Below are 57,671 nucleotides of genomic sequence, written 5' to 3' on the forward strand. Positions count from 1 at the left end.
TCCCCACCGAGCAGACCGAACTGGTTCGGCTTGCTGCTCGGCCTGATCGCCGTGTTCAACCGCAGCATGTCGGCCTGCACGTCACCGGTGAGGTTGGTGAAGCCGTCGATCAGCCCGGACGGGATGCCGGTCAACAGGATGGCGAGCAGGTCGGCGCGGGGCTTCTTGGACTTGTTCAACGCGTCCAGGTTGGGGAACACCCCCGGGTAGAGCACCGGCAGCAGCGCCGCCAACTCCGGCTGCTCGACGAACCGGGCGAACCGCTTGTCCTCGGTCGGCGGCAGCGTGTTCCACAGGTCCTTCTTGGACATCGGCACGATGACCTCGTTGAACAGTGGGTTGCCCAGCCGGGACACCTGGGTCCACGGGCCGACCGCCGCGTCCGCCGCGACCTTGTCGCCGAGCACCCGCACCTGCTGCCGCGAGGCGGTCGTCCACACCCCGATCGTCGAGGCCCGGTCACCCACGCCGTACCGGTTGGCCCGGCGACGCACCTTGCTCAGCGGCACCTGCACCGCGATGCTGTGCACGTTCATCCGGTCCACCGCGTTGACCGGCTCACCCTCGGCCTTGAACAGCTTCTTGCCGGCCACGTGCAACTGCTGGAACGGCCGCAACGTGCCCAGGTCGAAGATCGCGCCCAGGTCGACGAAGAAGCCGTCCGCACGCTGACCGGCGAACACCTTCTCCCCCGTCGACAGCTTGAACGTCGCCTGCCGGACCAGGTCGTTGTACTTGGGGATGGACAGCGGCCCGACGTTGCACGGCGGGCAGGGCAACTTGTGCGCGAGCACGTGCTCCTTGCCGTCGGTGACCCGGGTCAGCTTGTAGAACTGCCGCCGGTTCCAGTTCTTGCTGTCCAGCGAGTCGATCGGGCCGGTGTTGTAGAGAAAACTGTTCTGGTTCGTGATCTCGGTACGGAATTCGAACCGGTAGGTCACGTCGGGATGGCCGTCACCGTCGTTGTCGATATGGATCTCGTACCGCACGTCGTCGCCGAACTCGAAGAAGTTCGGGCCGCCCGAGGGGAGCTGCAACGGCACGTAGTTGGCGATCAACGTCACCGAGTCCGGCCGGTCGGGGCTGACGAAGGCGTACAGGTCGGAACTGTCGGCGACCGGGTCCTTGCTTATTTCCGGTGCTTCGCGGTGGGACGACATGGCGGACCAACCTTTGCGGAATCTTGAGGAATCAGGGCATGACGGACCGGGCGCGGGACCTGCGCCTGGCGGTGAAGGGGAAGGAACGCGGCCGGTCGACGCCGCGCGGCGGAAGCGGACGGGTCAGGCCGCCCGCTGACAGCGGTCGGGGCGGCCCGTCCGGACGACGGACAGGTCAGCCGCGCCCGGCGGCACGGCGCAGCCGGTCGGCCAGCCCCCGGTCGCGTACCTCGATCCGGGACGAACCGACGAAGACGTCCATCGTCCCCGACCTGGCGTCCCGCAGGTGGACCACGATCGGGCCGTCCGCGCCGGCCGCCGCCGGGGAGTTCTGCGCCACCGACACACCGGTGACCGTCAGGGCCGCCGCACCCAGCGTGGCACTCGCCGCGGCGGTCAGTGTCTGCCGGCGGGTCAGTCGCGGCCAGGAACGCTTCCGCACTTCGCTCGTCATGGGGAACCTTTCCTCCGGCGGCGCGTGAGCGCGCGCGGTGTGGAGCGCGAGGTTGCCGGCGGCGGCCCTCGCCTCAACCGCCGCCGACGAACACTGGTACGGCCCGCACGCGCGAAAGGTTCGATGTCATCGCGACGGATGACCGTAAGCGGTCGTCCGTCTGCGCGCCGGCCGTCCGGCGGCGGCGGCGATCGCCCGCAACTGCTCCTCGGTACGCGCCGAACCGTTGCCCGAACCGGCCATCCGGGAGATGGTCTCCTCCATCAGGGTGCCGCCCAGGTCGTTGCAGCCGCCCTGCAACATCGCCACGGTGCCCTCGTCGCCGAGCTTCACCCAGGAGCACTGGATGTTGTCGATCCGGCCGTGCAGCAGCAGCCGGGACATCGCGTGCACGACCCGGTTCTCCCGCCACGTGGGGCCGGGCCGGGCGATGCCGGCCAGGTAGATCGGGGCGTTGGTGTGCACGAACGGCAGCGCCACGAACTCGGTGAACCCGCCGGTGCGGTCCTGCACCCCGGCCAGCACCCGGAAGTGCGCCAGCCACTGGCCGGGGTGGTCGACGTGGCCGTACATCATCGTGGAGCTGGAACGGATGCCCAGCTCGTGCGCGGTCGAGACCACCTCGACCCAGGCGGCGGCCGGCAGTTTGCCCTTGGTGAGCACCCAGCGCACGTCGTCGTCGAGGATCTCGGCGGCGGTGCCCGGGATGGTGTCCAGGCCGGCCTCGCGCAGCATCGACAGCCAGTCCCGCACCGGCACGCCGGCCTTGGCGGCGGCGGTGGCGATCTCCATCGGGGAGAACGCGTGCACGTGCATGCCGGGCACCCGGGCCTTGATCGCCCGGATGATGTCGGCGTACCCGGTCACCGGCAGTTTCGGGTCGATGCCGCCCTGGAGGCAGACCTCGCCGGCGCCGGCCGCCCACGCCTCCTCGGCCCGGTCGGCCACCTGCTCCACCGAGAGCCGGAACGCGTCGGCGTCCCGCTCCCGCTGGGCGAACGCGCAGAACCGGCAGCCCACGTAGCAGACGTTGCTGAAGTTGATGTTGCGGTTGACCACGTAGGTGACGTCGTCGCCGACGGTGTCCCGGCGTACGTCGTCGGCGAGCCGGCACAGCTCGTCCAGGGCCGGGCCGTCCGCGCCGAACAGCGCCAGCGCCGCGTCGGCGTGCCGGGGCTCCAACAACGCCGCCGGATCGTCGGCCGCCAGCCGCAGCCCCGCCCGCAGGTCACCGTCGGCACCCGCCGCCGGTCCGGCCGACGCGGTCGGGCTCACCTTGCCGGCGACCTGCGCCCAGTCGCCGTAGACGCTGTCGAAGTCGCCCCGCCGGTCGTCGGTGCGGCCGGCGGTGTCGATGGTGGCGTGCAGGTCGGTCCGGCCGCCGCCGAAGACCTCCTCCGGCTCCTGCCAGGGGCGGCCCACCGGCCGGGCCGCCTCGACCGCCAGCCCGGTCGCCGGATCGGCGAGCGCGCCGACGTGCGGCGACAGCCGGGGGTCCAGCCACGGGTCGCCCGCCCGCACGTACTCCGGGTAGATGGTCAGCCGTTCCCGCAGGGTGAAGCCGGACTTCTCGGTCTGCCGGGCCAACTCGTCGAGCTGCGGCCAGGGCCGCTCCGGGTTGACGTGGTCCGGGGTGAGCGGGGAGACCCCGCCCCAGTCGTCGATGCCGGCCCGCAGCAGTAGGTCGTACTCGTCCTCGATCAGGTTGGGCGGGGCCTGGAGCCGGGCCTTCGGGCCGAGCAGCAGCCGGGCCACCGCCACGGTGGCCGCCAGGTCGTGCAGCTCGGCGTCGGGCAGACCACCCATCGCCGTGTCCGGCTTGGCCCGGAAGTTCTGCACGATCACCTCCTGGAGGTGGCCGTACTCCCGGTGCGCGCGGCGGATCGCGAACAGCGCGTCGACCCGCTCGGCCGGGGTCTCGCCGATGCCGATCAGGATTCCGGTGGTGAACGGCACCCCCACCCGGCCGGCGTCGTCGAGCACCCGCAGCCGCACCGCCGGCTCCTTGTCGGGCGAGCCGAAGTGCGGGCCGCCCGGCTCCGACCAGAGCCGGGTGGCGGTGGTCTCCAGCATCATCCCCATGCTCGGCGCGACCGGCTTGAGCCGTTGCAGCTCCGACCAGGAGAGCACCCCCGGGTTGAGGTGCGGCAGCAGGCCGGTCTCCTCCAGCACCGCCACCGCGCAGGCCCGCAGGTAGTCCACGGTGGAGTCGTAGCCCCGCTCGTCCAACCAGGCGCGGGCCGCCGGCCAGCGTTCCTCCGGCCGGTCACCGAGGGTGAACAGGGCCTCCTTGCAGCCCAGCGCCGCACCCTGCCGGGCGATCGCCAGCACCTCGTCGGTCTCCAGGAAGGCCGCCGGCAGCCGGTGCGGCACCGTGGCGAAGGTGCAGTAGTGGCACCGGTCCCGGCACAGCCGGGTCAACGGAATGAAGACCTTCTTCGAGTACGTCACCACGCCCGGCCGGCCGGCGTCACGCAGCCCGGCGTCCCGGACCTCCCCGGCGATCCGGAGCAGTTCGTCCAGTTCGGGGCCCCGGGCGGTCAGCAGCGCGGTGGCCTCGTCGACGTCGAGCGCCCGCCCGGTGGCGGCCCGGCGCAGCGCCCGACGCACAGCCGCCGGGGTCGGGCCGGAATCGGTGCGGTCAACCATCCGCCCAGCCTAGGCGCTTGCGGCGGCGATCCGGCAGGCACGCGAGCCGGGTGTGACATCTCCCCGGCGTCGCACCGGCCGGGTCGGCACGCGCGCCGCAGCGCGTCGACCGACCCGGCCGGGTGGCTCAGTGCGGGGTGTTCGGGTCGTCGCGGCGCAAGGTCTGGGTGCGGTCACCGTCGGTGTCCGCCGTGCCGGTGGTCGGCTCGCCCGGCTGCCGGGGGATCGCCTGCGTCGGGTCGGCCGACGGGGGTTGCCCGAACGGCGGGGCCACCGGCGGCCCGGCCTGCGGAGCGCCGAACGGCGGAGCGGACTGCGGCGGGGCGAACGGCGAGGCCGACTGCGGCGGGGCGCCGGTCGGCGGGGCCGACTGGGGCGCACCGAACGGAGGCGCCGACTGCGGGGTGCCGAACGGCGGGGCGGACTGCGGCGGCGGGGCGAAGCCGGGCTGGCCGTACTGACCGGTGCTGGGCTGGCCCGGGTAGCCGGCACCCGGGTAGCCGCCCTGCTGCTGCGGCCAGCCGGGCTGGGGCTGACCGTAGACGCCGGGCTGCGGCTTCGGCTTCGGCACGTGGTAGAGCGTGCGCCAGATCCGGTAGACCACGAAGGCGGCCACCCCGAACAGCGCGAACCAGGCGGCCCGGGTCAGCATGCCGAGCAGGGCGTCCAGCACCTCCGCCTCGGCCAGCCGGCCGACCAGCCAGATCAGGAAGGTCAACACGCCGAACAGGGCGGCGAAGGCGTACTCACCGACGGCGATCTGGGTGAACTGCCGGGCCCGGCCGGACACCGGCGCGAGGTGGGTGACCAGCAGCACGGCCAGCAGCGGCAGCACCGTCGACTCGACGCCGACGAAGGCGAAGAACTCGCTGCCCGCCCGCCCCGAGAAGGTGCTGTAGTCCGATGTCGGCACGAGCAGCCGGACGAACCCGACGAAGAGCAGCACGGCGTTCGCGCCGAGCAGGACGAGCGCGGCGAGTTCGCGCAGGGGTGCGGTGATCTGGCGGGCCTGCGACGCGTCGTGCGACGCGGGCTCGGCGGGGCTGGTCACGAACTCTCCCTCGGGGCGAAACGGACAGAGGCCGACGTGAGCCTAGTCTCCCGGGCCGCCCGGCGGCGGGACACGTCCCGTACGGGAGGATGGACGGCATGCGCATCGTGGTTCTGACCGGCGGAATCGGGGGTGCCCGATTCCTGCTCGGCGTCCGGGCGTACGCCCGCGAGGTGGGTGCCGAGGTGACCGCCGTGGTCAACGTCGGCGACGACCTCTACCTGCACAGCCTCAAGGTCTGCCCCGATCTGGACAGCGTCCTCTACACCCTCGGCGGGGGCGCCGACCCGGAACGCGGGTGGGGACGGGTCGGCGAGAGCTGGACGATCAGGCAGGAACTGGCGGCGTACGGGGCCGAGCCGAGCTGGTTCAACCTCGGTGACAAGGACGTCGCCACCCACCTGGTGCGCACCACCATGATCAACGCCGGCTATCCGCTGTCGCAGGTCACCGAGGCGCTGGCCGCCCGCTGGCAGCCCGGCGTACGGCTGCTGCCGGCCACCGACGACCGGCTGGAGACGCACGCGGTGGTCGACCTGGACGGCGAGCGGCGGGCCATCCACTTCCAGGAGTGGTGGGTCCGGTACCGGGCGGGCGTGCCCACCGACCGGTTCGTCTTCGTCGGCGCGGACACCGCCAAGCCGGCCCCCGGGGTGGCCGAGGCGCTGGCCGCCGCCGACATGGTGCTGGTCGCGCCGAGCAACCCGGTGGTGAGCATCGCCCCGGTACTGGCGGTGCCCGGCCTGCGCGACGCGGTCGCCACCGGGCCCGCCCGGGTCGTCGGGGTGTCCCCGATCATCGGCGGCGCACCGGTGCGCGGGATGGCCGACAGGTGCCTGGAGGTGCTCGACGTCGAGTGCAGCGCGGCCGGGGTGGGCCGGCTCTACGGCGGGCGCAGCGAGGGTGGCCTGCTCGACGGCTGGCTGGTCGCGCCGGAGGACGACGGGGTGACGGTGCCCGGGGTGACCGTCCGCGCGGTCCCGCTGCGGATGACCGACGAGGCGGCGACCACGGCGATGGTCCGGGCCGCGATGGAGCTGGTGTGAGACTGGAGATCCTGCCGGTGCCCGGCATCGGCGACGTGACCGAGGGCGACGACCTGGCGGTGCTGATCGGCACCGCCGCGCCGTGGCTGCGCGACGGCGACGTGCTGGTGGTCACCAGCAAGATCGTGTCGAAGGCGGAGGGCCGGCTGGTGGACGTGCCGGCCGACGGGCCGGAACGGCTCGCCGCCCGGGACGAGGTGCTCGCCGCCGAGACCGCCCGGGTGGTGGCGACCCGGGGGGCGACCCGGATCGTGCAGACCCACCACGGCTTCGTGATGGCCTCCGCCGGGATCGACGCCTCGAACGTCGACAAGACCCGGCTGGTGCTGCTCCCGGTCGACCCGGACGCGTCGGCGCGCGCGCTGCGCGCCGCCCTGCGGGACCGCTACCGGATCGACGTCGCGGTGATCATCAGTGACACGATGGGCCGGCCCTGGCGCAACGGGCTGACCGACGTGGCGCTCGGGGTGGCCGGGATGGCCGCGATCCGCGACCACCGGGGTGAGGTCGACCCGTACGGCAACGAGCTGCAACTGACCCAGATGGCAGTGGTCGACGAACTGGCCGGCGCGGGCGAACTGATCAAGGGCAAGTGCGACCAGGTGCCGGTGGCGGTGGTCCGTGGCTACCTGCCCGCACCGTCCCCGTCCGCCGACGGCACCGGACCGGCGGCGACCCGCCCGGCCGGGGACGGCGTCGGCGCGGCGGCTCTGGTCCGGGAGAGCGACCTGGACCTGTTCTCCCTCGGCACCGCCGAGGCGACGGCGGCCGGCCTGCGGGCCGCCGCGACCCTCGCCGACGGACCCGGCGCGACGCCCGCCGACCCCGCCGCCGTCGACCGGGCCATCGCCGCCGTGGCGACGGTGGTCGCCCCCGGCACCACCTTCACCCATGTCACCGACGACGAGGTACGCGACGGTCTCGCGGCGACCGTCGACGGCTGGCCGGCGGGGGCCACCGGACTGGTGCTCGGCGCGGCACCCACCCCGGTCGACCAGCCCGACCTGGTGCGCTTCGGCGCCGACCTGTACCGGCTGCGGATCGCGCTGGCCGCCGAGGGCGTCCCGTCCACCCTGCTGCCACCGCCGACGGGCAGCATCGCGAGCGCCTGCCTGGCCCTGTGACCGGCCCGGCCGGCGACGATCGGGCCGGCGACCGATGGCCCGGCGATGATCGACACGTGATCGCCGAAGTTGCGGTATCCGCTCCACGGGATACCGCAACTTCCGCACCATTGCGCCGCCCGCCGCCCGCCGCCCGGCGGGCGGCGGGCGACGGGGTCAGGCGTCGAGCACGGCCCGGCCGAGGGGGGTCAGGGTGTGCAGGACCGTGTTACGGTCCCGGCGGCTGACCAGCAGGCCGGCGTTGCGCAGCACGGCGGTGTGCTGGCTGGCCGCGGCGGCCGAGATGTGCAGCCGGCGGGCCACCTCGCCGGTGGTCGCGCCGTCGTCGCTGACTTCGAGCACCGCCGCCCGGGTGCGGCCGAGCAGCGCCGCCAGCGCCTCCCGGCCGCCCTCCCCGGCGGGCCGGCCGCCCTCCCCCGGTGACGGGTCCAACCCGCCGAGCCGGTCGGCCGGGTAGACCAGCACCGGCGGGAGCGCCGGGTCGAGCAACGCGACCGGGGTACGCGCGCAGAAGAACGACGGCACCAGCAGCAGTCCCCGACCGTCCAGGTGCAACTCCCGCCGGTTCGGATAGTCCAGGACCTGGAGCACGCCGGAGTCCCAGCGCATGCCCGGCCGCAGGCTCGCCAGCAGCCCCTCCGCGCCACCGTCGAGCAGCGCCCGGGCCCGTACCGCGCGGTCGGCCTCCACGGCGGCCCTGATCCGCCCCCAGTACGGGTCGATCGCCACCGACCGGTACTGCGTCATCGACTCGGTCAGGTGGCGCAGCACCTCCGGCTCACCCCGGGCCAGCGCGGCGGCCGACGACGGCAGCGGGTTCGCCCCGGCCAGCAGGGTCAGGTCCCGGCGCAGCAGCTCCGTCGGGGTGGACCGGACAGCGTCCAGGCCCGCCTCGAAACCGTCGAGGCTCTGGTAGGGGGTGAGGAAGTCGGGGAAGTAGCCCCGGGGCGGGTTCAGCGCGAACAGCAGCCGGAACTGGTCGGCGGCGGTGTCCCGGCGCAGCCCGGCGGCGACCCCCTGACGCCAGCGCGCCATCAGCGGATCGCGGGTCCGCCCCTGCAGCAGGTGCAGGCTGAGGACCAGCTCCCACACCGGGTCGGCGGCGGGGGCGACCCGGGTCCGGAGGATGTCCTCGCGGGAGAAGTGGATGGTCAGCATGGAGCGCTCCTGGGGCGGGGCAGGGGGAGGCCCGCCGACCCACTGAACTGTACCGGGCGGCACTTATCTCCACTTTTAAGCGTGGGCTGAAAGACCTCGACGCCCGTCGCGCCGGTTGGCATGCTCCTACTGCCCGGTACGACACGCGGGGTTCTTCCCGCTGCCGGTCGGGCGGGTCGGGGTCCACCGAAGGTGACGCCCGGGAGGCACCACGAGGGTCTGCGGCCCTGGTTCCGCAGAGGTGTCACCCGGGCCCCACCGCCCCTCCGGTGGGTGGGGTCAGCCGATCCAGAGCGCCACCCGGTGGTCCTCGTCGGTGACGTAGAAGCTGCGTCCGTCCATCTCGGCCACCCCCTCGACGTTGCGGAATGGTGCCAGCTCCGCCACCACCTCGCCGGCGATCCGACCGTCGTCGGCCGGCTCCCACCGGAACCTGACGTGCCGCGAGGTGACCTCGCCGCCCGTGGGGTGGTCGTCCAGCAGCACCGATCCCTTGCCCAGCGCGTCGATCGAGCCGACCACCGCCGCGTACCCGCCGTCGGCGGTCGGGGTGACCGCGCGGAAGCCGACCAGCGCGCCGGGCGGGGTCACCCCGGTCAGCACGTACGCCCGGCCGGCGCGCGGCCAGCCGCCGCCCGGGGTGAACATCTCCGGCACCCCGGCCAGCTCGACCAGGACCGGTTCCCCGTCCACGGTCACCGGGAATCGCAGCCCCAGCAGCACCGTCCCCTCCGGGGTGAACGCCGCCGCCTCCACGTTCAGCGGCAGGTCGTCGTCGGCGAGCCGGCGTACCCAGGACTTGGCCCGCGCGGTGCCCCGGGACACCGTCTCGCCGATGAACCGCTGGCGCACCCGCTCCCCCGGCGGCAACGGGGTGAACGCCGCCTTCACCAGCGCGTCGTTGACCGCCCGGTGCACCCGGAACCGGTTGCGGACCACCTGCACCGGCAGCGTCCCGGTGGCCGCGTCGTCCTCCCGGAAGCGGGCCACGAACGCCCGGCGGGGGCGCAGCGGGCCGGCCTTGGACCCGAAGTGCGACCCGAAGACGTACACCCAGCCGTCGTGCGCGGCGAGCGCCTCGCCGTCCTCGGTGCGACCGTTCTCGACCCCGGCGTCGGCCCGCACGTGGTGGGCGACCCACTCGCCGTCGGTACGCTCCAGCAGCAGGGCCAGGCAGTATTCCACCGGCCCCTCGTCGAGCACCGTCCAGAAACCACGTACGGCGTCGTGCGCCCGCAGCAGGGACCGGGAGTTGACCGGCAACAGGTCACTGGCCTCGTTGCCGGCGACCACGAACTCCAGAAGTCTCAGGTTCACCGCGCCAGGGTACGGAGCGCGCGCTCGTAGAGTGTCGGAATGCCCGACGCCTTCCCCACCCCACCCCCGGCCGCCGCGACCACCCCATCCCACCCCGCCGGGCCGCCCGCTGCCGGCGGGAACGCGACGCTGCACGCGGACGCGGTGGCGGTGCTGACCGGCTGGACGCCGACCGGACCGGCCGCCGAAGGGGCCCGGGACCGCACCCTCGACCTGCTCGCCGACGGCCCGGTCGCGCTGACCCGCCACCACCTGCCGGGTCACCTCACCGCGAGCGCGCTGATCCTCGACGCCGCCGGGGAACGGGTGCTGCTCTGCCTGCACGGGAAGCTGCACCGCTGGGTGCAGTTGGGCGGGCACTGCGAACCTGGTGACGCGACGCTGGCCGGGGCGGCGCTGCGCGAGGCCACCGAGGAGTCCGGCATTCCCGGGCTGGTCATCGACCCCGTACCGATCGACGTGGACATCCACCCGGTGCGCTGCCAGGGTGGCTCGCTGCACCACGACGTCCGGTTCGCGGTCTTCGCCCCGCCGGGCGCGGTCGAGCAGGTCAGCGACGAGTCGGAGGCGCTCGGCTGGTTCCCGACCGACCGGCTGCCGGAGCCGCTCGCCGGCGGGACCGCCAAGCTCGTCGCGCCGGCCCTGGCCGTGCGCGCCCGCCAGCCCCGCTGACCGCGCCGCGACCTCCGCCCGGGTGCCGACCCGCCCGGCGGTCGGCGCGTGCCGCCGCCGGACGGGGTCAGGCCGTGCGGTGGTTCAGATCAGTCCGTCCTCGCCCCGGGCCTTCAGTTCGTCCACCAGGGCCTTGACGTCCTGCGCCCGGTCACGGGGGCACACCAGCACCGCGTCGGGGGTGTCCACCACGATCAGGTCGCGGACCCCGACGGCGGCCACCAACCGACCCGACTGCGGCACCACCACCAGGTCGTGGGCGTCGTGCAGCAGCACCCCCGGCTTGGCGTCGGCCCCCAGCACCACGTTGCCGTCCGGGTCGGCCGGCAGCACCTCGCCGAGGGTGTGGAAGTCGCCGACGTCGTTCCAGCCGAAGTCGCCCGGCACGGTGGCGACCCGGCCGGCGGTGGCCGCGCCCTCCATCACCGCGTAGTCGACGGAGATCTTCGGCAGCGTCGGCCAGACCGTGCCGAGGACGTCGTCCTGCTCCGGGCCGCCCCAGGCCGCGGCGATCGCGGTCACCCCGGCGTGCAGGTCCGGCTGCTGGCGGGCCAGCTCGGCGAGGAAGACGTCCACCCGCCAGACGAACATGCTGGCGTTCCAGAGGTGCCGACCCGAACGCAGGTACGCCTCGGCGACCGGCGCGGCCGGCTTCTCCTTGAACTCGGTCACCGGGCGCAGCGGGCCGTCACCGGTCGGCTCCCCGGTCTCCAGGTAGCCGTAGCCGGTCTCGGCCCGGGTCGGGGTGATCCCCACCGTCATCAGCAGACCCTGCTCGGCCCCCTGGACCGCCGCCCGGACGGTCCGCACCCAGGCGGCCGGGTCCCGGATCAGGTGGTCGGCGGCGAACGAACCCATCACCGCCGACCCGTCGCGCCGGGCGATCACCGCCGCCGCCAGCGCGATCGCCGCGCAGGAGTCCCGGGGGGACGGCTCCACCAGGATGTTCTCCTCGGGCACCCCGCGCAGTTGCCGGGCCACCGCCGCCGCGTGGGCGACGCCGGTGACCACCAGGACACGCTCCGGTGTGGTCAGCGGCGTCAGCCGGTCGACGGTCGCCTGGAGCAGCGACGCGTCGGTGCCGGTGAGCGGGTGGAGGAACTTGGGGTGCCCCGCGCGGGACAGCGGCCACAACCTCGTGCCGCTGCCACCCGCCGGGATGACGGCGTAGAGCATCAGCACATCATGCCCGAACCGTCCCAGGTCGGATGGCGGCTCGGCCGTACCGTCAGCGACCACTCAGGAACGGGCCCGGCTCCACGCGGCGATGTGCACCTCGGCGCTGGACGCCCAGGTGAACTCCTTGGCCCGGTCGAAACCGGCCTTGGCCAGCGACGACCGGCGCTGCTCGTCGTCGAGCAGGGCGGCCAGGTCGGTGGCGATCTGGTCCGGGTCCTCGCTGGTGTAGGCGACCGCGTCGCCGCCCACCTCGGGCAGCGAGAGCCGGGGCGTGGTGAGCACCGGCGCGGCGCAGGCCATCGCCTCCAGGATCGGCAGGCCGAACCCCTCACCGTACGACGGGTAGGCGGCGACCAGCGCGCCGCCGAGGAAGCCGGGCAGGTCGGCGTAGCGCAGGTAGCCGGGGCGCAGCAGCCGCAGGTGCGAAGGGACCTCGGCCACCGCGCGGTCGATGTCGTCGTCGTGCCCCTGACCACCGGCGACCACCAGGGCCGGCGGGTCCTTCCGGTCGGCCACCGCCCGTGCCCAACCCCGGATCAGGTTGGGTACGTTCTTACGCGGCTCCTTCGCCCCGAGGAAGGCGACGTAGCTGCTGCCGCCGAGCCCGAGCCGGGCCCGTACCCGTGCCTTCTCCTCCTCGCCCGGGGCGTGGAAGGCCTGCTGGTCGACCCCGTGGTAGGCCACGTCGATCCGGGTCGGGTCGGCGTCGAGCAGCCGGATCAGCTCGTCGCGGGTGGCCTTGCTCGGCACGATCACCCGGCTGGCCCGGCGCAGCGACGTCTTGATCGCGCTGCGGAAGAACGTCCGGCGGGACTTGTCGTAGTGCTCCGGCTCGGTGAAGAACGTCGCGTCGTGCACGGTCACCGTGACCGGGCAGCCGGCCCGCAGCGGGCAGGTGTAGAACGGCGAGTGCAGCACCTCGGCACCGACCTGCTGGGCGAGCAGCGGCAGGCCGGTCTGCTCCCAGGCGAGCCTGGCCGGGCGGTGGGCGACGGCGGCCGGGGCGGGGATCACCTCGGCCTTGGGCAGCATCCGGGTGTAGCGCTCCAGGTCGGTGCGGAGGCTCACCACGACCAGGTCGACCGTCTGACCGCACACTGTGCCCAGGGCGCCGAGCAGGCCATCGACGTATCTACCGACGCCGCCTCGATCGGCGGGGACACTCGTGGCGTCGATGAGCACGCGGGGCGGGCGACCGGCGGTCACGGGGCGACTCCTTGCAGTGGCGGGTCTGTGGGGAACAACACTCCGGGCAAGCCTACGCCGGAGCGCGGCACGGACGCTGACTCCGACCCGACCGTACGCCGACTTGTCATCGCCATCGAATACGGACGGCAGGGGCGTATCGTTCGCGCCGATGGCCGACAACATTGCCCGGGTGTTCGCCGCCGCGATCGCGGCCGACCCCGCCCGCCCCCTGCTGACCTGGTACGACGACGCCACCGGCGAACGCACCGAACTCTCCGGCGCGACCCTGGCGAACTGGGTGGCCAAGACCGCCAACCTGCTCGTCGACGAGCTGGCGCTGAGCCCCGGTGACCCCGCCGGGGTGCTGCTGCCGCCGCACTGGCAGACCGCCGCGGTGCTGCTCGGCTGCTGGTCCGCCGGGTTGACGGTGCGTGACGAGCCGGGTGCCGTGGACGTGCTCTTCGTCGCCGCCGACCGGGTTGCCGAGGGGGACGCCTGGCCGGCCGGCGACCGCTACGCCCTGGCGCTCGCCCCGTTCGCCGCCCCGCTGCGCGAGGTCCCCGCCGGGTACGCCGACTACGTGGTCGAGGTACGCACCCAGGGTGACCACTTCACGCCGTCCACCCCGGGTGGTCCGGCCGACGCGGACCTGCTGGCCGAGGCGGACGCCCGCGCGACGGCCCTCGGCATCTCCCCCGGCGACCGGCTGCTGGTCGACGCGGCGGTCCACCCCGACCCGCGCGACTGGCTGCTCGCCCCGCTGCTGCGGGGGGCGACGGTCGTGCTGACCGGCAACGCCGACCGGTCCCGCCTCGCCAGCCGCGCCGACACCGAACGCACCACCCACACCCTGACCTGACCCCCGCCCCACCGCGCCCCCGCCGCGCGCCCTTGCCCCGGCCCTGTCGCGCCGCACCCTGGCCCGCCTCCCCAGCCCCGGCACAGCTCCGACCCGCCCCGCCCCGACCCGGCCCGGTCCGGCCCGACCCGGTCCGGTGATCAAGAGGTTTGCGTCATCTGTTCGCGGCCTGCTGACGCAAACCTCTTGATCGCCAGACTCCGGCGGGGCGAGGGCGCGGTGATCAAGAGGTTTGCGTCAGGGATGGCGGGTGGGGTGACGCAAAGCTCTTGATCACCGGGGCAGGGCGGCGCCGGGTGAGGGCGGGCTGAGGCGGGGGCGGGGTGGGGTTACGGGGTGGGGCGGGTCTGGGCGAAGGTGGCGAAGGCGGTCAGGGACTCGGGGTTGGCCAGGGCGCCCTTCGCGGCGGCCGACTCCACCGGGGTGCCGGTGAGGATCTTCTTGACCGGCACCTCCAGCTTCTTGGACGACAGGGTGCGCGGCACCGCCCTGACCTGGTGGATCTCGTCCGGGATGTGCCGGGGCGACAGGGCGGTACGCAGCTCGCGGGCGATCTTCTTCCGCAGCGCGTCGTCGAGTTCCAGGCCCTCGGCGAGCACCACGAACAGCAGCAGCTCCCCCGCGCCGCCCTCGTCGTCCTCCAGGTGCACCACGACCGAGTCGACCACTTCGTCGAGGCCCTCCACCACCGAGTAGAACTCGGCCGTGCCGAGCCGTACGCCACCCCGGTTGAGGGTGGCGTCGGAACGGCCGGTGATCACGCAGCCGCCCCGCTCGTTGATGGTGATCCAGTCGCCGTGCCGCCACACCCCGGGATAGACGTCGAAGTACGCCTCGGCGTAGCGGCTGCCGTCCGTGTCGTTCCAGAACCCCACCGGCATGCTCGGCATCGGCGCGGTGATCACCAACTCGCCCAGTTCGCCGAGGACCGGGGTGCCGTCGGACGAGCGGGCCTCCACCTTCGCCCCGAGTGCCCGGCAGGTGATCTCCCCGGCGTGCACCGGCAGCAGCGGCACCCCGCCGACGAAACCGGTGCAGACGTCCGTCCCACCGGACAGGGACTGGAGCTGAAGGTCGGTGCCGACCGTGTCGTACACCCAGGTGAAGCCCTCGGCGGGCAGCGGCGCGCCGGTGGAACCGACCCCGCGCAGCGCGGACAGGTCGGCGATCTGCTTCGGCACCAGGCCGGACTTGCGGCAGGCCAACAGGAACGGCGCGGACGTGCCGAAATAGGTGGTGCCGGTCTCCTCGGCCAGCCGCCACAGCGCACCCAGGTCGGGGTGGCCGGGGTTGCCGTCGAACAACACGATCGTCGCCCCGACGGCCGGCCCGGAGACCAGGAAGTTCCACATCATCCAGCCGGTGGTGGTGAACCAGAAGAACCGGTCGGCCGGGCCGAGATCGTGGTGCAGGGCCAGCATCTTGAGGTGTTCGAGCAGGATGCCGCCGTGCCCGTGCACGATCGGCTTCGGCAGCCCGGTGGTGCCCGAGGAGTAGAGCACGTAGAGCGGATGGTCGAACGGGACCGGGGTGAAGGTCAACGGCTCGTCGGTCTCCGCCGCCAACTCGGCCCAGCTCAGAGCATCCTGCGGTACGTCGGCGGTGCCGCTGGGGTGCAGGTAGGGGACGTGGACGGTGCGGGTCAGCGACGGCAGGGCGGCCCGGATGGCGGCCACCTCGGCCCGCCGGTCGACCGGCTTGTCGCCGTACCGGTAGCCGTCCACGGCCACCAGGACCTTCGGGGCGATCTGCTGCCAGCGGTCGACGACACTACGGGTGCCGAACTCCGGGGCGCAGGACGAGAAGATCGCCCCGAGGCTGCTGGTCGCCAGCAACAGGACGTACGTCTCGGGGATGTTCGGCGCGTACGCGGCCACCCGGTCCCCGGCGGTGACGCCGAGCCGGCGCAGCCCGGCCGCCACCCGGCGGACCTGCTCCCGCAGCTCGGCGGCGGTCAGGGTGACCGGCGGGCGGGTCTGGGAGTGGGCGACCACCACCGGGTCGTCGTCGGCCCGGCCGGGCATCCGCAGCACGTTCTCGGCGTAGTTGAGCGTCGCGCCGGGGAACCACCGGGCACCGGGCATAGCCGCATCGCTCAGGGTCGCCGTCGGCGGAGTGTGCGCCACCACCTCAAAGTGGTCCCAGATCGAGCGCCAGAAGGCGTCCAGGTCGGTGACCGACCACTGCCACAGCGCGTCGTAGTCGGCGAAGTCCAGCCCCCGGTGCTCCCGCAGCCAGCGCAGGTAGCCCCCGATCCGGGACCGTTCGCGTACGTCCGCCGGCGGCGTCCACAGCACGTCACCCACCGCTCCACCCTCCCTGAGGCCCCACACGGCACTGTGCCCGGCCATGCCGCCATCTTGCCTACCTCGCAGCGCCATCATCCACACCGGGGCCCGACACGGAAACGTGCCCCGCGCACACAATCCGTCCCCACCTGCACACACAGCCCTCCCGAGCCGGACGGGCTAGGGCCGGGAGCCGGGCCCGACTCGCGCCGGGCTCGGGCTGGGCTGGGGCTCGGGCTGGGGCTCGGGCTGGGCTCGGTGATCAAGAGATTCGAGTCAGCATTCAGCGCGAATTTGACGCGAACCTCTTGATCACCGATCCACGTCCCGGTGATCAAGAGATTTGCGTCAGTCTCGCGTCGGATGTTGACGCAAACCTCTTGATCACCGGGACGAGGGCGGGCGGGGAGAGCGGAAGGGGAGGGAAGCAGGAGAGCAGGAGGGGAGGGCCGGGGAGCGGGTGGAGGTCAGGAGGCGCGGTGGGCCTGGATGGCGCGGCGTTTGGCGAGGCGGTGGGCGCGGCGGATCTCGGCCTCCTTGTAGCGGCGTTCGTCCTCGGCGGTCTCCGTGAGCACCGGCCGGACCGCCCGGGGCGCGCCGCCCACGTCCACCCCCACGAAGACCAGGTACGCGGTGGCCACCCGGACCGGTTCCTCCTCGGCCGAGTCCCACCGCTCGGCGACCACCTTCACGCCCACCTCCATCGAGGTGTTGCCGGTCCAGTTGACCTGGGCGTGGGCGTGCACCAGATCGCCCACCCGGACGGGTTCGGAGAAGACGATCTCGTCGATCGAGGCGGTCACCGCCGTACCGCCGCTGTGCCGGGCCGCCGCCGCCCCGGCCACGTCGTCGACGAACTTCATCAACACCCCACCGTGCACGGTCCCGTACAGATTGACATCGACAGCGGTCATGATGCGACTCAGCGTGACCCGGGAGTACGACGTCGGCTTGCCGGCAGGGGTGGTGGGGTGCTCGGTCATGGCAGAAACGGTACGGTGCGCCAATGCGACATCTCTGGAGCTTCCTCGCCGGGTTGGTGGTGGCGCCCGTCACGTGGGTGTTGATCACTCTCGGGCAGGACGGGTCGGGCCGCACCGTGGACCGCTGGGTGGAGATCGGCACGTACAGCACGGCCAACCTGATCGAGCCGGCCGTCTACCTCGGCGTCGCCGGCATCCTGCTCGGCCTGGTCGGCACGCTGCGCACCTCGCCGGTCGGCCCGCTCGTCGCAGGGCTGCTGCTGGTCACCCCGTACGTCGGGATGTTCATCGCGCCGTTCACCGTGCTCGACCGGATCCCGAGCGACTGGAAGGTGCTCGGTGACCCGCTGCCGCTGCGTCAGCCGGTGCAGGACGGCACCCTGTTCCTGATCGGCCTGCTGCTGCTGATGGCCGTGTTCAGCGCCCAGCGGTGGCGGCGCTGGCCGCAGCCGGCGACCGGCTCGGAACCGGCCCCGGCCGACGACGACGCCCCGCCGCCGCCCAGTTTCGCCACGAGCGACTGGCCGCCGCCCCCGCCGGCCCGCAGCGAGCCGGACACGGCCCCGCTCACCCTGGGCTACCCCGATCTGGACACCCCCACCGAGCCGCTGCCCCGGCGGACCAGCAGCGAGTCGCCGTGGTCCGCGCCGCCGCGCTACGGCGCGAAGCCGGAGAACAGCACCGACAACCGTTGACGCCCCGCCGGGTGGGCCGGACCGGAGCCGGCCCACCCGCACCCCGATGATCACGGCCGGGGACTGTCGGGATGGACCGGCTTCGGTCAGTGCGCCGGCCATCTGCGCAGCGGGCGTCCGCAACGCAAGAGCTACGCCCGTCAGTCCTTGAGGAGTTGGCGGGCCATGACGATGCGTTGGACCTGGTTGGTGCCTTCGTAGATTTGGGTGATCTTGGCGTCGCGCATCATCCGTTCGACGGGGTAGTCGCGGGTGTAGCCGTAGCCGCCGAGGAGTTGGACGGCGTCGGTGGTGATCTCCATGGCGGCGTCGGAGGCGAAGCACTTGGCCGCGGCGCCGAAGTAGGTCAGATCCGCGTCGCCGCGCTCGGACTTCCCGGCCGCCGCATACGTCAGTTGGCGGGCGGCTTCGAGTTTCATGCCCATGTCGGCGAGCATGAACTGGATGCCCTGGAACTCGGCGACCGGTTTGCCGAACTGCTTGCGTTCGCGGACGTAGCCCTTGGCGTAGTCCAGGGCGCCCTGGGCGATGCCGACGGCCTGGGCGGCGATGGTGACGCGGGTGTGGTCCAGGGTGCGCATCGCGGTGCCGAACCCGGTGCCGGGCTCGCCGATGATCCGGTCGGCGGGGATACGGACGTTGTCGAGGTAGACCTCCCGCGTCGGGGAGCCCTTGATGCCGAGCTTCTTCTCCGGCGCGCCGAAACTCACCCCCGGGTCGGACTTCTCCACCACGAACGCGGAGATCCCCCGCGACCGGGCGGCCGGGTCGGTGACGGCGAACACGGTGTAGAACTCCGACACCCCGGCGTTGGTGATCCACCGTTTCACCCCGTTGAGGACCCAGTGGTCCCCGTCCCGGACGGCCCGGGTGGTCATGGACGCCGCGTCGCTGCCGGCCTCGGGCTCGGACAGGCAGTACGAGAACATCGCCTCGCCCGCCGCCACCGGCGTCAGGTAACGCCGCTTCAACTCCTGCGACCCGGCCAGCAGCAACGGCATCGTGCCCAGCTTGTTCACCGCCGGGATCAGCGACGACGAGGCGCACGCCCGCGCCACCTCCTCGATGACGATCGCGGTGGCCAGGGCGTCCGCGCCGGCCCCGCCGTACTCGACGGGGATGTGCGGGGCGTGGAAGTCGGCGGCCCGCAGGGCGTCGTACGAGGACTTGGGGAACTCCCCCGTCTCGTCGGCCTCGGCCGCGTGCGGGGCCACCTTGGCGGCACAGACCTCGCGGACCGCCTCGCGGACCGCGTCGTGCTCCTCGGGCAACCGGTAGACGTCGAACGTCTGTTCTGCGGCCATGTCGGCCCTCCCCTTTCACCGCTATCATGCGCAGTCTGTGTGCCGTCTCCAGGCCGCCGACTGCCGCAGACTGAAGGATAGCCATCGTGGTTCCCCACCACGTTACCGGCCGGTAGGATCGTGCCGGGCAGGCGTCGACAGCGCACAACTACGCTGACCGAACGACAGGTTTTCCATCGGTGCCCGGCCAGGCGCCGCAGCCGATTGCGACGCAGTGAAGCGCCGCCAGTGCGAGCGGAGAAGACAGGCGTGACGATCCCGTACCCGAACATCCAGCCGGCGCCGACCATCTCCCCGGTGGCGCCCCCCTCGGGTGCGCCGCGTCCCCGGGTGACGTTCCTGGGCACCGGCTACCTCGGCGCGACGTACGCCATCTGCTACGCCGAACTGGGCTACGAGGTGCTCGGCTTCGACGTCGACGCCGACAAGATCGCCAAGCTGAACGCGGGCGAGGTGCCGATCCACGAGCCGGGCCTCGACGAGCTGCTGCGGCGCAACCTGGCCGCCGGTCGGCTGCGGTTCTCGACCGACATCGCCGAGACCGCCGAGTTCGGCGACGTGCACTTCATCTGCGTCGGCACCCCGCAGCGGGCCGACGGCATGGGCGCCGACCTGTCGTACGTCGAGGCCTCGGTGACCGCCCTGGCCCAGCAGCTCACCCGCAAGGCGCTGATCGTCGGCAAGTCCACCGTGCCGGTCGGCACCGCCGAGTGGGTGGAGCAGCTCGTCGGCAAGCACACCCCGGACGACCTGGGCGTCGAGGTGGCCTGGAGCCCCGAGTTCCTCCAGGAGGGCTTCGCCGTCGACGACGTGCTGCGCCCCAACCGGATCGTGGTCGGCGTCAAGACCGAGTGGGCCAACGCCATGCTCTACGCCGCCCATAAGGGCGTCTTCGACCTGGCTGCCACCGAGGACCGGGAGGTCCCGCTGGTGGTCACCGACTTCGCCACCGCCGAACTGGTCAAGGTCGCCGCGAACGCCTTCCTGGCCACCAAGATCTCCTTCATCAACGCGATGGCCGAGGTCTGCGAGGCCAGCGGCGGCGACGTCACCCAGCTCGCCCGCGCCATCGGCTACGACCCGCGGATCGGCAACCGGTTCCTCCAGGCCGGACTCGGCTTCGGCGGCGCGTGCCTGCCCAAGGACATCCGCGCCTTCCAGGCCCGCGCCCAGGAGCTGGGTGCCGGTGAGGCGCTGCGCTTCCTGCACGAGGTCGACCTGATCAACCTGCGTCGCCGCACCCGGGTCCTCCAGCTCGCCGCCGACCTGCTCGGCCGCCGGTCCGGCCCGGCCGGTCCGGACTTCTCCGGCACCCGGATCGCGGTGCTCGGCGCGACCTTCAAACCCAACACCGACGACGTCCGCGACGCCCCGGCGCTCGCGGTCGCCGCGCTGCTCGCCAAGGCCGGCGCCGACGTGCACGTGTACGACCCCCAGGGCACCGAGAACGCCCGCCGGGTCGCCCCCGAACTGGTCTACGAGTCCAGCGTGAACGACGCCGTCTCCGGGGCCGACCTGGTCTGCGTACTCACCGAGTGGGCCGACTTCCGCAACGCCGACCCGGTCGCCCTCGGCGAGCTGGCCGCCGGCCGTCGGGTCGTCGACGGCCGCAACTGCCTCGACGCGGCACTGTGGACGCAGGCCGGCTGGGAGTACCGGGGCATGGGTCGCCCCTGACGACACCGCGACGCGCCGGCGCGGGAGGTGATCCTCCCCGCGCCGGCGCGTTTTTTGTACCCCTAACGGAGCGGCAGGTGTCGAAATCCACGCCCGCTCAGGGCATGCTGCGTGGGGGCGGCGTCCACAGTGCGTCCGGCCGGGTGGAGGGATGTCGTGGAGAGCTTCCAGTGCTCCTCGTGCGGGCGGCAGATCAAGCCGGCGGCCCGCTGCCCCAACTGCGGGGCCGAGCAAGCGCAGTGGCGCGAACACCTGGCCGAGATCGAACGCTCCATCGCCGAGATGAAGGCCCGCGACGCCGAGATCGCCCGGGAGCAGCGGCAGATCGCCGCCAAGATGCAGGCCGCCCTGTTCCAGCGGGACATCCTCGCCCACGCCGGTGAGGAACGCATCAAGCAGGCCACCCGGCCGCGTCGGGTGCTGCGCCGCAAGGCGGACCGGCGACCGCCCACCGCCACCGCCGGGGCACCGCCCCGGGTGCCCCGGCAGGGTGCCCCCGCCGGGCCGGCCGGTCCCGACGAACCACCGCTCCCACCGCCGTACCGGACCGCGACCTGGCTGGGCGCGGACAACCCGGAACACCCGGCCGAGGCCTCCTCCCGGGAGGTGCAGAACATCCCGCTCGGGCTGGGCGCGCTGGTGCTGGCCGTGGCCGCGGTGGTCTTCGCCGCCGTCGCGACCAGCTCGATGGACGCCCTCGCCCGGCTCGGCATCCTGCTGGTCGCCACCGTCCTGCTGCTGCTCGCCCCGCCGGTGCTGGCCCGCCGGGGGTTGACCTCCACCGCCGAGACGATCTCCACGGTCGGCCTGCTGCTGGTGCCGCTGGCCGGGTACGCGCTGTGGGCGGTCGACCGGATCGGCGCGTCCGGGGCGGTCTTCTCCGGGGTGATCTTCGCGCTGACCACCGGCGTCGCCCTCGCCTACGCGCTGGGCACCGGCCTGCGGGCGCCCCGGTTCGCGGCGGTGCTGGCCGCCCAACCCGTGGTGCCGCTGCTCGTCTACGAGTGGATCGGCGGCCCGACCGGCTGGGCGGTGGTGCTCACCGTGGTGGCCGTGCTCGACCTCGCGCTGGTCCGCTCCGGCATCATGCGGGAACGGCCGGCCGCACCGGAATCCACCTCCGACCGGCCCGCCGGGCCGCCCCGGCAGCGGGTCGCCCCGGACGGCCGGCCGGAGGGGGCGCCCGAGGAGTCGGGCGAGGTGCTCGACGGCACGGCGGCCACCCCGGGCGGCGTCCCCCGGCCGGTGCCGTGGCTGGCCCAGACGACCTGGCTGCTGCACGGGGTGGCGGTGGCCCTCGCCCTGGCGTACGCGGTCACCGCGCTGCTGCGGGCGCAGACCGTACCGGCGGCCACCGCCGCCGGCGCGGCGCTGCTGCTGGCCGCGGCGGTGGGCCTGGCCGGCACCCTACTGCTGCGCCGCGCACCGTTGCCCGACGTGGGCGCCGGCATCCTCACCCTGGCCGTGATCGGCGCGCTGGGACGGGTCGCCTCGGTGGCCTTCCCGGGCCGGGCGCTGCTGCTGATCGCCGCGGTCATCACGGTGACCGGGCTGGCCGTGCGGGCCGTACCGGAAGCCGCCCGGCGGGGGCCGCAGCTCGCCTCCGCGGCGGCGCTGACCGTCAGCGGCCTGGTGGTGGCCGGCGGTGCGCTGCGGGCCGGGCTGGCACCGGTCCAGGCGGCGCTGCCCGCCTGGCAGGCCGACCTGACCGCGTTCCCCGGCGAGGTGGCGGCGGCGGCCGGTCCGTCCGCCGGGCAGCTCGCCGCCAGCGCCCTGCTGCTCACCATCGCGGCGGTGCTCGCCCTGCCGCCGGAGATCCGCCGCGAGTTCGCGGTGGTCGGCGCGGGGCTGACCGCGCTGGCGGTGCCCGCCTCGCTGGGTCTGGGCTGGGCGGCGGCACCCTGGCCGATGGTGCTGGCGGCGGTCGCGATCGGCGTCGCCGGGCTGTGGGCCGGCACCACCCGGGCGGCCGTGGTGCACGCGGGATCCGCCACCGTGGTCGGGTTCCTCGGGGCTGGTGCCGCGCTGAGCCGACCGGCGCTGACCGCCGCCGCCCTGGCCGTGCTGATGCTGGCCGGCGTGCTGGTGGCGCTCGCGCCCCGGGTCCGGATCGCCCCGGCCGCCGCCGACGTCCTCTCCGGCTGGGCCGCCGGCGGCGCGTCGCTCGCGCTGCCCGGCGCGGTCACCGCGTTCGTCGCGGCCACCGAGCCGTCCGGGCCGGTGCTCACCCCGGCGGTGCTGCGGGAGCTGACGGTGCCGATCCTCGCGGCGGGGTTCCTCGCCGTCTGCGTCACCCTCGGCTATGCGGCGATGATGCAGGTGTCGCAGCGGCACCTGAGCCTGCCGCACGCCGTCGGCACCGGGCTGGGCGCGCTGGCGGTGATCGGGGCCGCCTTCTTCGCCCCGGGCCGCACGGCCGCCGACGCCTGGCTCGGCGGGCTGGTGCTGACCGCCACCGTGCTGCTGCTCTTCGCCGGTCGGATCGACGCGCGCCGCCCCTCGGACCTGGCGTTGGACGGTGCCGACCTGGCCGCCGCCGCCGTCACCACGGCGCTGATCGCCACCCTCGCCCGGATCACGGCGGTCATCTCGCCCGGTGGGCAGCTCGCGGTCGCCGCCGTGCTGGTGCTGGTGGTCGCCGTCGCCGCGCGGGCGATGCCCGAGGAGTGGCGGCGTGGGCCGGTGCTCGGCATCGCCGTCGGCGCCGCCCTGATCGGGGTGCTGGCCGGCTGGTCGGCGCTGCGCGGCGGGGTGGGTGTGCTGGCCACCCCGGGTCCGATCTGGGCCGGTGACCTCACCGGTTGGCCGGCCGCGCCGACCGGCGGCTCGACCTGGCAGGCTCCCGTCGCGCTGGCGCTGCTCGCACTGGCCGCCGCGATCCTGCTCCCCACCCCTTGGAAGTACGACGTGGCCGGGGTCGGCGTGGTGCTGGCCACCGTCGGCGTCCCGGCCGCCTTCGACCTGCCGTGGTGGTCGCCCGTCCTGGTGGGGCTGACCGTCGCCACCGTCTTCGGTACCGCCGCGGTGGCCTCCGCCGACCCGCGCGCCGGGCTGTCCCGGGCCACCGTGGCCGGGGTGGTCGCGCTACACGCCGCCGGGGCCGGGCTGGTGCGCCCGTGGACGACCGCGCTCGCCCTGGGCGGCATCGCGCTGATCGGCCTGACCGTGGCGGCGATGGCCCGGTCCCTGGCCCCCTCGCTGGTCGAGGACGTCGAGACCGAGGGGATGCCGCCGCACCTGGTGCAGATCGGTGGTCTGGCGACCGCCGCCGCGCTGCTCGCGCTCCCCGGCGCGGTCGCCGCGCTCGCCGCCGAGTTCGGCCACGGGGCTCAGGTGGTGCTGACCGCCGCGCTGGCCGCGTCCAGCTTCGGGCTCGCCGCGGTGGCCGCCGTCCGCCGGCAGGTCCCGCAGTATCTGCCGTACGCGAGCGCGGCGGTCGCCGGCGGGGCGACCGTCAGCGCCGTGGCCGCCATCTTCGTCGACCTCCCGTCCGGGGTGTTCGCCGCCGCGGCGGCGCTGCTCGGGGTCCTCGCCGAACTGGTCCGGGCGGCGACCGTGCCACCGGTCGGGTCCGCACAGCCGGTACGTCGCTGGGCGGTCCTGCTGGACGGCGCGCTGCGCCGGCTGCCCGACGACGGCACGCAGCGACGCTGGCGGATCGACCCGGCCGCCGGGGCGCTGGCCGCAGCGGCCGTGCCCACCGTGCTGGCCCTGATCTCCCTCGCGCCGCTGCTGTTCGTGGCGCTGGTCGAGCCGCACCGGATGCTCGTCCACGTCTGGCAGGGGCCGCCGCCGCAGTTGCGGACCCCGCCACCGGAACTGGTGGACCCGACGCACGTGCTGACCGCGCTGCTGCTCACCGGCACCGCCGCGCTGGCCGCCACCGGCCTGGCCGGTGGCCGTCGGTCCCGGGCGGTGCCGGTGGTGCTGCCCGGTCTCGCGGTGACGCTGCTGATCACCCCGATCGCGTTGGGCATGGCCTGGCCGCAGAACGCCCTGGCCGCCCTCGCCGTCTTCACCATCTCGATGCTGGGGCTGGCGTTGACCCCGCCGCCCCCGCTGGCCGAGCGGGCCCGGTCGCTGCGGCTGGCCCGGGTGCTGGTCTTCGTCATCGGCTTGGCCGGTGGTGGCGCGGGGCTGGCCGGCAGTCTCGCCAGCGAGGGGCTGACCCTGTTCACCCTCGGTGGCGCGGTCGGCGTCGGGGCGGTCGCCGCGCTCTTCGGCACCACCGGGCGGGCCCGCATCCTCGGCTGGCTGTTCGCCTCGCTGATGGCGCAGCTCTTCGTGCTCACCGCCGGTCTGGTGGCCGGTTTCCCCGCCGTCTGGTCGGCGTTCGGTGTGCTCGCGGTGGGCGCGGCGTTGCAGGTGTTCGCCGCGACGCTGCCCCGGCTGCGGCGACCCGAGGCGCACCGGGAAGCCGCCACCGTCGAGTGGAGCGGGTACGCCGCAGCGCTCATCGCCCTGGCGTTGGCGTTCGACTCGCCCCGGCACATCGCCGCCCTGCTCGCCGCCTGGGGCGCCGTGCTGGGTGTGGCCGCCGTCCGGCCGGGGCGGCGACCGGTGGAACGCCGCATCCTGTTCTGGGCGGTGGTCGCCTGCGAGATCGTCGCCTGGTGGATCATGATGCGGGTCGCCGACGTGGCGCTGCCCGAGGCGTACACGTTGCCGTTCGCGGCGCTCGCCCTGCTGGTCGGCATCCTCGAACTGCGCGACCGCCCCGACCTGTCGAGCTGGGTGGCGTACGGCCCGGCGCTGGTCGCGGCGTTCGTGCCGACGCTGGCGATCGTGCTGGCCACCGACTCCAGCATGCTGCGTCAGGTGCTGCTGCTGCTCGGCGCGGTCGCGGTGCTGGTGTACGGCTCGACCAGCCGGCAGCAGGCCCCGGTCATCGTCGGCGCGGCGGTGACCGCGATCGCGGCGGTGCACGCCCTGTTCAGCCTCGGCCCGTGGCTGGTGCTCATCCCGGTCGGCCTGGTCCTGCTGGTGCTCGGGGCGAGCAACGAACGCCGCCGCCGCGCCCAGGACCGGCTCCAGACCGCCCTGCGCTCCATGCGGTGAATCGGAGGGTCACGGCGGGGTCGGACGTGGTCGGGCTCGGTGAGCCAGGTGGTCGTGGGCCTCCACGGCCTGGCCAGGTGGTCGTGGGCGTCCACGGCCTGGCCAGGTGGTCGTGGGCGGGGCCGGGCATGGTGATCGACTCGCTTGGGACGACGTTGCGGTATCGACGGGGCCGGCTACCGCAACATCGGCCCCATTGCGCGGGCTGCCTGGCCCGAAGGGCTGCCCCGCTCGGGGGCTGCCCCGCTCGGGGGCGGCCGCGCCTCGCGGGCGGTCCCGCCTCAGGGTCAGGTCAGGGAGGCGCGGAGGGCGGCGTCCTTCTCGGCGACCAGGTCCTCCAGATCGGCCTGGAAGGAGACCATCCGGGCGCGCAGGGCCGGGTCGGTCGCGGCCAGGATGCGGACCGCGAGCAGGCCGGCGTTGCGGGCGTTGCCGATCGACACGGTGGCCACCGGGATCCCCGCCGGCATCTGCACGATGGACAGCAGCGAGTCCATCCCGTCCAGGTGCTTGAGCGGCACCGGCACCCCGATCACCGGCAGCGGGGTGACCGAGGCGACCATGCCGGGCAGCGCGGCGGCCCCGCCCGCCCCGGCGATGATCACCTTGAGTCCCCGGTCGGCGGCGTCCCGGCCGTACTCGATCATCTTGACCGGGGTGCGGTGCGCGGAGATCACCGCCACCTCGTACGGGACGTCGAACTCGTCCAGGGTGGCGGCGGCGGCCTTCATCACCGGCCAGTCCGAGTCGCTGCCCATGATCAGCCCGACGGTGCTCACCCGTGCCCCTCCCGCAGCCAGCGGGCGGCCCGCGCCGCCCGCGCCCGTACGTCGTCCAGGTCGTTGCCGAGCACCGTGACGTGCCCGATCTTGCGGCCGGGTCGGACCTGCTTGCCATACAGGTGGACCCGGGCGCCCGGTTCGGCGGCGAAGAGGTGGTGCAGCCGCTCGTCGAGGGACATCCCGCCCGGCTCACCGCCGAGCACGTTCGCCATCACCACCACCGGGGCGGTCAGCGAGGTGTCCCCCATCGGGTAGTCGAGCACCGCCCGTAGGTGCTGCTCGAACTGCGAGGTCCGGGCCCCCTCGATGGTCCAGTGCCCGGAGTTGTGCGGGCGCATCGCCAGCTCGTTGACGACCAGCCCGGTGTCGGTCTGGAACAGCTCCACCGCCAGCAGGCCGACCACGCCGAGCGCGGTGGCCAGGTCGATGGCGAGCTGCTGGGCGGCGACGGCCGACTCCTCCGGCAGGCCGGGCGCGGGGGCGAGCACCTCGACGCAGATCCCGTCCCGCTGCACGGTCTCCACCACCGGATACGCGGCGACCTGTCCGAACGGCGAGCGGGCCACCTGCACGGCCAGTTCCCGGCGCAGCGGCACCCGCTCCTCGACGAGCAGCGAGGTGCCCCCGGCGAGCAGGGTCGCGGCCAGTTCGGCGGCCTGCCCGGCGTCGTCGACCAGCCACACGCCACGCCCGTCGTAGCCGCCCCGGGCCGCCTTGAGCACCACCGGCCAGCCGTGCTCCGCGCCGAAGGCGAGCAGGTCCGCCGGGTCGTTCACCGGCCGCCACGCCGGGTTGGGGGCACCGAGCGCGCCGAGCCGTTCCCGCATCACCCGCTTGTCCTGGGCGTGCAGCAACGCGTCGGCGGGCGGGAACAGCTTCACCCCCTCGGCGGCGAGGGTGCGGATGTGTTCGGTCGGGACGTGCTCGTGGTCGAAGGTGACCACGTCGCAGCCCTTGGCGAAGGTGCGCAGCGCGGCGACGTCGGTGTGGTCGCCGTACTGCACGTCGGCGGCGACGAGCGCGGCACCGTCGTCGGGGGCGAGTGCCAGCACACGCAGTGACTGGCCGAGGGCGATGGCGGCCTGGTGGGTCATCCGGGCCAGTTGGCCGCCACCCACCATGCCGACGACGGGCAGACCGGTACGGGAGTCCATAGCGCCGCCAGCCTAACCGGGCCGGCCCGCCGGTCGACCCGAGGGCCACCCGTCCCTGGCCGGCGGCCGTGCACCCGACAGCCCGGAGCCCGGCCGGACCGGGGTCAGGTGGATCATCAGCGTGGAACGGCCGCCGGACGACGCAGGCTACTCCGGCGGCCGACGGCCCGCCGGAGTATCGCCGATCAGTCAGGTGAGCTGGGCGACCAGGTCCTCGACCGAGGTCACCGGGCGCTGGCAGACGAACCCCCGGCAGACGTACGCGGTGGGCCGCCCGTCGAGCAACGGCCGGTCGGCGAGCAGCGGCACGCCGGGCTGGTCGGGCCGGCCGGCGACCACCACCGCGCCGGGTGGGGCGTGCCGGTGCGCGGCGGCGACCAGCGGGTCCCCGGTCGGGTCGTCGGTGACCACCGCGATCTCGTACGGCCCGGACAGCAGCGCCTCCCCGGTGGTGGCCGCGTACCCGGTGAACCGGGCGTGCCGGCCGACGATCGGCGCGACGGTCGACAGGGCCGCCTCGGCCGCCTCCCGGTAGCGGGTCTCCCCGCTCAACGCCGCGTACGCGGTCAGCGCCGCCGCGATCGCCGACCGGCCCGACGGGGTGGCGTTGTCGGTCGGGTCGGCGGGCCGGGCGACCAGCCGTTCGGCGTCGTCGGCGGTGTCGTAGAACCCGCCGTCTCCGGCGGCGAACCGGGCCAGCGCGACGTCGAGCAGGCCGCCGGCCAGTTCCAGCCAGCGTCCCTCGCCGGTGAGCTGGTGCAGCGCGCAGAACGCCTCGGCGACGCAGCCGTAGTCCTCCAGCACGCCGGCCGGTTCGCCGACGACGCCGTCCCGGGAGGCCCGCCGCAGCCGACCGTCGACCAGGTGCACGTCGGCCAGGTGGGTGGCGGCGTCACGCAGCGCCCCGTCGGCGACGATGGCGATCCCGTCCATCAGGTTGGCGTCCTCGTCGTCGGAGGTCACCCGGATCGCGACGACCTGGAGGAACTCGACGAGCGCGGTGATCGCCAGGCCGTTCCAGGCGGCCACCACCTTGTCGTCGCGGGCCGGTTGGGGGCGGGTGTCCCGGGCGGCCAGCAGCCGGCCCACCACGCTGCGCCAGCGGTCCCGGATCTGCGGGTCGGCGTCGTCGACGTCGCGGGCCAGCCGCAGCACGCTGGTGCCGGCGGTGCCGTGCCCGGCCGCGTCCGCGTCGCCGTCCGACCCGGCGGCCGGGCGGGGTTCGAAGGTGCCGACCTCGGTGACGTCGAACAGGTCGGCGGCGAAGCGGCCGTCGTCCTCGCCGAGCACCTCGACGAGCTGCGCCGGGGTCCAGACGTAGGTGAGGCCCTCCACCCCGTCGGTGTCGGCGTCGAGCGCGGAGGCGAAACCCCCGCCGGGGCGGTGCAGTTCGTCGGCGAGGAACCGGGCGGTGTCCCGGGCCACCCGGCGGGCCAGCGGGTCGCCGGTGAGCCGCCAGAGCTGGGTGTAGACCCGCAGCAGCAGGGCGTTGTCGTAGAGCATCTTCTCGAAGTGCGGCACCGTCCAGTGGGCGTCCACCGAGTAGCGGGCGAACCCGCCGGCGAGCTGGTCGTGCAGGCCACCCCGGGCCATCGCCTCGGCGGTGTGCCTGACGATCTCCAGGCTGCGCGTCGAGCCGGTCCGTTGGTGGTGCCGGAGCAGGAACAGCAGGTTCATGTGCGGCGGGAACTTCGGTGCGCCCCCGAAGCCGGCGTTGGTCTCGTCGTACTCGGCGGCGAGCTGGTCGGCGGCGGCGTCGAGGAGTCCGGCGGTGAGCGGGGCGGTGGGGCCGCCGACGGCCTGGGCGCCGCCGATCGCCTCCACCACCGCGGCGCCCTGCCGCAGCACGGCCTCCCGCTGCTCCCGCCACGCGGTGCCGACCGACTCCAGCAGCCGGACGAAGTTGGGCTTCGGGAAGTAGGTGCCGCAGAAGAACGGGGTGCCGTCGGGGGTGGCGAAGACCGTCATCGGCCACCCGCCCTGGCCGGTCATCGCCTGGGTGGCGGTCATGTAGACGGCGTCGACGTCGGGCCGCTCCTCACGGTCCACCTTGATCGCCACGAAGCCGGCGTTGACCAGCGCGCCGACCGTCTCGTCCTCGAACGACTCGTGGGCCATCACGTGACACCAGTGGCAGGCGGCGTAGCCGACCGAGATGAGCACCGGGACGTCGCGCCGTTTCGCCTCGGCGAACGCCTCGTCGCACCACGGCCACCAGTCGACCGGGTTGTCGGCGTGCTGGAGCAGATACGGCGAGGTGGCCTGGGCGAGTCGGTTCACCCGACGACCCTATCCACCGCCGGGCGCACCCGCCGGGGCAACCGTCCCGCCGGAACCGGGCCTTCCCTCGTTCACATTCATCGTCTTTGATCTGTGCGGGTGCGGTGACCGGCACCGCCCTGCGAGGAGGTATCCATGCGCGGTTCCCGTCTCCTGTCGGCACTCACGTCGGTCGCGGTGGTCGCGGCGGTGTTCAGCACCGCCGCCCCCGCCTCGGCCGCCGTGGACCCCGGCACCCGGGTCTCGGCGACCACCGTGGTCGGCACGCACAACGCGTACGAACGCGGGACGTACACCTATCTGGCGCAGGCGCTCGACGCCCGCCCCGGAATGATCGAGCTGGACGTCTGGCCGGACATCATCACCAAGCAGTGGCGGGTCAGCCACTCCAACCCGCTCGGCAACGACAACAACTGCGTCGCCGCCACCACCCCCGCGCAGCTCTACACCGGCACCCGCAACAAGAACCTGGAGAACTGCCTGGACGACATCCGGCTGTGGTTCGACGCCCACCCCGACGCCGGGCCGCTCCAGCTCAAGCTGGAGCTGAAGACCGGCTTCAGCAGCCGTACCGGGCAGGGGCCGGTGCAGCTCGACGCGGTGCTCGCCGCCCGGCTGGGCAGCCGGGTGTTCCGCCCCGCCGACCTGCGCGGCGGGTACGTCACCCTGGACGCCGCCGCCCGCGCGAACGCCTGGCCGTCCCGGGGGCAGCTCGCCGGGAAGGTGATCGTGGAGCTGATTCCCGGCACCGTCGAGGAGGGCAACCCCACCGATACCCTGTGGACCGACATCGAGTACGCCCAGCACCTGGTCGGCCTGGCGGCGGCCGGCACCCTCGGTCAGGCGCAGGCGTTCCCGGCGGTGCACCGGGCCCAGGCCGGCGACCCGCGCACCAGGTACGCCGACACCGGCCTGCGCCCGTGGTTCGTTCTGTTCGACGGCGACGCCAGCGCGTACGTCACCGGCGGCATCGACACCTCCTGGTACGACACCAACCACTACCTGCTGGTGATGACCGACGCGCAGAACGTCCCCCCGGCGGTCGGCAACACCGACGTCACGGCCGCCCGCGCCCGTCTCGCCCAGCTCGCCGCCGCCCACGCCAGCGTGGCGTCGGCCGACTGGGCGGCGATGCCGACCGTCGTCGGCGAGGTGGTCTCCCGGGGTTGACCGGGCGGCACTGCGCCATGTCGTCGATGTAGCGGTATCCCGGTGCCGGGATACCGCTACATCGGCACCCTTGAGTCGATCACGACCGACCGACCGGCCGTGCCGGTGGGCGGGCGGGGCCGCGCCGGGCATGCGGGGTGCGGCGCGGTCAGGAGGCGCCGTCGGCGCGCAGCGGGAAGACGTTCGACTCGGCGGAGTCGCGCAGCGAGCCGAGCACCGCGCCGATCTTGTCGGCGGGCATCGGCTTGAAGAAGTGGTAGCCCTGGGCGGCCGTGCAGCCCAACGCCACCAGCGCGGCCCGCTGCTCGGCCGTCTCCACCCCCTCGGCGACCACCCGCAACCCCAGCTCGTGGGCGAGCCCGACGGTGGCCCGGACGATCGCCGCCGCCTCCGGCGAGTCGGCCATCCGGATCACGAAGGAGCGGTCCACCTTCAGCTCGTCCACGGCGATCCGGGTCACGAACGACAGCGACGAGAAGCCGGTGCCGAAGTCGTCGACGGCCAGCTGGACGCCCATCCTGCGCAGGTTCGCCAGCACCTCGTCGATCACCTCCAGCTCGCTCATCACCACCGTCTCGGTGATCTCCAGGACCAGCTTGTGCGCCGGCACCTGGTGCCGGCGCAGCGCGTCGGCGATCTCCGCCGGCAGCCGGGGGTCGAGCAGGCTGCGCGCCGAGAGGTTCACCGAGATCGGCACGTCCAACCCGTCGCGGGCCCACCCGGCGGCCACCGACAGCGCCTTGTCCAGCACGTACCGGGTGAAGGTACCGAGCTGTTCGCTGTTCTCCACCGGGCGGATGAAGTCGGCCGGGCCGAGCCAGCCCCGCCGGGGGTGCTGCCAGCGGATCAGCGCCTCCACCCCCGTCGGTGCGCCGGTGGCCAGGTCGACCGCCGGTTGCAGGGCCAGCACCAGCTGGTCGTCGGCCTGCAACGCCTCCCGCAGCTCAGCCAGCAGGGCCAACTGGTCGGTGCTGGCGGCGTCCCGGGTGCTGTCGTACGCGGCGACGCTGCCGCCGCCCTCCTTCGCCTGGTACATGGCGATGTCGGCCCGGCGCAGCAGCTCGGTCAGGTCGGCGGTGCCCGCCCCGGCCACCACCACCCCCACCGAGACCTCCACCGACATCCGCACCCCGGCCACCTCGGTCGGCGCGGCCAGCCGCTCGGCGATCTCCCGGGCCTGCCGCAGCGCGTACGCCATCGGGGCGGCCCGGTCGCCGATCACCGGGACCGACGTCAGCAGCAGCGCGAACTCGTCGCCGCCGAGTCGGGCGAGCAGGTCACCGGGGCGGGCCAGGGTGCCCAGCCGGTTGCCGGTGAGCCGCAGCAACTGGTCACCGGCGGCGTGCCCGAGGGTGTCGTTGACCTCTTTGAACTGGTCGATGTCGAGCAGCAGCAGGGCCACCGGGTGATCGTGGGCGAGCTGCCGCAACGCCTGGTCGCCCTTGCTCAGCATGGCCGTGCGGTTGGCCAGCCCGGTCAACGCGTCGTGCACCGCGTCGTACGACGAGCGGGCGCTGACCAGCCGCAGCTCCCGGTGGGTGGCCGCGTCGTGCAGGGCGGCGGCCAGGGCGTCGGAGTACGCCGCCAGCGCGTCCCGTTCCCGGTCGTCGGGCGGCCCGGAGACGGGGAACCGGACCCGGATCTGCCCGACCCGGACGTCCCCGACGACCAGCGGCCGGACGAGTTCGTGGGCGTCCGGGGCCGCCCCCGCGGGTGGCCCGACCTGCCGGTCGCGGACGCAGCCCGACGAGTCACCCCGGTAGCGCCGCCACCGGCCGTCGCCCCGGGCCACGTCGACGTCGACCAGGTCCGCGCCGAACAGGGCCAGCGCCCCGGTCACCGCGGCGGTGGCCACCCCCCGCTCGTCGAGCTGGTTGAGGGCGGCAGTGGCCTCCGCGAACGCGCGCCAGGTGCGCTGCTCCTGGTCGGCGCGCAGCCGGTGCCGGTAGGTCTGCTGGAGCAGCCAGAGCAGCGGCGGGAGCAGCAGCAGCCACCGCGGGTCGATCTCCAGCAACGCCACCACGACCAGCCCGACCAGCACGTTGCCGACGAACATCAGCACCTTGCCCCGCAGCGCGACGAGCAGTGCCGGGCCGACCGCCACCCCGTGCCGCAGGGCCAGGGTGGCCCCGCCCAGCCCGGCGGTGGTGAGCAGGTAGGTGACCGCACCGGCGACGAGGGCGGGCACGAGCGTCGGGGTGGGGCCGGCCAGGAACGGCTCACCCAGCGCGGTGGCGACGACCACGGCGAGCGCGGTGGCCGCGGTCAGCGCGGCGGCGATCCGGACCAGCTCCACCGGGGGACGACGGTCGGCGGCCAGCGACATCGCCGTCCAGGCCGCGCCGGTGCCGAGCAGCGCGGCGGCCGGCAGCCAGCCGGCCGGCGCCAGGTAGAGGCAGACGATCAGGGCGGCCTCGCCCCAGGTGATGCTCACCATGCCGGTGGCGGTGCGGAACCGCAGCCGGGCGAGCTGGGCCAGGGCGAACACGGCGGCGACGATGCCGAACCGGGCGACGGCCGGGAGCGGGTCGTCGGCCGGCAGGGCGGTGGGCAGGCGCAGGCCGACCAGCACCGCCACCAGGGCGGTCACCGTCACGGCGAGGGTGAGGACGCGCACCCGCAGCGGAGTCTCCGGCGGCGTCGACCCGTCGTCGGACGCGCCGGCCCTGCCGGAGGTCACCGCCCGGCTCCGTCCGCGGGGCCGTCGACGGCGCGACGGACGAACGCGGCTACGACGGTCATGGCACCCCCTCCCGCGCACGGCTCAGGGACTTACGTCCCCCGGCGGAAGGCTAAGCCAATCCGGGTGGCCGCAACAGGGGGCGACGACCCGGATCGGCGTGATTCACGCTTCGGTCACCCCTCTCAGGGCTGCTGGTGGCCGCTGGACGGGTTCGTACGTGATTCCTGCCCCGTCGTCCCGTCCGACGGGCCGGTTGCCGACGAATCGGTCCCGACCGGACCACCCTGGTGGGGGAACCGCTCGGGCAGCCGGCGCAGCCGGGCGTTCATGTTGCGGATGAGCAGGACGGTGGCGGTGCCGAGGAGCACGATGAGGAAGAGGCCCATCGGCCCGGCCAGGCCGCCCGTGCGGGTGTCCCCGAAGTTGTTCTCCGCGAGCACCTGGACAGCGTTCAGCATGGTGTCTTCTCCGATGTGCGGTGGAGTGTCAGCGTAGCCCCGCACCCGGGTCACCCGGCATGGACGGCTTCGCGTACCCCGGCGAACAGGTCGGATTCCGGCAGCGGGGAGTCGACCGTCGAGCGGACGAGCTGGAAGTCCTCGGTCGGCCAGGCGCGCTGCTGCAACTCCATCGGCACGTGGAACCAGAAGCCGTCCGGGTCGACCTGGGTGGCGTGGGCGCGCAGCGCGTCGTCACGGACCGGGAAGTACTCGGCGCACTCGACCCGGGTGGTGATCCGGGGGCCCTTGTCCGGCCGCTCGTCCCACCGCTTGAGCCACTCGTCGTACGGCGAGGTGAGGCCGGCGGCCAGCATGCCCTCGTGCAGAGCGGTGATCTTGCCCTTGGAGAAGCCGATGTCGTAGTAGAGCTTCAACGGCTGCCAGGGCGTGCCCAGCTCGGGGTAGCGGTCGGGGTCGCCGGCCGCGTCGAACGCCGCCACGCTGACCCGGTGGCACATGATGTGGTCGGGGTGCGGGTAGCCGCCCTCCTCGTCGTAGGTGGTCACGACGTGCGGACGGAACTCCCGCATCAGCTTCACCAGCGGCCCGGCCGCCACCTCGACGTCCTGGAGGGCGAAACACCCCTCGGGCAGCGGCGGCAGCGGGTCGCCCTCGGGCAGGCCCGAGTCGACGAAGCCCAGCCAGGCCTGCTCGACGCCGAGGACGGCCCGCGCGGCGTCCATCTCGGCCCGCCGGATCTCGCCGATATTGGCCCACACCTCGGGGCGGTCCAGCTTGGGGTTGAGCACACTGCCCCGTTCACCGCCGGTACAGGTCACGACCAGCACGTCCACCCCCTCGGCGACGTACTTCGCCATGGTGGCGGCGCCCTTGCTGGACTCGTCGTCCGGGTGTGCGTGCACGGCCATGAGACGCAGCTTCTCTGCCAACGTGGGCGCTCCTCGTCTGTGCCCGTCGGCGGCCCGCTCCGGGTCGCTCGCCCGACCTGCCGTGGTGACCTGCCGGCGCGGTTGCCGACCTGCCGGGCCGGGCTCGGCCCCGGGCTGGGAAGATGGACCCTGTCATTCTTGCCGATGCCGCCGACAACAACGCCAGGAGATACCCGCCGGTGACCGAGACGCACGCCACAGTTCCCTCGGCCGCGCCGGTGTTCCCGCCCGGCCGGTACGGACGCCGACGGGAGCCCGAGCGCCGTCGTCCCCTGCTGCGCTGGGTGCTGGCGGCGGTCCTGATCGCCGGGTTGGTGCTGGCCTCGACGCAGCTCTACCAGCGCTACGGCGACCCGGAGTACAAGCCCGAGGTGATCACCTACACCGACGTCGACGACACCGGTGTCCGGGTCGACTTCCGGGTGACCGTGCCCGCGGGCGGCGCGGCGGTGTGCCTGGTCCGGGCCCGCTCGCACGCGGGGGCCGAGGTGGGCCACGAGGAGGTCACGGTTACCGCGGCCCCCGGCCAGCGGCACATCACCACCCGGCACCGGGTCACCACCACCGAACGCCCGTTCATCGGCGAGGTCGTCCGCTGCCGTCCGGCCGGCTGAACGGCGACGGGACCGGGTCCCGCGTCCCGGCGGGCCGCCGGTGCCGTCGCCCGACCGGGTGATCGACGACGCCCCGGAGTGCGGCCCACTGGTAGGTTGGTAAGTCACCTGTCAGCCAGCACGCACATCCGAGGAGTACGCCTGTGTCCACCAATGACCACAAGGCGCCCGCCACCTGGCTGTCCCAGGACGCGCACGACCGCCTCCAGGCCGAGCTCGACGAGCTGATCGCCAACCGGCCGGTCATCGCCGCCGAGATCAACGCCCGGCGGGAAGAGGGCGACCTGCGGGAGAACGGTGGCTACCACGCCGCCCGCGAGGAGCAGGGCAAGGCCGAGGGCCGCATCCTCTACCTCAAGGAACTACTGCGCACCGCCCAGGTCGGCGAGGCGCCGACGGCCGACGTGGTGTCGCCCGGCATGGTCGTGACGATCTACTTCGACGACGACGAGGGTGACACCGAGACGTTCCTGCTCGGGTCGCGGGAGATCGCCGCCACCACCGAGCTGACGGTCTACAGCCCCGAGTCGGCGCTCGGCAAGGCCATCCTGGGCGGCCGCCCCGGTCAGGCATGCACCTACACCGCGCCCAGCGGGGCGGACATCAAGGTGACCATCGTCAGCTTCGAGCCGTTCTCCGGCTGAGCCGCATCGCCGCCGGGTCCACCGGGCCCGGCGGCGTCGTCTTCCGGTACACCGCCGCCGGCTCACGCCTCGGCCGTGAGGACCACCTGGTAACCGCTTGCCCGTAGGGCGCTGATCAGCGTGTCGGAGTGTTCGACGCCCCGGGTCTCCACCGACAGGGCCACCTCCACCTCGCCGAGCCGCAGGTGCGGGTTGGCCCGCTGGTGCTCCACGTCGACCACGTTCGCCCGGTGCTCGGCGATCTCGGTGAGCAGCGAGGCGAGCTGACCGGGCCGGTCCGAGCAGCGGACGGTGACCCGCAGGTAGCGGCCGGCGGCGGCGAGACCGTGCTCGATCACCCGCATCATCAGCAGCGGGTCGATGTTGCCGCCGGAGAGCACCGCCACCGTCGGGGTCCGCACCTGCACCGCCCCGGCGAGCAGCGCGGCCACCCCGACCGCCCCGGCCGGCTCGACCACCTGCTTGCCCCGTTCCAGCAGCATCAGCAACGCCCGGGAGATGTCCTCCTCGGCGACGGTGACCATCTCGTCGACGAGCTTGCGGACGTGGTTGAAGGTGATCTCCCCGGGCCGGCCGACCGCGATGCCGTCGGCGATCGTGGCGAACGCCGGTAGCCGGACGGGTTCCCCGGCGGCCAGGGAGGGCGGGAAGGCGGCGGCGCTTTCCGCCTGGACGCCGATGATCCGCACGTCGGGCCGCAGCGCCTTCGCGGCCACCGCCATCCCGGAGATCAGGCCGCCACCGCCGACCCCCGTGATGATCGTCTCGACCTCGGGACACTGTTCGAGGATCTCCAGCGCGACGGTGCCCTGCCCGGCGATCACGTCCGGATGGTCGAACGGGTGGATGAACACCGCGCCGGTGCGCTCCGCGAAGGTCTGCGCGGCCACCAGCGACTCGTCGACGGTGTTGCCGATCAGCTCGATCCGCGCGCCGTACCCCTTGGTGGCGGCCACCTTCGGCAGCGGCGCGTTGACCGGCATGAAGACGGTGGCGTGGGTGCCGACCAGGCCGGCGGCGAGCGCCACCCCCTGGGCGTGGTTGCCGGCGCTGGCCGCGACCACGCCCCGGTCCCGCTCGGCCGCCGACAACCGGGAGATCCGCACGTACGCGCCACGCACCTTGTACGAGCCGGCGCGTTGCAGGTTCTCGCACTTGAGCCACACCGGCCCGGCCAGTGCCGCGCTCAACGGCCGGGACGGCTCCAGCGGGGTGGTCCGGGTGACCCCGGCGAGCAGCTCCCGGGCGGCCCGTACGTCGGCGAGGTCGACCAGTTCCGTCATGCCCCGATCGTGCCACCAGCCCTCGGCCCGACCGCCGGGGAGGGCGTGTCGACCCGGGGATAGCCGGGCGCGTGCCGGGCCCACGGGGCCTGCATCTCGAACTGCCCGGCCACCCCGAGCAGCAGCAGCTCCGAGCCGGGCGGGCCGACCAGTTGCGCGGCGACCGGCAGGCCGTCCGGGCGGCGGCCCACCGGCACCACGATCGACGGCAGGCCGGCGACGTTCCACGGGGCGGCGAACGGGGCGTACCGGATGTTGGTCCGCATGTTCGCCAGCCAGGAACGGCCGGACCAGGAGGTGGCCTCCGGCGGCGGCCCGGCCAGCGCCGGGGTGAGCAGCAGGTCGATCCCGTGGTCGGTGAAGAAGCCGACGGAGCGGTCCCGCCAGGCGGCCCGGTCGGCCTCCCGCACGTACCCCCGGCGTTGCGCCCACTCCCCCAGCGCGACGTGCCGGCGGCTGCGCCGTTGCAGGCCGCGCCGGTCGATGCCGGCGGCCCGCACGTCGGACGCGGCGGCGGCGAGCCAGGTGGCGATGCCCTGGAGGCCGAGCGCGGTCGGGTAGACCGGGTCGGCGGGCACGGTGTCGTGGCCGGCGGCGGCGAGTAGCCGGCCGGCGGCGGCCACCGCGTCCCGGTTGGGGGCGTCCGGCGCGACGCCGCGCACCGGGGAGCGCAGTGACACGCCGACCCGCAGCCGGGGCGGCGGGACGAGTTTGTCGGGGCGACGCCCGGCGAGCACCTGGAATCCGACGGCGGCGTCGGCGACGGTGGTGGTGAGCATGCCGTGCTCGGTCAGCCCGAACCAGTCCTCCGCGCCGAGCTGGCAGGGGACCACGCCCCGGCCGGGCTTGAGCCCGACCAGGCCGCAGCAGGCGGCCGGGATGCGGATCGAGCCGAGCCCGTCGTTGCCGTGCGCGATCGGCACCAGCCCCGCCGCGACCGCCGCAGCGGCCCCGCCGGAGGACCCCCCGGGGGTGTACCGCAGGTCCCACGGGTTACGGGTGACGGCGGTCGCGTCGTCGGTGATCGCCCAGAGTCCCAGCTCCGGCATCCGGGTCACCCCGAGGATCACCGCGCCCGCGCCGCGCAGCCGGCGCACCACCTCGTGGTCGGCCTCCGCCACCGCGGTGCGCGCGGCGACCGACCCGTTCCAGGTGGGCAGGCCGGCGACCGGGGTGTTCTCCTTGACCGCCACCGGCACCCCGGCGAGCGGGAGGTTGGCCAACTCCTCCTGCTCGTCGACCTTCTCCGCCTCGGTGATCGCCTCACCGCCCCGGACCACCCGGAACGCGGACAGTGCGCCGTCGACCCGGCCGACGTGGTCCAGGTGGTCGGCGACGACCTGGGTGGCGGAGACGTCGCCCCGGCGTACCCCCCGGGCGATCTGCTTGGCGGTCGCCCCCACCCAGGTCGGCATGATGTCCTGCACGGCCACCTCTTCCCAGCCCGCGGTCAGCCCAGCGCCTGCTCCAGATCGGCGAGCAGGTCGTCGACCGTCTCGATGCCGACAGACAGTCGCACGAGATCGCCGGGAACTTCAAGCGGCGAGCCGGCAGCACTTGCGTGTGTCATCCGGCCCGGGTGCTCGATCAGCGACTCCACCCCACCGAGCGACTCGGCGAGGACGAACAGCCGGGCCCGGTTGCAGACCTGCACGGCGTGTTCCTCGCCGCCGGCGGCCCGGAAGGAGATCATCCCGCCGAAGCGGCGCATCTGCTTGGCGGCCACCTCGTGCCCCGGGTGCGACGGCAGGCCGGGGTAGATGACCTGGGCGACCTTCGTGTGCCCGTCGAGGAAGGCGGCGATCCGTTCGGCGTTGTCGCAGTGCCGGTCCATCCGTACCCCGAGGGTCTTGATGCCGCGCAGGGTGAGCCAGGCGTCGAACGGGCCGTTGATCGCGCCCATCGCGTTCTGGTGGTAGCGCAGCTCGTCGCCGAGGGTCGGATCGGCGACGATCAACGCGCCACCGACCACGTCGGAGTGCCCGCCGACGTACTTGGTGGTGGAGTGCACCACCACGTCCGCGCCGTGCGCGAGCGGCTGCTGCAGGTACGGCGAGGCGAACGTGTTGTCGACCGCCAGCAGCGCCCCGGCCTCGTGCGCGATCCCCGCCAGGGCGGCGATGTCGGCGATGCCGAGCAGCGGGTTCGTCGGCGTCTCCACCCAGACGATCTTCGTCTCGGGGCGGATCGCGGCCCGGACCGCGTCGACGTCGGAGACCTTCGCCGGGGTGTACGTCAGCCCCCACCGCTCGGCCACCCGGGCGAACAGCCGGTACGTGCCGCCGTACGCGTCGTCGGGGATCACCACGTGGTCGCCGGGCGAGCAGACCGTCCGCAGCAGGGTGTCCTCGGCAGCCAGGCCGCTGGCGAAGGCGAGCCCGACCCGACCTCCCTCCAGCGCGGCCAGGCACTCCTGGAGGGCGTCGCGGGTGGGGTTGCCGGAGCGGCTGTACTCGTAGCCCTGCCGGGGCGCGCCGACGGCGTCCTGGGCGTACGTGCTGGTCTGGTAGATCGGGGGGATCACCGCGCCGGTGCGGGCCTCCGGGTCCTGGCCGGCGTGGATCGCGAGCGTCTCGAAGCCGTGACTCATCCCGCAGACGTTAGTCCGCCGCACCCACCGGTCGACCGGAACCCGTCCCGGCTCACCCCGCACCTGCGCCCCGGTGCGTGGTGGATGGGTGCGCGGGACCTTAGGCTGCGCGGGTGAGCGGGTGTGTGTTCTGTCAGATCGTGGCCGGTGAGGTGCCGGCGTTCCGGGTGGCCGACGAGCCGGACGGGGTGGCGTTCCTGGACACCCGGCCGGTGTTCAAGGGGCACGTCCTGGTGGTGCCCCGTACCCACCTGGTCACCCTGACCGACCTGCCGCCGGCCGACCTGCCCGGCTACTTCGGCCTGGTGCAACGCCTGGCGGCAGCCGTGGAATCCGGTCTGGGGGCCGGTGGGACCTTCGTGGCGATGAACAACCGGGTGTCCCAGTCGGTGCCGCACCTGCACACCCACGTGGTGCCGAGGACCAGGGGCGACGGCCTGCGCGGCTTCTTCTGGCCGCGTACCCGCTACGCCGACGACGCCGAGGCCGACTCCTACGCCGGGCGGGTCGCCGCCGCCCTGGCCTGAGACCCGCCGATATTCGGCGAGGCCCGGGGGCGAGAGCCGGGACGCAGCGGGTAAGGAAGCCGGGCCCGCCGGTGTTGCATGCGGGGAGAGGTACGAGAGGAGTTCCACCGTGTTCCTTCGCCGCATGAAGGCCGAGATGATCAGCCCCGACCAGGCCCTGCCCGGCCGCCCGATCGCGATGCCGATCGGGGACCGGCACGAGGTGCTGGCGTCGTCGCTGAAGGGCCCGTTCCCGCAGGACGCCCGGGTCGCCGTCTTCGGCATGGGGTGCTTCTGGGGTGCCGAGCGGCTGTTCTGGACCCTGCCGGGGGTGCTCACCACCTCGGCCGGTTACGCGGGCGGCTACACCGCCAACCCGACGTACGAGGAGGTGTGTTCGGGGATGACCGGGCACGCCGAGGTGGTCCAGGTGGTCTACGACCCCGCCGTGATCAGCTACGAGGACCTGCTCAAGGTGTTCTGGGAGAACCACGACCCGACCCAGGGCATGCGCCAGGGCAACGACGTCGGCAGCCAGTACCGCTCGACGATCTACACCACCAGCGACGAGCAGTTGGCCACCGCGCAGGCGTCCCGGGACGCGTTCGCGCCGATCGTGGCGCGGGCCGGCAAGGGTGAGATCACCACCGAGATCGCCCCGCTGGGCGACTACTTCTTCGCCGAGGACTACCACCAGCAGTACCTGGCCCCGACGAAGAACCCGAACGGCTACTGCAACCACGGCCCGAACGGGCTGAGCTGCCCGGTCGGGGTGGCCCGTACCGCCGGCTGACCCTGGCGCGGTGACCGGGTCTGCGGTGTTCTTCACACCGTGGGCCCGGCGCATTTCCGGCATCCGTCACCGGGCGGGCAGCAATCGACACCATGACAGGCAACCACCGTCGGTGACGGCGCATCGTAGCAAGCTGTCACACGTTCGTCATCGTCTCAACAGGCGAACTGCAACAACCTCTGGCAGCATTGGCTGGCATGTGCGGACTTGCGGGAGAGTTCCGCCGTGACGGTTCCCGGGCCGATGTGTCGGCGGTGGAACGCATGGCGGCCACGATGAGTGACCGGGGGCCCGACGACAGCGGAGTGTGGTCACAGGGGGCCACCGCCCTCGGGCACCGCCGCTTGAAGATCATCGACCTCTCCGCCGCCAGCGGGCAACCGATCGTCGACCCGGCCGCCGGGCTCACCGGAGTGTTCAACGGTTGCATCTACAACTACCGCGAGCTGCGGCAGGAGTTGCAGGGCAAGGGACACCACTTCTTCTCCTCCGGCGACAGCGAGGTGGTGGTCAAGGCGTACGCCGAGTGGGGGCTCGACTTCGTCGACCACCTGATCGGCATGTTCGCCGTCGCGATCACCGAGCGGGACACCGGCCGCCTGGTGCTGGCCCGGGACCGGCTCGGCATCAAGCCGCTCTACCTGGCCGAGACGCCGGGCGTGGTGCGGTTCGCCAGCACCCTGCCCGCCCTGCTGGCCGGCGGGGGGATCGACACCACCATCGACCCGGTGGCGCTGTCGCACTATCTCAGCTTCCACAGCATCGTGCCGCCGCCGCGCACCATCCTGCGCGGTGTCACCAAGCTCCCCCCGGCCACCGTCCGGGTCTACGAGCCGGACGGCCGTACCCACGAGCGGGTCTACTGGGATCCGTCCTTCACCCGGGACGCGTCGCGCGCCGACTGGTCGGCCCGCGACTGGGAGGACGCCCTGCTGGAGTCGCTGACCACCGCCGTACGCCGCCGGATGGTCGCCGACGTGCCGGTGGGGGTGCTGCTCTCCGGCGGCCTGGACTCCAGCCTCGTGGTGGCGCTGCTGGCCGGCGAGGGGCAGACCCGCTCCGGGCTGTCCACCTTCTCCATCGGTTTCGACGCCGTCGGCGGCCGGGAGGGCGACGAGTTCGTCTACTCCGACCTGGTGGCACAGACCTTCGGCACCGACCACCACCAGCTCAAGGTGGCCGCCGGTGACCTGGTGCCGCCGCTGGAGGCGGCGGTGGCCGCGATGAGCGAGCCGATGGTCAGCCACGACTGCGTCGCGTTCTACCTGCTCAGCCAGGAGGTGTCCCGGCACGTCAAGGTGGTCCAGTCCGGCCAGGGCGCGGACGAGATCCTCGGCGGCTACCACTGGTACCCGCCGCTTGCCGGCATCGACCGGGAGCAGGCCCTCGACTCGTACGCGAAGGCGTTCTTCGACCGGGACGCGGCCGGGCTGGCCCGGGTGCTCAACCCGGCGTGGCTGGCCGACGGCGACCCGGCGCGCGAGTTCGTCGCCGCCCACCTGCGCCGGGCCGGGGCGCAGACCGCCGTCGACGCCGGCCTGCGGATCGACACCCAGATCATGCTCACCGACGACCCGGTGAAGCGGGTCGACAACATGACCATGGCACACGGCCTGGAGGCCCGGGTGCCGTTCCTCGACCACGAGTTCGTGGAGCTGGCGGCAAGCTGCCCACCCGAGCTGAAGCTGGCCCAGGGCGGCAAGGGCGTGCTCAAGGAGATCGGCCGCCGGGTCCTGCCGCACGAGGTGATCGACCGCCCCAAGGGCTACTTCCCGGTGCCCGGCCTGACCCACCTGGAGGGCAAGCTCCTCGACCGGGTCCGCGACGCGCTCACCGCGCCGCAGGCCCGCCGCCGCGACCTGTTCCGTACCGACTACGTCAATGCGCTGCTCGCCGACCCGAACGCCGAACTGACCCCGTTGAACGGAAACAAACTGTGGCAACTGGGACTCCTGGAAATGTGGCTCCAGAGCCACGGAATCGACTGACCGTGAACGAGACCCTCGCGACCGGCACGGCCCGAACCGACCGGGAGCGGGTGCTCGGCCGCCGCCGGGAACGCATCGGCCCCGGCGGCGACCCGGTCGCCCCGGGGGTCGCCCCGGAGCAGCCGCGCCGGGAACCGGCCGGGCCGTCCGACGTGGTCCTGGACTGCGGCTGGGGGCGGCTGGTCTTCGGCCAGACCTTCCACGAGCAGGTCGCGGTGGCACACGTGCTGCGGTCCGAGGCGGCCGGCGCCCGGGACATCTGCATCTACCTGCGCGACCCGCACGTGCTGGTGTCCCGGCTGCCCGACGAGCTGTTCATCGACCCGTCGCTGACCTACCGGCTGCCGCTGGGCGAGCGCCGCCCGGAGGCCACCGGGCGGATGGAGATCCCGGGGCTGGTCGTCCGGCCGCTGCGCGACGCCGACGACGCCGACGCCGTGAACCGGATCTACGCCCGCAACGGCATGGTCACCGCGCCGGTGGAGGTGCTCGTCGACAACGCCGGCACCGACCGGTTCCTGCACCTGGTGGCCGAGGCGAGCACCGGGGAGATCGTCGGCACCATCACCGGCGTCGACCACGTGGCGGTCTTCGGCGACCGGGAGAACGGCGCGAGCCTGTGGTGCCTGACGGTGGACTTCAACACCGCCCCGCCCGGCACCGGCCAGGCCCTGCTCACCGAGCTGGCCGACCGGCTCGACGAGCGGGGTCGCGCCTTCGTCGACCTGTCGGTGCTGGCCGAGAACTCCGGCGCGATCCGGCTCTACGAGCGGCTGGGCTTCCACCGCACCGGGACGCTCTGCGTCAAGCGGAAGAACCCGATCAACGAACGGCTGTTCCTGCCCTCCGCCCCGGCGGGCTACGACGAGCTGAACCCGTACGCGAAGATCGTCGCCGACGAGGCGATGCGGCGCGGCATCCGGGTGGAGGTCACCGACGCGCACTGGGGTGAGCTGCGGCTGACCAACGGCGGCCGGACGATCGTCACCCGCGAGTCGCTGTCCGAGCTGACCTCGGCGGTGGCGATGAGCCGCTGCGACGACAAGCGGGTCACCAGGCGCATCCTCACCGAGGCGGGCCTGTCGGTGCCGCGCGGCCGGACCGCCACCGGCGACCCCGACGACCTGGCCTTCCTCACCGACGTCGGCCCGGTGGTGGTCAAGCCGGCCCGGGGCGAGCAGGGCAACGGCATCACCGTCGGGGTACGCACCGCCGAGGCGCTGGCCGCGGCCGTCGAGCTGGCCCGCCGGTTCTGCCCCGACGTGCTGATCGAGGAGCTGCGCGCGGGCGAGGACCTGCGGGTGATCGTGATCGACCACGAGGTGGTGGCCGCCGCCGTCCGCCGACCGGCGCAGATCACCGGCGACGGCGTGCACGACGTCACCGAGCTGATCGAACGGCAGAGCCGGCGACGGGCCGCCGCCACCGGCGGGGAGTCCCGCATCCCGATCGACGAGATGACCCGCGAGGTGGTGGCCGAGGCCGGGCACCGGATGCACGATGTGCTGCCCGAGGGGCAGGTGTTGGCGGTGCGCCGGACGGCGAACCTCCACACCGGTGGCACAATCCACGACGTGACGGCCGAACTGCACCCGGCGATCGCCACTGCCTGCGTGGCGGCGAGCCGGGCCCTGGACATTCCGGTGACCGGGCTGGACCTGCTGGTCCCCGCCCCCGACCAGCCCGAGCACGTGTTCATCGAGGCGAACGAGCGGCCGGGGCTGGCCAACCACGAGCCCCAGCCGACCGCCGAGCGCTTCGTGGACCTGCTCTTCCCGGGCACCCGGGCCCCGCAGCGCCTCTGGAGCCCGGCCGGGCCCGGAGGGGTCGCGTGAGCCTCAAGCCCCTCGACATCGATCTGGACTACCTCCGCCAGGTGCTGGTGGAGTTGCTGGACATCCCGAGCCCGTCGGGGCGGACCGACCACGTGCAGCAGTACGTGGGGGAACGGCTGTCCGCGCTGGGCATCCCGTCCACGCTGACCCGGCGGGGGGCGCTCAGCGCCTGCCTGCCCGGCCCCCGGCAGACGGGCGCCGACCGGGCGATCGTGGTGCACACCGACACCATCGGCGGGATGGTCAAGCGGCTCAAGGAGAACGGCCGGCTGGAGCTGAAGACCATCGGCACCCACTCGGCCCGGTTCGCCGAGGGCGCACACGTGCGGATCTTCACCGACGACCTGGACCGGGTGGTCACCGGGCAGGTGCTGCCGTTGAAGGCCAGCGGGCACCGCTACAACGACGACGTCGACCTGCAGGGCGTCGGTTGGGAACACGTCGAGGTCCGGGTCGACGAGCCGGTCGAGGACATCGCGGGCCTGCGGGCGCTGGGCATCGACGCGGGCGACTTCGTGGCGTTCCTGCCGAACCCGATGGTCACCCCCTCCGGGTACGTGAAGTCCCGGCATCTGGACGACAAGGCCGGGGTGGCGGCGGTGCTGACCGCGTTCAAGGCGGTGGTGGACGCCGGCATCACCCCCACCGTCACCGCCCACCTGCTGGTCACCGTCACCGAGGAGATCGGCCACGGGGCCAGCCACGGCCTGGACCCGGACGTCGCCGAGATCGTCTCGGTGGACGCGGCGGTGGTCGCGCCGGGCCAGCAGTCCCGGGAGAACGCGGCGACCCTGGCGATGGGCGACGGGGTCGGCCCGTTCGACTACCACCTGACCCGCAACCTGGCCACCATCGCCCGGGAACACGGGGTGGACCTGGTCCGCGACGTCTTCGACTACTACCGCTCGGACGTGGCGGCGGCGGTCGAGGCGGGCGCGCACGCCCGGGTGGCGCTGCTCGGTTTCGGGGTGGACGCCACCCACGGTCACGAGCGCACCCATCTGGACGGGCTGCGTCACCTGACCCAGTTGCTCTGCCTCTATCTCCAGAGCGACCTGGTCTTCCCCGAGTGGGACGCCGAGCCGGAGGGCGACCTCGCCGACTTCCCGTCGCTGGCGGTGCAGCCGGCCAGCGAGGACGGCCCCCGCGAGGGCCCGATCGGCATCGACTGACCGGCTGGTGGCCGCACTGCCGGGCACCGCTGAACGGCGGGCACGACATCACGCGTCGTGCCCGCCGCTCACCGGCCGCCCCGGCCCCTCACCGTGGCGTCGGTCCTTACGGTCGGGTCACCGGTTGCGGCGTTCCGCCGCATCGAGCAGGGCGATCAGCGCCTCGGTCACCCGTAGCACCGCGTCCCGCGCGGCCGGGTCACCGGTGATCCGCTGCCGCGCCCGGTCGGCCAACTGCCCCAGCAGCTCACCGGCGCGGGCCGCGTTGCCTGCGGTGCCGGCCTGCTCGGCCCGCTGGAGGCGGTCCTCCAGCCGGGCCGCCACGTAGTCGGTGATCCGGCCGGCGGCGACGTACTCGGTGATGAGGTCACGCAGGTCGGAGTACCAGGCGGGGTCGCGGGTGAACGACGCCGGCAGGTAGCCGGCGTCGGCGGCGGCGAGGGTGGCCGCGACGCTGGCATCCACGTACGCCCCGACGGTCGGGTAGCGGGCGGCGAGCTGCGCGTCGGTCAACGGCACCGAGCTGCCGTCGAGGAAGCAGAAGCCGGGCCCGGTGTTGCTGCCGCTGTTGACCCGCAGCGGCACGTGGTGCTGGGCGAGCCGGATGCCGTCGAGGGCGAGCCCCAGGTCGTCACGGGCGACGGCCGGCGGGGTCGTCGTGGTCGTCCGGATCGGCGGCGCGCTCGGCGGGGCCACGCCCTGGGCGATCCAGGCGACGGTGTGGTCGTAGACGGCGTTCTGCACCATGTGCTGCGGGATCCGCGACAGCGAGGGCAGCGTGCAGGTCTGCGGTTCACCCGGGTAGCCGCCCGGGTAGCTGCCGATGTCCCGCTTGCGCAGCGGCCCGTAGTCGGTGATCAGCTTCCAGTCGCCGTGCGATGCGCCGGCGACCTCCCAGGACCGCAGGACCGGCGAGTCGGCCTGGGCGCGGGCCGCCGCGGGCAGGATGCCGCTGGCCACGTCCCCCTCGGAGTTGATCCGGAACACCGGTGTGGCCAGGTCGGTGCGCAGCACCCCGCCACCGCCGTGCAGGACGACCGCGTCGAGCACGTTCGCCGACTGCTGGACGCCGTTGTAGTAGTTGGCCAGGCGGCCGGCCGACTGCGAGTGGCCGGTGGCGATCACGTACTGCGGGGCGGGCAGCTTGCCCAGCGGGTCGACGCCCGTCGGGTTGCGGACCGCTTTCACCGCCTGGCTGAAGATGTCGTACGAGAGGCTGTCGTCGGTGACGGTGCCGCCCACGGTGACGTCCAGCGGGCCGTACCGGGCGGGGCTCCACGCCTTGAGCCCGGTGGCCGAGTGCAGCCCGGCCCGCTGGGCGGAGACCCCGACCCAGGCGTAGCCCGAGCGGATCAGGTGCTCGTGCGACTGGAACCAGTCGACCTCCTGGTCCCACTGGTTGCTGACGTTGTTCCACTCGGCGATCACCACGCCGTTGAACTTTTTGGTGTTGGCCGGTCGCCTCACCACCAGCCGGGTGCCGTACGGCTGGTCGGTGGCGATGGTCGTCGCGTTCTGGGTGCCCTGCACGGCGTACCGGGTGGCGGTGCCGAAGAGGAAGAACTCCTCCTCGACGTAGCCGGCGGCGGCCAGGTTGACGTCGGTGGCGAGGAAGGGGTAGCCGTGGCCGGGGTCGCCGACCGGGGTGGTCCGGGCGATCGGCCCGGCGACCACCGGGTTCGCCACGGTCGCGCCGGTGGCGGTGGACGGCCGGGTGGTGGCCGGCGTGGCGGCACCCGCCTCGGGGACCGGGCCGGCGGCGACGGCCAGCGCGCCGACCAGGCCGAGGGTCAGGGATCGTCGGGTGGTCCTGGATCGTCGGGGGATCCTGCGGGTGGTGGACGAAACGGGCACGGTTCACCTCACGGGGGAGCGACCGAGGGGACGACTCGGGCGGACAGCGGCGGGAGGTGGCCGCTGTGGAGCAGACAGTAATGCTCACTTCAGGCGAAAGATAGGCCAGATGAGCACGAACTTTCGCTTCGTTGAGCAAAAGTCGACCCGATCCTCCGGGCGGCGGCCGGCGGCCCCCCGGCCGCAGGATCGCGCGAAAAATCACTACCGGCACCCCGGGTGCAGTGGGTAGCGTGGCGGTACACGGGAAAGGAGGTGGTCCAGACTTGTATAGCAATCGGACTCGTGAGGTGGCTGTCCGCTAGCCGCTGTCCTCGACAGTGAACGACCAAGCATGATCGTCGAGACCGTGTGGCAGCGGTGCGGCGAATCCACGACAGCCACCCGACCCCCGGGGTGCCGACCCAGTCCAGTCGGCCCGTGCGCGAGCACGGAAGCCCCGGGGGTCGCTTCGTCTCCGGGGGAGGTCCGGCCGTGTCCATGCGGGAGCTGACCGTGCTCGGCACGGCCAGCCAGACCCCCACCCGGCTGCGCAACCACAACGGCTACGTGCTGCGCTGGGACGACGAGGTGATCCTCTTCGACCCCGGCGAGGGCAGCCAGCGGCAACTCCTGCACACCGGGATCACCGCCACCGACCTCACCCGGATCTGCGTCACCCACTTCCACGGCGACCACTGCCTCGGCCTGCCCGGCACCATCCAGCGCCTCTCCCTGGACCGGGTGCCGCACCCGGTGGCGGTGCACTTCCCCGCCGGCGGCGCGGAATACTTCGCCCGGCTGCGGCACGCCAGCAGCTTCCACGAGACCGCCGAGCTGGCCGTCGAGCCGATCACCGCCGACGGACAGCTGATCACCCTGGGCGTCGGCACGCTGGAGGCCCGCCGGCTGCGGCATCCGATCGAGACGTACGGGTACCGGCTGGTCGAGCCGGACGGCTGCCGGATGCTGCCGGAGCGGCTGTCCGCGTACGGCATCGGTGGGCCGGCGGTCGGCGAGCTGCTGCGCGTCGGGCACCTGGACGTCGACGGACGCCGCGTCACCCGGGACGAGGTGAGCGTGGTCCGGCCGGGGCAGCGGTTCGCCTTCGTGATGGACACCGGCCTCTGCGACGGGGTGTACGCCCTCGCCGAGCACGCCGACCTGCTGGTCATCGAGTCGACGTTCCTGGAATCGGAGGCCGCGCTCGCCGCCGAGGTCGGCCACCTGACCGCCGGCCAGGCCGCCCGGGTCGCCACCGAGTCGGGGGTACGCACCCTGGTGCTCACCCACTTCTCCCAGCGGTACGCCGACCCGCGTCGCTTCCACGACGAGGCCCGTGAGCACTTCGCCGGGGAACTGGTGATCGCCGAGGACCTGACCACCGTGCCGGTCCCGCCCCGGCGGGTAGCCTCGGCCGGGTGACCGTCACGCTCCGTCCCGCCGTCGCCGACGACCTGATGTCGGTGGGCGCCCTGCACCAGCGGTCCCGGATCGCGGCGTACTCGTCGTTCCTGCCGCCGGAGGCGCTGGCCGAACCGACGCCCGAGGCGATGGGCGCCTACTGGGTCGAGCGGTGGACGTGGGAACGCGACGAGCACCTGATGACCGTGGCCGAGCGGGACGGCCGGCTGGTCGGGTTCAGCTATCTCGGCCCGGACGACGAGGGCGACCCGGCGACCGGGCTGCTCAACGCCATCCACCTCGACCCGGCCGAACGGGGCCGGGGCACCGGCCGGGCACTGATGGTGGACGCGCTGGACACCATGCGGGCCCGGGGCTGGCGGCGGGCGGTGCTGTGGGTGCTGGAGAGCAACGCCCCGGCCCGGCACTTCTACGAACGCGGCGGCTGGCAGGCCACCGGCGATCGGCGGGAGGAACGGATCGGCCCCACCCGCACCCCACAGCTGCGCTACGCCCGGCAGCTACCCGGCTGTTGACGCGGGCGGGTCAGGTGCCGTCCTGGTCCGCGTCGACCGAGAAGTTGATCACTGAGAGATACCCGTCGCCGTCCTCGACCACCTTCATCAGCATGGTCTCGGCAAAGATGTTGTCGTTGTCGTTGAAGGTGTCCCGCCCGGTGTGCGCGGCGTACGGCGCGGCGGCGTACACCCGGCTGTTGAGGGCCTCGTCGAACATCATCTGGGTGGTGAGCACCCGGTCGTCGCCCACGTGCACCATCGCGTGGATGTGCGTGGTGCGGCCCCGGTACCAGCCCGGCCAGACGGTGGTGAACTCGACGATCCCGTCGGCGTTGGTGACCTGGGCACCGCGCAGGTAGCGCTTGTCGTCGGTCGGCGTCAGGTCCCCCGCCGACCCTTCGGCACCGCCGTCCGGGGCCGCCCCACCCCCGGGCGGGTTGCCGCCGGGCGCGCCGCTGGGCGGGGTGCCGCCGGACGGCGCGCCTCCACCGGACGCGCCGGACGACTGGGCCTCGGCGCCCGAGTACAGGCCCTCGGCGTCACAGTGCCAGATCTCCACGACCGCGTTGGCCAGCGGCCCGCACTGCTCGCTGTCCTGCACCCGGATCGCCACCCGCAGCCGGGTGCCCGCCCGGTCCTCCCGGATGTCACTGCGGATCTTGTCGGCGTCGAAGTAGTACGGGCCCTGGGTGGTGCTCGCGGTCAACGTGCAGGTGTTCGCCGCGCCGAACAGCGCGGCCAGGTCCGCCGACGTGCCGGCGGTCGCCTGCGGGGACACGGTCTGGCCGGTCGACGTGGTGACGTTGCCGCCGTCCCGGCCGCAGGCGGCGAGCAGACCGGCCAACCCGATCGAGCCGACTCCGGCGATCAAACGGCGGCGGCTGACCCGCTGCCCCTCGTGGTGGTCGAGGTCGTGGCGCATGTCGTTCCTCCCGTGGGTCGGTGCCTCTCGGCTGGTCCCGACGGTAGGCAGGCTGCACGGACGCCCTCTGTGCCGCTCCTGTGCCACGACTGTGAATGGTCACCCCGGACGCACCTGCGGGGCCCCTCCCACCGGAAGGGGCCCCGCAGGTGCGTCGGGTCAGTGCGCGCCGAGGTGGGCGAGCAGGTCCTGCCGGGTCAGCACGCCCTTGGGCTTGCCGTCGACCAGCACCAGCGCCGCGTCGGACTTCTCCAGCATGCTCACCGCCTCGCTCACCGGCTGACCGCCTCCGATCATCGGCAGCGGGTCGGCCATGTGCCGCTCGATGGTGTCGTGCAGGTGCGCCTGGCCGGTGAACAGGGCGTCCAGCAGATCCCGCTCGGCGATCGAACCGGCCACCTCGCCGGTCACCACCGGCGGCTCGGCCTTGAGCACCGGAAGCTGGGAGACGCCGTACTCGCGCATGTAGTCGATGGCGTCGCGGACGGTCTCGGTCGGGTGCACGTGCACCAGCTCGGGCAGGCCGCCCGGCTTGCTGGCCAGCGCGTCGGCGACCGTCGGCTCGGTGCCGGAGTGGTCCAGGAAGCCGTACCGGGCCATCCACCGGTCGTTGAAGATCTTGGACAGGTAACCCTTGCCGCTGTCCGGCAGCAGCACCACGACCACGTCGTCCGGGCCGGCGGCGCGGGCCACCTCCAGCGCCGCCACCACCGCCATCCCGCAGGAGCCGCCGACCAGCAGGCCCTCCTCGCGGGCCAGCCGCCGGGTCATCTCGAAGGACGCCTTGTCGGAGACCTCGACGATCTCGTCGGCGATCCCCCGGTCGTACGTCTCCGGCCAGAAGTCCTCACCGACCCCCTCGACGAGGTAGGGCCGGCCGGTGCCGCCGGAGTAGACCGACCCCTCCGGGTCCGCCCCGATCACCTTCACCCGCCCCTCGGACGCCTCCTTGAGGTAGCGCCCGATGCCGGAGATGGTGCCGCCGGTGCCGACCCCGGCCACGAAGTGGGTGAGCCCGCCCCCGGTCTGCTTCCACAGCTCCGGCCCGGTCGTCTCGTAGTGCGAGCGCGGGTTGGCCGGGTTGCTGTACTGGTCGGGCTTCCACGCGCCGGGGATCTCCCGGGCCAGCCGGTCGGAGACGTTGTAGTAGGAACGCGGGTCCTCCGGGGCGACGGCGGTCGGGCAGACCACCACCTCGGCCCCGTACGCCCGCAGCACGTCCTGCTTGTCCTGGCTGACCTTGTCGGGGCAGACGAAGACGCAGTGGTAGCCCTTGAGCTGGGCGACCAGCGCCAGCCCGACCCCGGTGTTGCCGCTGGTCGGCTCGACGATCGTGCCCCCGGGCCGGAGGATCCCGGCGGCCTCGGCGTCCTCCACCATCCGCAGGGCGATCCGGTCCTTCACCGAGCCACCCGGGTTGAGGTACTCCACCTTGGCCAGCACGGTCGCCCGGATGCCCGCGGTGACGTTGCGCAGCCGCACCAGCGGGGTGTTACCGATCAGGTCGACGACGTTGTCGTAGTACTGCACCTCGTTGTGCCCTTCGTTGCGGCGCCGGGGACGGCGGCCTGGCAGACGGTCTTTCGTCGCTCAGCGTACGTGCCCTCAGAGGGTCACATGACCGGGGATGACGGAGGCCCGACGGGCCTCCCACTCCAGGAAGCGCTCGGTCTCCGACAGCACGCTGCCGGCCAGCCAGGTGACCATGACCGCGTCGTCCACCAGACCGAGCACGGTCAGGAACAGCTCCGGCACCAGGTCGACGGGCGACACGACGTAGACCGTCGCCGCCGTCATCATCGCCAGCCGCAGGCCGCCGTCGTACTCGCCCCGGGCGGTGGCCCGGATCATCCGGGGCAGCGCCGCCAGCCGGGCGCCCAGCGACGGACCGCCCCGGGCGCCGGCCGCCAGCGACCGGGCCAGCGCCGTGAAGGCCGCGGTGCGCTTCAATGTCCTACCCATCTCATCCAGCCCCTCTCCACCGACCAGCGTGACTGGCCCGCGCAAGTCGTCGCCACCTGCGGCGGGCGACCATGGGTGGGCCCCGCCCCTGGATCAGGTACCCAGAACCGTCGCCGCCCAGCCCCGAAAACCGGCCGTCCCGACGGAGGCGGGGTGACGCTGCGGCGCGATAATGTCGCTGTATGGGGGTGGCAGGTTCCGTCGTTCCGCCCGGTCCGCGCTGGCACCGCGCCCGGCAGGTGGCCCGGCTGGCGGCGATCGGTACGGGTGCCACCGCGGCGGCCGTCGCCGCGACCGGCGGCGTGCTGCTCGGGCAGGCCCGGCAGGCCCGGCGCACCATCCCGATGGCGCAGGCCCCGCCCCCGCGCTGCGACGGCGTCTACGCTGCCAAGATCCCCGGCCCACCGCTGACCATGGTGATCCTCGGCGACTCCTCCGCCGCCAGCTACGGGGTGGCGCGGCGACGCGAGACCCTGGGCTCGCTGCTGGCCACCGGGCTGTCCCGACGGCTGCACCGGGCCGTACGGGTGCACCGCTTCGCCGTGGTCGGCGCGCTCTCCGCCGGGCTGCGCCCACAGGTCGAGGCGGCCCTGGAGTGCACGCCGGACGTCGCGGTGATCCTGGTCGGCGGCAACGACATCACCAACCGCACGCCCTACTCCGTCGCGGTCCGCCACCTGGTCGACGCGGTCCGCACGCTGCGCGCCGCCGGTTGCGAGGTGGTCGTCGGGACCTGCCCCGACCTGGGGGCGATCCGGCCGATCCAGCCCCCGTTGCGCTGGCTGGCCCGCCGGTGGAGCCGGCAGCTCGCCACCGCCCAGACGGTCGCGGTGGTCGAGGCGGGCGGGTGGACGGTCTCCCTCGGTGACCTGCTCGGCCCCCGGTTCGCCGCCGAGCCGACCCGGATGTTCGCCTGGGACCGGTTCCACCCCTCCGCCGAGGGTTACGCGATGGCCGCCGCCGCGCTCCTGCCGACCGTGCTGTCGGCACTCGGTAGCGGGGAGCGCCGGCCGACGCTGGCCCCGGGCGAGGGCGTACGGTCGCTGCCCCAGGCGGCCCACGAGGCGGCCCGCAACGCCGGCACGGAGGTCAGCGGCACGCAGGTCCGGGGCCGGGACCACGGCCCGGCCGGCCGCTGGGCGCAGCTACGGCGGCGGGCCTTCTTCGGCGTCGGCCCGGTGCCGCAACCCGGCACCGCCGCCGACTCACCCCAACTGGAGGGACTGGCATGAGCGAGCACAGCGAGCGAACCACCGGGTGCCGCGGGTGCCCCGCCGGGCCGGTCACCGCCGCCGTGGGCACCCGGGCGGTGACACCGTGACCGGCCGCTCGCTCGGCGGCGAGCTGGCCGTACGCCTCGGCAAGGCCGCGGCGGTCTCCCTGGTCGCCGGGACGATCGGTGGTGCGGCGGTGCTCGCCGGTCAGGCGGTGGCGGCCCGTAACCGCGACTACGCCCAGCCGGAGCTGGGGCTGGCGCTGCGGGCCACGGTCGGCCGGGTCGGTGCCCCGCTGCTGCGGCTGGTGCTGCTCGGTGACTCCTCGGCGCTCGGCGTCGGGGTGGCCCGCTTCGACGAGACGGTCGGCGGTCAGCTCGCCCACCTGCTGACCGAGGGGCCGACCGGCCGTCGGGTGCACCTGTCCAGCGTGGGGGTCTCCGGGTCCCGCTCCACCGACCTGTCCACCCAGGTGGCCCGGGCGCTGCTGGGCGACCGGCCGGACGTCGCGGTGGTGCTGATCGGGGCGAACGACGCCACGGCGATGAGCCGGCCGGCGGAGGCGGCGGCGTACCTCGCCTCGGCGGTGCGCCGGCTGCGGGAGGCCCGGGTCGAGGTCGTCGTCGGCACCTGCCCGGACCTGGGCGCGGTGCGCGCGGTGGCCCCGCCGCTGCGGCAGGTGATCGGCTGGTCGGGCCGGCGGGTCGCGCGGGCGCAGACCGCCGCCGTGCTGGAGGCCGGCGGCACGGTCGTCGACCTGGGTACGGAGACCGGCCCGGTGTTCCGGGCCGACGCCGGGACGCTCTGCCACGACGGCTTCCACCCGTCCGCCGACGGGTACCGGGTCTGGGCGCACGCCCTGTTGCCGGCGGTCGTCGCCGCCGCGAACGTCGCCTCCCGGCACTGACCGGTCTCGATCCCGTCCCGTCGGCTGCGACGTGTCGCGGCCGGCGGGCGGGTCCGGCCGGCCGGCACGGGTGACATTTCCCGCTGGTCGGCGTCCTTCCGCGCCAAGTTACCGTCAAGTTAACGTTGGTTCATGCCGATTGAGTCGTCCCGCGACGCCGTCATCGTCGCCACCGCCCGGTCCCCCATCGGCCGCGCGTTCAAGGGTTCGCTGCGCGAGGTCCGCCCGGACGACCTCGCCGCCACCATCGTGAAGGCCGCGCTGGACAAGGTTCCCGGGCTCGACCCGACCACCATCGACGACCTCTACCTCGGGTGCGGGCTGCCCGGCGGCGAGCAGGGCTTCAACATGGCCCGGGTGGTCGCCACCCTGATGGGCCTGGACGGGCTGCCCGGGGCCACGCTGACCCGTTACTGCGCGTCGTCGTTGCAGACCACCCGGATGGCGATGCACGCGATCCGGGCCGGGGAGGGCGACGTCTTCGTCTCCGCCGGGGTCGAGATGGTGTCCCGGTACGCCCGGGGCAACTCCGACACCCTGCCACCCGAGGCGCAGGCCCTGGTCGGCGGCGGTTGGGAGAACCCGCGCTTCGCCGAGGCGCGGCAGCGGTCGGCGGCCCGCGCGCAGGGCGACGCCGAGGTGTGGACCGACCCGCGCGAGGCCGGGCAGCTCCCCGACATCTACCTCGCCATGGGGCAGACGGCGGAGAACCTGGCCCAGGTGTACGACGTCACCCGGGAGGAGATGGACGCGTTCGGCGTCCGCAGCCAGAACCTCGCCGAGAAGGCCATCGCCGACGGCTTCTGGGCCCGCGAGATCACCCCGGTCACCACCCCGGACGGCAGCGTGGTCGACACCGACGACGGGCCGCGTGCCGGGGTCACCCCCGAGGCGGTGGCCGGGCTGAAGCCGGTCTTCCGCCCGGACGGCCGGATCACCGCCGGCAACTGCTGCCCGCTCAACGACGGGGCCGCCGCCGTGGTGGTGATGAGCGCCCAGCGGGCCGACGAGCTGGGGTTGACCCCGCTGGCCCGGATCGTCTCCACCGGCGTCACCGCCCTGTCGCCGGAGATCATGGGCCTCGGTCCGGTCGAGGCGTCCCGGCAGGCGCTGCGCCGGGCCGGGATGACCGTCGACGACGTCGACCTGGTCGAGATCAACGAGGCGTTCGCCGCCCAGGTGATCCCGTCGTACCGGCAGCTCGGCATCCCGCAGGACAAGGTCAACGTGATGGGCGGGGCGATCGCCGTCGGCCACCCGTTCGGGATGACCGGTGCCCGGATCACCGGCACCCTGCTCAACGCCCTGCAGTGGCACGACGCGACGATCGGCCTGGAGACCATGTGCGTCGGTGGCGGTCAGGGCATGGCGATGGTGCTCGAACGGCTCAGCTGAGCCCTACAGCGCGCCGCGGGTCGCCGTCACCAGGGCGGCGGCCCGGGCCAACACCGCCTCCGGCGGACCGGCCGCGACCAGGTCCGCCGCGACCACCCGGAGCTGGTCGGGCAGCGCCATCGGATGCGCCAGCCGGGGTACGTCCCGCCGTGGCCCGCCCTCCGCGTCGGCCGCCAGGTCGGCGACCTCCTGCACCAGCTTGTGCACCAGGTCGGCCCGGGACACGTTGCCGCCCGCGGCGACCGCCGCCCACCGCGGCTGCTGCCAGTGGCCCACCTGACGGACCAGCGACGTCACCGCCCGGTCCAGCTCCGCTGCGCTCATCGTCGGCGAGTCTACGCACCACCGGCCGCCCGTCAGAGACGACGACGCCCGCCACCGCAGGGTCGCGGTGGCGGGCGTCGGGTGCGGAAACCGTCAGTCGTCGCCCTGGAAGTAGCTGATCAGGCGCAGCATCTCCAGGTAGAGCCAGACCAGGCTGACCACGATGCCGAACGCGGCGGTCCAGGAGTAACGGGCCGGCAGCCCCATCCGGACGCCGTCCTCGACCTCCTTGAAGCTGAGCACGAAGCTCAGCGAGGCGACCACGATGCAGACCAGGCTGAACCCGATGGCCAGCGGGCTGCCGTCGCGCAGGCCGGTGTTCACGCCGAACAGCGCGAGCACCAGGTTGATCAGCATGACGGCGAACAGGCCGGCCATCACGGCGATCATGCCCTTGACGAACTTGGGGGTGGCCCGGATGACGCGCGCCTTGTAGAGCATGGTCA

At 73.6% G+C, this 57,671-nt stretch carries 46 protein-coding genes (2 of these 46 cut by a window edge); 20 read left to right on the forward strand and 26 right to left on the reverse strand.

What is annotated here, in order from left to right; genetic code table 11:
- From JQX11_RS29835 to JQX11_RS29850, 4 genes are all read right to left on the reverse strand, one after another.
- Positions 1-1,160, reverse strand: the 5' portion of a protein-coding gene (locus tag JQX11_RS29835; RefSeq protein ID WP_204928254.1) for a DUF4331 domain-containing protein. Its footprint begins 238 nt before the window's first position; 1,160 of the gene's 1,398 nt are visible here — the first part of the coding sequence; the start codon lies at positions 1,158-1,160; the stop codon falls past the left edge of the window.
- 175 nt (positions 1,161-1,335) lie between these two features.
- Positions 1,336-1,614 (reverse strand): hypothetical protein, encoded by a 279-nt coding sequence (locus tag JQX11_RS29840; RefSeq protein ID WP_088642933.1) that lies wholly within the window; start codon positions 1,612-1,614, stop codon positions 1,336-1,338.
- 126 nt (positions 1,615-1,740) lie between these two features.
- Positions 1,741-4,263 (reverse strand): bifunctional FO biosynthesis protein CofGH, encoded by a 2,523-nt coding sequence (locus JQX11_RS29845; RefSeq protein WP_204928255.1) that lies wholly within the window; start codon positions 4,261-4,263, stop codon positions 1,741-1,743.
- Between the two features lie 127 nt (positions 4,264-4,390).
- Positions 4,391-5,314 carry a hypothetical protein gene (locus JQX11_RS29850; RefSeq protein WP_204928256.1) on the reverse strand — a complete coding sequence of 308 codons (924 nt, stop codon included), beginning with the start codon at positions 5,312-5,314 and terminating at the stop codon, positions 4,391-4,393.
- Between the two features lie 98 nt (positions 5,315-5,412).
- Here JQX11_RS29850 and cofD point away from each other — a divergent pair, with 98 nt between their 5' ends.
- Positions 5,413-6,360 (forward strand): 2-phospho-L-lactate transferase, encoded by a 948-nt coding sequence (gene cofD / locus JQX11_RS29855; protein WP_204928257.1) that lies wholly within the window; start codon positions 5,413-5,415, stop codon positions 6,358-6,360.
- Positions 6,357-7,484 (forward strand): coenzyme F420-0:L-glutamate ligase, encoded by a 1,128-nt coding sequence (locus JQX11_RS29860; protein ID WP_204928258.1) that lies wholly within the window; start codon positions 6,357-6,359, stop codon positions 7,482-7,484. Before cofD ends, JQX11_RS29860 begins: the two co-directional genes overlap by 4 nt.
- A gap of 156 nt (positions 7,485-7,640) precedes the next feature.
- Here the strand turns inward: JQX11_RS29860 and JQX11_RS29865 are convergent, their stop codons facing one another.
- Both JQX11_RS29865 and JQX11_RS29870 read right to left on the reverse strand, forming a co-directional pair.
- Positions 7,641-8,642 (reverse strand): ArsR/SmtB family transcription factor, encoded by a 1,002-nt coding sequence (locus JQX11_RS29865; protein WP_204928259.1) that lies wholly within the window; start codon positions 8,640-8,642, stop codon positions 7,641-7,643.
- Positions 8,643-8,921: 279 nt separating this feature from the next.
- Entirely contained in the window at positions 8,922-9,959 is a 1,038-nt protein-coding gene (locus JQX11_RS29870; protein ID WP_204928260.1) for a hypothetical protein, read from the reverse strand.
- Positions 9,960-9,998: 39 nt separating this feature from the next.
- Here JQX11_RS29870 and JQX11_RS29875 point away from each other — a divergent pair, with 39 nt between their 5' ends.
- Positions 9,999-10,631 carry an NUDIX hydrolase gene (locus JQX11_RS29875; protein ID WP_204928261.1) on the forward strand — a complete coding sequence of 211 codons (633 nt, stop codon included), beginning with the start codon at positions 9,999-10,001 and terminating at the stop codon, positions 10,629-10,631.
- 84 nt (positions 10,632-10,715) lie between these two features.
- Here the strand turns inward: JQX11_RS29875 and JQX11_RS29880 are convergent, their stop codons facing one another.
- Together JQX11_RS29880 and JQX11_RS29885 are read right to left on the reverse strand one after the other, a co-directional pair.
- Positions 10,716-11,807: a mannose-1-phosphate guanylyltransferase gene (locus JQX11_RS29880; protein ID WP_204928262.1), complete on the reverse strand. Its 1,092-nt coding sequence runs from the start codon at positions 11,805-11,807 to the stop codon at positions 10,716-10,718.
- Positions 11,808-11,870: 63 nt separating this feature from the next.
- Positions 11,871-13,016, reverse strand: a complete 1,146-nt coding sequence (locus tag JQX11_RS29885) for a glycosyltransferase family 4 protein (RefSeq protein ID WP_204928263.1) — start codon at positions 13,014-13,016, stop codon at positions 11,871-11,873.
- A 151-nt stretch (positions 13,017-13,167) separates the two neighbouring features.
- Between JQX11_RS29885 and JQX11_RS29890 the strand changes: the two genes are divergently transcribed.
- Positions 13,168-13,857, forward strand: coding sequence for a TIGR03089 family protein (locus tag JQX11_RS29890; protein WP_204928264.1), 690 nt, complete (start codon positions 13,168-13,170; stop codon positions 13,855-13,857).
- A gap of 329 nt (positions 13,858-14,186) precedes the next feature.
- On the opposite strand, the gene JQX11_RS29895 is transcribed toward JQX11_RS29890, so the two are convergent.
- Together JQX11_RS29895 and JQX11_RS29900 are read right to left on the reverse strand one after the other, a co-directional pair.
- Positions 14,187-16,163 (reverse strand): acetoacetate--CoA ligase, encoded by a 1,977-nt coding sequence (locus JQX11_RS29895; RefSeq protein ID WP_204928265.1) that lies wholly within the window; start codon positions 16,161-16,163, stop codon positions 14,187-14,189.
- A gap of 449 nt (positions 16,164-16,612) precedes the next feature.
- Positions 16,613-17,128 carry an acyl-CoA thioesterase gene (locus JQX11_RS29900; RefSeq protein WP_204928266.1) on the reverse strand — a complete coding sequence of 172 codons (516 nt, stop codon included), beginning with the start codon at positions 17,126-17,128 and terminating at the stop codon, positions 16,613-16,615.
- Between the two features lie 23 nt (positions 17,129-17,151).
- Between JQX11_RS29900 and JQX11_RS29905 the strand changes: the two genes are divergently transcribed.
- On the forward strand, positions 17,152-17,823 hold the full coding sequence (locus tag JQX11_RS29905; protein WP_204928267.1) for a hypothetical protein: 672 nt from the start codon (positions 17,152-17,154) through the stop codon (positions 17,821-17,823).
- A 140-nt stretch (positions 17,824-17,963) separates the two neighbouring features.
- On the opposite strand, the gene JQX11_RS29910 is transcribed toward JQX11_RS29905, so the two are convergent.
- The gene (locus JQX11_RS29910) at positions 17,964-19,127 is read right to left on the reverse strand and encodes an acyl-CoA dehydrogenase family protein (RefSeq protein WP_204928268.1); all 1,164 of its coding nucleotides are present in this window, start codon (positions 19,125-19,127) and stop codon (positions 17,964-17,966) included.
- Positions 19,128-19,376: 249 nt separating this feature from the next.
- Between JQX11_RS29910 and JQX11_RS29915 the strand changes: the two genes are divergently transcribed.
- Entirely contained in the window at positions 19,377-20,804 is a 1,428-nt protein-coding gene (locus JQX11_RS29915; RefSeq protein WP_204928269.1) for a UDP-glucose dehydrogenase family protein, read from the forward strand.
- A 156-nt stretch (positions 20,805-20,960) separates the two neighbouring features.
- Positions 20,961-25,862, forward strand: coding sequence for an SCO7613 C-terminal domain-containing membrane protein (locus tag JQX11_RS29920; RefSeq protein WP_204928270.1), 4,902 nt, complete (start codon positions 20,961-20,963; stop codon positions 25,860-25,862).
- Between the two features lie 287 nt (positions 25,863-26,149).
- Here JQX11_RS29920 and purE read toward each other — a convergent pair whose 3' ends face one another.
- The 3 genes from purE to JQX11_RS29935 form a co-directional block, all read right to left on the reverse strand.
- Positions 26,150-26,641, reverse strand: coding sequence for a 5-(carboxyamino)imidazole ribonucleotide mutase (purE, locus tag JQX11_RS29925; RefSeq protein ID WP_204928271.1), 492 nt, complete (start codon positions 26,639-26,641; stop codon positions 26,150-26,152).
- Positions 26,638-27,798 (reverse strand): 5-(carboxyamino)imidazole ribonucleotide synthase, encoded by a 1,161-nt coding sequence (locus JQX11_RS29930; protein WP_204928272.1) that lies wholly within the window; start codon positions 27,796-27,798, stop codon positions 26,638-26,640. The genes purE and JQX11_RS29930 overlap by 4 nt, the downstream gene beginning before the upstream one ends.
- Before the next feature lie 189 nt (positions 27,799-27,987).
- Positions 27,988-30,078, reverse strand: coding sequence for a thioredoxin domain-containing protein (locus JQX11_RS29935; RefSeq protein WP_204928273.1), 2,091 nt, complete (start codon positions 30,076-30,078; stop codon positions 27,988-27,990).
- A 135-nt stretch (positions 30,079-30,213) separates the two neighbouring features.
- Here JQX11_RS29935 and JQX11_RS29940 point away from each other — a divergent pair, with 135 nt between their 5' ends.
- Entirely contained in the window at positions 30,214-31,248 is a 1,035-nt protein-coding gene (locus JQX11_RS29940; protein WP_204928274.1) for a phosphatidylinositol-specific phospholipase C domain-containing protein, read from the forward strand.
- A gap of 148 nt (positions 31,249-31,396) precedes the next feature.
- Here JQX11_RS29940 and JQX11_RS29945 read toward each other — a convergent pair whose 3' ends face one another.
- From JQX11_RS29945 to mca, 3 genes are all read right to left on the reverse strand, one after another.
- Positions 31,397-33,871, reverse strand: a complete 2,475-nt coding sequence (locus JQX11_RS29945; protein WP_232378881.1) for a putative bifunctional diguanylate cyclase/phosphodiesterase — start codon at positions 33,869-33,871, stop codon at positions 31,397-31,399.
- A gap of 242 nt (positions 33,872-34,113) precedes the next feature.
- Positions 34,114-34,389 carry a hypothetical protein gene (locus tag JQX11_RS29950; protein ID WP_204928275.1) on the reverse strand — a complete coding sequence of 92 codons (276 nt, stop codon included), beginning with the start codon at positions 34,387-34,389 and terminating at the stop codon, positions 34,114-34,116.
- 50 nt (positions 34,390-34,439) lie between these two features.
- Complete coding sequence (gene mca / locus JQX11_RS29955; RefSeq protein ID WP_204928276.1) at positions 34,440-35,321, reverse strand: mycothiol conjugate amidase Mca; 882 nt, start codon at positions 35,319-35,321, stop codon at positions 34,440-34,442.
- A gap of 179 nt (positions 35,322-35,500) precedes the next feature.
- Here mca and JQX11_RS29960 point away from each other — a divergent pair, with 179 nt between their 5' ends.
- Positions 35,501-35,935 (forward strand): DUF4307 domain-containing protein, encoded by a 435-nt coding sequence (locus JQX11_RS29960; RefSeq protein WP_204928277.1) that lies wholly within the window; start codon positions 35,501-35,503, stop codon positions 35,933-35,935.
- A gap of 143 nt (positions 35,936-36,078) precedes the next feature.
- Positions 36,079-36,579, forward strand: coding sequence for a transcription elongation factor GreA (gene greA / locus JQX11_RS29965; protein ID WP_204928278.1), 501 nt, complete (start codon positions 36,079-36,081; stop codon positions 36,577-36,579).
- A gap of 62 nt (positions 36,580-36,641) precedes the next feature.
- On the opposite strand, the gene ilvA is transcribed toward greA, so the two are convergent.
- The 3 genes from ilvA to JQX11_RS29980 are packed head-to-tail and all read right to left on the reverse strand — an operon-like array spanning position 36,642 to position 40,452.
- On the reverse strand, positions 36,642-37,862 hold the full coding sequence (gene ilvA, locus JQX11_RS29970; RefSeq protein ID WP_204928279.1) for a threonine ammonia-lyase: 1,221 nt from the start codon (positions 37,860-37,862) through the stop codon (positions 36,642-36,644).
- Positions 37,859-39,295 (reverse strand): amidase, encoded by a 1,437-nt coding sequence (locus JQX11_RS29975; protein WP_204928280.1) that lies wholly within the window; start codon positions 39,293-39,295, stop codon positions 37,859-37,861. The genes ilvA and JQX11_RS29975 overlap by 4 nt, the downstream gene beginning before the upstream one ends.
- Before the next feature lie 17 nt (positions 39,296-39,312).
- Positions 39,313-40,452 (reverse strand): cystathionine gamma-synthase, encoded by a 1,140-nt coding sequence (locus tag JQX11_RS29980; protein WP_204928281.1) that lies wholly within the window; start codon positions 40,450-40,452, stop codon positions 39,313-39,315.
- 113 nt (positions 40,453-40,565) lie between these two features.
- Here JQX11_RS29980 and JQX11_RS29985 point away from each other — a divergent pair, with 113 nt between their 5' ends.
- The 5 genes from JQX11_RS29985 (at position 40,566) to JQX11_RS30005 (ending at position 46,746) form a co-directional block, all read left to right on the forward strand.
- Complete coding sequence (locus JQX11_RS29985; RefSeq protein ID WP_204928282.1) at positions 40,566-40,979, forward strand: HIT family protein; 414 nt, start codon at positions 40,566-40,568, stop codon at positions 40,977-40,979.
- 109 nt (positions 40,980-41,088) lie between these two features.
- Entirely contained in the window at positions 41,089-41,751 is a 663-nt protein-coding gene (gene msrA, locus JQX11_RS29990) for a peptide-methionine (S)-S-oxide reductase MsrA (RefSeq protein ID WP_204928283.1), read from the forward strand.
- Positions 41,752-41,948: 197 nt separating this feature from the next.
- Positions 41,949-43,739, forward strand: a complete 1,791-nt coding sequence (locus JQX11_RS29995; protein ID WP_204928284.1) for an N-acetylglutaminylglutamine amidotransferase — start codon at positions 41,949-41,951, stop codon at positions 43,737-43,739.
- A gap of 2 nt (positions 43,740-43,741) precedes the next feature.
- On the forward strand, positions 43,742-45,574 hold the full coding sequence (gene ngg, locus JQX11_RS30000; RefSeq protein WP_204928285.1) for an N-acetylglutaminylglutamine synthetase: 1,833 nt from the start codon (positions 43,742-43,744) through the stop codon (positions 45,572-45,574).
- A complete protein-coding gene (locus JQX11_RS30005; RefSeq protein ID WP_204928286.1) occupies positions 45,571-46,746 on the forward strand; it encodes an osmoprotectant NAGGN system M42 family peptidase in 1,176 nt (391 codons plus the stop codon). The genes ngg and JQX11_RS30005 overlap by 4 nt, the downstream gene beginning before the upstream one ends.
- Positions 46,747-46,863: 117 nt before the next feature.
- Here JQX11_RS30005 and JQX11_RS30010 read toward each other — a convergent pair whose 3' ends face one another.
- Complete coding sequence (locus JQX11_RS30010; protein ID WP_204928287.1) at positions 46,864-48,600, reverse strand: alpha/beta hydrolase domain-containing protein; 1,737 nt, start codon at positions 48,598-48,600, stop codon at positions 46,864-46,866.
- Between the two features lie 474 nt (positions 48,601-49,074).
- On the opposite strand from JQX11_RS30010, the gene JQX11_RS30015 reads away from it, so the two are divergent.
- Positions 49,075-50,004 (forward strand): ribonuclease Z, encoded by a 930-nt coding sequence (locus JQX11_RS30015; protein WP_204928288.1) that lies wholly within the window; start codon positions 49,075-49,077, stop codon positions 50,002-50,004.
- On the forward strand, positions 50,001-50,519 hold the full coding sequence (locus JQX11_RS30020) for a GNAT family N-acetyltransferase (RefSeq protein WP_204928289.1): 519 nt from the start codon (positions 50,001-50,003) through the stop codon (positions 50,517-50,519). Before JQX11_RS30015 ends, JQX11_RS30020 begins: the two co-directional genes overlap by 4 nt.
- Positions 50,520-50,529: 10 nt before the next feature.
- Here the strand turns inward: JQX11_RS30020 and JQX11_RS30025 are convergent, their stop codons facing one another.
- The 3 genes from JQX11_RS30025 to JQX11_RS30035 all read right to left on the reverse strand — a co-directional run bounded on the left by JQX11_RS30025 (position 50,530) and on the right by JQX11_RS30035 (position 53,385).
- Positions 50,530-51,423 carry an intradiol ring-cleavage dioxygenase gene (locus JQX11_RS30025; protein ID WP_204928290.1) on the reverse strand — a complete coding sequence of 298 codons (894 nt, stop codon included), beginning with the start codon at positions 51,421-51,423 and terminating at the stop codon, positions 50,530-50,532.
- A gap of 159 nt (positions 51,424-51,582) precedes the next feature.
- Positions 51,583-52,953, reverse strand: coding sequence for a cystathionine beta-synthase (locus tag JQX11_RS30030; RefSeq protein ID WP_204928291.1), 1,371 nt, complete (start codon positions 52,951-52,953; stop codon positions 51,583-51,585).
- A 75-nt stretch (positions 52,954-53,028) separates the two neighbouring features.
- The gene (locus JQX11_RS30035; RefSeq protein ID WP_204928292.1) at positions 53,029-53,385 is read right to left on the reverse strand and encodes a YkvA family protein; all 357 of its coding nucleotides are present in this window, start codon (positions 53,383-53,385) and stop codon (positions 53,029-53,031) included.
- 182 nt (positions 53,386-53,567) lie between these two features.
- On the opposite strand from JQX11_RS30035, the gene JQX11_RS30040 reads away from it, so the two are divergent.
- The 3 genes from JQX11_RS30040 (at position 53,568) to JQX11_RS30050 (ending at position 56,901) form a co-directional block, all read left to right on the forward strand.
- Positions 53,568-54,617 (forward strand): SGNH/GDSL hydrolase family protein, encoded by a 1,050-nt coding sequence (locus JQX11_RS30040; protein ID WP_204928293.1) that lies wholly within the window; start codon positions 53,568-53,570, stop codon positions 54,615-54,617.
- An 85-nt stretch (positions 54,618-54,702) separates the two neighbouring features.
- The gene (locus JQX11_RS30045) at positions 54,703-55,506 is read left to right on the forward strand and encodes an SGNH/GDSL hydrolase family protein (protein WP_204928294.1); all 804 of its coding nucleotides are present in this window, start codon (positions 54,703-54,705) and stop codon (positions 55,504-55,506) included.
- Between the two features lie 132 nt (positions 55,507-55,638).
- Complete coding sequence (locus tag JQX11_RS30050; RefSeq protein ID WP_204928295.1) at positions 55,639-56,901, forward strand: acetyl-CoA C-acetyltransferase; 1,263 nt, start codon at positions 55,639-55,641, stop codon at positions 56,899-56,901.
- A gap of 3 nt (positions 56,902-56,904) precedes the next feature.
- On the opposite strand, the gene JQX11_RS30055 is transcribed toward JQX11_RS30050, so the two are convergent.
- Together JQX11_RS30055 and JQX11_RS30060 are read right to left on the reverse strand one after the other, a co-directional pair.
- Complete coding sequence (locus tag JQX11_RS30055; protein WP_204928296.1) at positions 56,905-57,225, reverse strand: hypothetical protein; 321 nt, start codon at positions 57,223-57,225, stop codon at positions 56,905-56,907.
- 93 nt (positions 57,226-57,318) lie between these two features.
- On the reverse strand, positions 57,319-57,671 hold the 3' end of the coding sequence (locus tag JQX11_RS30060; protein ID WP_088642890.1) for a Bax inhibitor-1/YccA family protein. The gene runs 469 nt beyond the window's last position; 353 of the gene's 822 nt are visible here — the last part of the coding sequence; its start codon lies off the right edge, out of view; it ends in the stop codon at positions 57,319-57,321.

The sequence above is a fragment of the Micromonospora humida genome (genome assembly GCF_016901255.1).
GTDB lineage: Bacteria > Actinomycetota > Actinomycetes > Mycobacteriales > Micromonosporaceae > Micromonospora > Micromonospora wenchangensis.

What these genes read in the sequence shown, in the direction of transcription:
- JQX11_RS29845 (WP_204928255.1), bottom strand. Translation starts at nt 4,263, where the DNA reads ATGGTTGACCGCACCGATTCCGGCCCGACCCCGGCGGCTGTGCGTCGG.
- JQX11_RS29900 (WP_204928266.1), bottom strand. Translation starts at nt 17,128, where the DNA reads ATGACCGAGCACCCCACCACCCCTGCCGGCAAGCCGACGTCGTACTCC.
- JQX11_RS29840 (WP_088642933.1), bottom strand. Translation starts at nt 1,614, where the DNA reads ATGACGAGCGAAGTGCGGAAGCGTTCCTGGCCGCGACTGACCCGCCGG.
- cofD (WP_204928257.1), top strand. Translation starts at nt 5,413, where the DNA reads ATGCGCATCGTGGTTCTGACCGGCGGAATCGGGGGTGCCCGATTCCTG.
- JQX11_RS30040 (WP_204928293.1), top strand. Translation starts at nt 53,568, where the DNA reads ATGGGGGTGGCAGGTTCCGTCGTTCCGCCCGGTCCGCGCTGGCACCGC.
- JQX11_RS30025 (WP_204928290.1), bottom strand. Translation starts at nt 51,423, where the DNA reads ATGCGCCACGACCTCGACCACCACGAGGGGCAGCGGGTCAGCCGCCGC.
- JQX11_RS30035 (WP_204928292.1), bottom strand. Translation starts at nt 53,385, where the DNA reads ATGGGTAGGACATTGAAGCGCACCGCGGCCTTCACGGCGCTGGCCCGG.
- JQX11_RS29890 (WP_204928264.1), top strand. Translation starts at nt 13,168, where the DNA reads ATGGCCGACAACATTGCCCGGGTGTTCGCCGCCGCGATCGCGGCCGAC.
- JQX11_RS29940 (WP_204928274.1), top strand. Translation starts at nt 30,214, where the DNA reads ATGCGCGGTTCCCGTCTCCTGTCGGCACTCACGTCGGTCGCGGTGGTC.
- JQX11_RS29950 (WP_204928275.1), bottom strand. Translation starts at nt 34,389, where the DNA reads ATGCTGAACGCTGTCCAGGTGCTCGCGGAGAACAACTTCGGGGACACC.
- JQX11_RS29995 (WP_204928284.1), top strand. Translation starts at nt 41,949, where the DNA reads ATGTGCGGACTTGCGGGAGAGTTCCGCCGTGACGGTTCCCGGGCCGAT.
- JQX11_RS29910 (WP_204928268.1), bottom strand. Translation starts at nt 19,127, where the DNA reads ATGGCCGCAGAACAGACGTTCGACGTCTACCGGTTGCCCGAGGAGCAC.
- JQX11_RS29865 (WP_204928259.1), bottom strand. Translation starts at nt 8,642, where the DNA reads ATGCTGACCATCCACTTCTCCCGCGAGGACATCCTCCGGACCCGGGTC.
- JQX11_RS30050 (WP_204928295.1), top strand. Translation starts at nt 55,639, where the DNA reads ATGCCGATTGAGTCGTCCCGCGACGCCGTCATCGTCGCCACCGCCCGG.
- JQX11_RS29930 (WP_204928272.1), bottom strand. Translation starts at nt 27,798, where the DNA reads ATGGACTCCCGTACCGGTCTGCCCGTCGTCGGCATGGTGGGTGGCGGC.
- JQX11_RS29880 (WP_204928262.1), bottom strand. Translation starts at nt 11,807, where the DNA reads ATGCTCTACGCCGTCATCCCGGCGGGTGGCAGCGGCACGAGGTTGTGG.
- ilvA (WP_204928279.1), bottom strand. Translation starts at nt 37,862, where the DNA reads ATGACGGAACTGGTCGACCTCGCCGACGTACGGGCCGCCCGGGAGCTG.
- JQX11_RS29875 (WP_204928261.1), top strand. Translation starts at nt 9,999, where the DNA reads ATGCCCGACGCCTTCCCCACCCCACCCCCGGCCGCCGCGACCACCCCA.
- JQX11_RS29905 (WP_204928267.1), top strand. Translation starts at nt 17,152, where the DNA reads ATGCGACATCTCTGGAGCTTCCTCGCCGGGTTGGTGGTGGCGCCCGTC.
- JQX11_RS29980 (WP_204928281.1), bottom strand. Translation starts at nt 40,452, where the DNA reads ATGAGTCACGGCTTCGAGACGCTCGCGATCCACGCCGGCCAGGACCCG.
- JQX11_RS30055 (WP_204928296.1), bottom strand. Translation starts at nt 57,225, where the DNA reads ATGAGCGCAGCGGAGCTGGACCGGGCGGTGACGTCGCTGGTCCGTCAG.